General features: G+C 72.0%; 49 protein-coding genes (2 of these 49 cut by a window edge). 38 read left to right on the forward strand and 11 right to left on the reverse strand.

Annotation, left to right across the window (positions count from 1 at the left end; translation table 11 throughout):
* The 16 genes from rsmH to IO36_RS25650 form a co-directional block, all read left to right on the forward strand.
* On the forward strand, positions 1-616 hold the 3' portion of the coding sequence (gene rsmH, locus IO36_RS25575) for a 16S rRNA (cytosine(1402)-N(4))-methyltransferase RsmH (RefSeq protein ID WP_078943435.1). 401 nt of this gene lie to the left of the window's left edge; the window shows 616 of its 1017 coding nt (coding positions 402-1017); its start codon lies off the left edge, out of view; the stop codon is at positions 614-616.
* Positions 617-831: 215 nt separating this feature from the next.
* Positions 832-1326 carry a cell division protein FtsL gene (locus IO36_RS25580; RefSeq protein WP_037623299.1) on the forward strand — a complete coding sequence of 165 codons (495 nt, stop codon included), beginning with the start codon at positions 832-834 and terminating at the stop codon, positions 1324-1326.
* A 5-nt stretch (positions 1327-1331) separates the two neighbouring features.
* Complete coding sequence (locus tag IO36_RS25585; RefSeq protein ID WP_280923756.1) at positions 1332-3284, forward strand: peptidoglycan D,D-transpeptidase FtsI family protein; 1953 nt, start codon at positions 1332-1334, stop codon at positions 3282-3284.
* A gap of 204 nt (positions 3285-3488) precedes the next feature.
* Positions 3489-5009, forward strand: a complete 1521-nt coding sequence (locus IO36_RS25590; protein ID WP_037623301.1) for a UDP-N-acetylmuramoyl-L-alanyl-D-glutamate--2,6-diaminopimelate ligase — start codon at positions 3489-3491, stop codon at positions 5007-5009.
* A gap of 4 nt (positions 5010-5013) precedes the next feature.
* Complete coding sequence (locus IO36_RS25595) at positions 5014-6420, forward strand: UDP-N-acetylmuramoyl-tripeptide--D-alanyl-D-alanine ligase (RefSeq protein WP_037623302.1); 1407 nt, start codon at positions 5014-5016, stop codon at positions 6418-6420.
* The gene (gene mraY / locus IO36_RS25600) at positions 6420-7490 is read left to right on the forward strand and encodes a phospho-N-acetylmuramoyl-pentapeptide-transferase (protein ID WP_037623376.1); all 1071 of its coding nucleotides are present in this window, start codon (positions 6420-6422) and stop codon (positions 7488-7490) included. Before IO36_RS25595 ends, mraY begins: the two co-directional genes overlap by 1 nt.
* Positions 7472-8899 carry a UDP-N-acetylmuramoyl-L-alanine--D-glutamate ligase gene (murD, locus tag IO36_RS25605; protein ID WP_037623303.1) on the forward strand — a complete coding sequence of 476 codons (1428 nt, stop codon included), beginning with the start codon at positions 7472-7474 and terminating at the stop codon, positions 8897-8899. Before mraY ends, murD begins: the two co-directional genes overlap by 19 nt.
* 68 nt (positions 8900-8967) lie before the next feature.
* Complete coding sequence (ftsW, locus tag IO36_RS25610; RefSeq protein ID WP_037623304.1) at positions 8968-10329, forward strand: putative lipid II flippase FtsW; 1362 nt, start codon at positions 8968-8970, stop codon at positions 10327-10329.
* A 6-nt stretch (positions 10330-10335) separates the two neighbouring features.
* A complete protein-coding gene (gene murG, locus IO36_RS25615) occupies positions 10336-11427 on the forward strand; it encodes an undecaprenyldiphospho-muramoylpentapeptide beta-N-acetylglucosaminyltransferase (RefSeq protein WP_037623306.1) in 1092 nt (363 codons plus the stop codon).
* A gap of 25 nt (positions 11428-11452) precedes the next feature.
* The gene (locus IO36_RS25620; protein WP_037623307.1) at positions 11453-12238 is read left to right on the forward strand and encodes a cell division protein FtsQ/DivIB; all 786 of its coding nucleotides are present in this window, start codon (positions 11453-11455) and stop codon (positions 12236-12238) included.
* A gap of 275 nt (positions 12239-12513) precedes the next feature.
* Positions 12514-13707 carry a cell division protein FtsZ gene (ftsZ, locus tag IO36_RS25625; protein WP_037623308.1) on the forward strand — a complete coding sequence of 398 codons (1194 nt, stop codon included), beginning with the start codon at positions 12514-12516 and terminating at the stop codon, positions 13705-13707.
* Entirely contained in the window at positions 13704-14441 is a 738-nt protein-coding gene (gene pgeF / locus IO36_RS25630) for a peptidoglycan editing factor PgeF (RefSeq protein WP_037623309.1), read from the forward strand. The genes ftsZ and pgeF overlap by 4 nt, the downstream gene beginning before the upstream one ends.
* 6 nt (positions 14442-14447) lie before the next feature.
* The gene (locus IO36_RS25635) at positions 14448-15167 is read left to right on the forward strand and encodes a YggS family pyridoxal phosphate-dependent enzyme (protein ID WP_037623310.1); all 720 of its coding nucleotides are present in this window, start codon (positions 14448-14450) and stop codon (positions 15165-15167) included.
* Between the two features lie 129 nt (positions 15168-15296).
* Positions 15297-15938, forward strand: coding sequence for a cell division protein SepF (locus IO36_RS25640; protein ID WP_037623311.1), 642 nt, complete (start codon positions 15297-15299; stop codon positions 15936-15938).
* A 52-nt stretch (positions 15939-15990) separates the two neighbouring features.
* Positions 15991-16278: a YggT family protein gene (locus IO36_RS25645; RefSeq protein ID WP_037623312.1), complete on the forward strand. Its 288-nt coding sequence runs from the start codon at positions 15991-15993 to the stop codon at positions 16276-16278.
* 55 nt (positions 16279-16333) lie between these two features.
* Positions 16334-17608, forward strand: coding sequence for a DivIVA domain-containing protein (locus IO36_RS25650; protein WP_037623313.1), 1275 nt, complete (start codon positions 16334-16336; stop codon positions 17606-17608).
* Positions 17609-18064: 456 nt separating this feature from the next.
* Here the strand turns inward: IO36_RS25650 and ileS are convergent, their stop codons facing one another.
* A complete protein-coding gene (ileS, locus tag IO36_RS25655; RefSeq protein ID WP_037623314.1) occupies positions 18065-21208 on the reverse strand; it encodes an isoleucine--tRNA ligase in 3144 nt (1047 codons plus the stop codon).
* A gap of 584 nt (positions 21209-21792) precedes the next feature.
* Here ileS and IO36_RS25660 point away from each other — a divergent pair.
* The 5 genes from IO36_RS25660 (at position 21793) to IO36_RS25680 (ending at position 26668) form a co-directional block, all read left to right on the forward strand.
* Positions 21793-22686 carry a TraR/DksA C4-type zinc finger protein gene (locus IO36_RS25660; protein ID WP_037623315.1) on the forward strand — a complete coding sequence of 298 codons (894 nt, stop codon included), beginning with the start codon at positions 21793-21795 and terminating at the stop codon, positions 22684-22686.
* A 124-nt stretch (positions 22687-22810) separates the two neighbouring features.
* Entirely contained in the window at positions 22811-23434 is a 624-nt protein-coding gene (lspA, locus tag IO36_RS25665; protein ID WP_037623316.1) for a signal peptidase II, read from the forward strand.
* A 122-nt stretch (positions 23435-23556) separates the two neighbouring features.
* Positions 23557-24501 carry an RluA family pseudouridine synthase gene (locus tag IO36_RS25670; protein ID WP_037623317.1) on the forward strand — a complete coding sequence of 315 codons (945 nt, stop codon included), beginning with the start codon at positions 23557-23559 and terminating at the stop codon, positions 24499-24501.
* Complete coding sequence (locus tag IO36_RS25675) at positions 24498-25001, forward strand: GNAT family N-acetyltransferase (protein ID WP_051900948.1); 504 nt, start codon at positions 24498-24500, stop codon at positions 24999-25001. The genes IO36_RS25670 and IO36_RS25675 overlap by 4 nt, the downstream gene beginning before the upstream one ends.
* A gap of 80 nt (positions 25002-25081) precedes the next feature.
* Complete coding sequence (locus tag IO36_RS25680; protein WP_037623319.1) at positions 25082-26668, forward strand: Na+/H+ antiporter; 1587 nt, start codon at positions 25082-25084, stop codon at positions 26666-26668.
* Between the two features lie 424 nt (positions 26669-27092).
* On the opposite strand, the gene IO36_RS25685 is transcribed toward IO36_RS25680, so the two are convergent.
* Positions 27093-28226, reverse strand: coding sequence for a mechanosensitive ion channel family protein (locus IO36_RS25685; protein WP_037623320.1), 1134 nt, complete (start codon positions 28224-28226; stop codon positions 27093-27095).
* 99 nt (positions 28227-28325) lie between these two features.
* On the opposite strand from IO36_RS25685, the gene IO36_RS25690 reads away from it, so the two are divergent.
* Positions 28326-28895, forward strand: coding sequence for a dienelactone hydrolase family protein (locus IO36_RS25690; protein WP_037623379.1), 570 nt, complete (start codon positions 28326-28328; stop codon positions 28893-28895).
* A gap of 9 nt (positions 28896-28904) precedes the next feature.
* On the opposite strand, the gene IO36_RS25695 is transcribed toward IO36_RS25690, so the two are convergent.
* From IO36_RS25695 to IO36_RS25710, 4 genes are all read right to left on the reverse strand, one after another.
* Entirely contained in the window at positions 28905-30572 is a 1668-nt protein-coding gene (locus tag IO36_RS25695; protein ID WP_037623321.1) for an alkaline phosphatase D family protein, read from the reverse strand.
* Between the two features lie 137 nt (positions 30573-30709).
* On the reverse strand, positions 30710-31555 hold the full coding sequence (locus tag IO36_RS25700; protein WP_037623323.1) for a thioredoxin domain-containing protein: 846 nt from the start codon (positions 31553-31555) through the stop codon (positions 30710-30712).
* A 67-nt stretch (positions 31556-31622) separates the two neighbouring features.
* Complete coding sequence (locus tag IO36_RS25705) at positions 31623-32309, reverse strand: hypothetical protein (protein WP_037623324.1); 687 nt, start codon at positions 32307-32309, stop codon at positions 31623-31625.
* 116 nt (positions 32310-32425) lie between these two features.
* Positions 32426-33751: a DUF2252 domain-containing protein gene (locus tag IO36_RS25710; RefSeq protein ID WP_037623325.1), complete on the reverse strand. Its 1326-nt coding sequence runs from the start codon at positions 33749-33751 to the stop codon at positions 32426-32428.
* 267 nt (positions 33752-34018) lie between these two features.
* Between IO36_RS25710 and dnaE the strand changes: the two genes are divergently transcribed.
* On the forward strand, positions 34019-37558 hold the full coding sequence (gene dnaE / locus IO36_RS25715) for a DNA polymerase III subunit alpha (RefSeq protein ID WP_037623326.1): 3540 nt from the start codon (positions 34019-34021) through the stop codon (positions 37556-37558).
* 114 nt (positions 37559-37672) lie between these two features.
* On the opposite strand, the gene IO36_RS25720 is transcribed toward dnaE, so the two are convergent.
* Entirely contained in the window at positions 37673-37852 is a 180-nt protein-coding gene (locus IO36_RS25720) for a hypothetical protein (RefSeq protein ID WP_037623327.1), read from the reverse strand.
* Positions 37853-38076: 224 nt separating this feature from the next.
* On the opposite strand from IO36_RS25720, the gene IO36_RS25725 reads away from it, so the two are divergent.
* From IO36_RS25725 to IO36_RS25740, 4 genes are all read left to right on the forward strand, one after another.
* Complete coding sequence (locus IO36_RS25725) at positions 38077-39294, forward strand: NYN domain-containing protein (RefSeq protein WP_037623380.1); 1218 nt, start codon at positions 38077-38079, stop codon at positions 39292-39294.
* 149 nt (positions 39295-39443) lie between these two features.
* Entirely contained in the window at positions 39444-40418 is a 975-nt protein-coding gene (locus IO36_RS25730) for an ABC transporter ATP-binding protein (protein WP_037623328.1), read from the forward strand.
* Positions 40419-40504: 86 nt separating this feature from the next.
* Complete coding sequence (locus IO36_RS25735; protein WP_037623381.1) at positions 40505-41326, forward strand: ABC transporter permease; 822 nt, start codon at positions 40505-40507, stop codon at positions 41324-41326.
* Positions 41327-41360: 34 nt separating this feature from the next.
* A complete protein-coding gene (locus IO36_RS25740) occupies positions 41361-42062 on the forward strand; it encodes a DUF2567 domain-containing protein (RefSeq protein ID WP_051900949.1) in 702 nt (233 codons plus the stop codon).
* A gap of 289 nt (positions 42063-42351) precedes the next feature.
* Here the strand turns inward: IO36_RS25740 and ybaK are convergent, their stop codons facing one another.
* From ybaK to IO36_RS25760, 4 genes are all read right to left on the reverse strand, one after another.
* Complete coding sequence (ybaK, locus tag IO36_RS25745) at positions 42352-42849, reverse strand: Cys-tRNA(Pro) deacylase (RefSeq protein ID WP_037623329.1); 498 nt, start codon at positions 42847-42849, stop codon at positions 42352-42354.
* A 17-nt stretch (positions 42850-42866) separates the two neighbouring features.
* Positions 42867-43607 carry an LON peptidase substrate-binding domain-containing protein gene (locus tag IO36_RS25750; RefSeq protein WP_037623330.1) on the reverse strand — a complete coding sequence of 247 codons (741 nt, stop codon included), beginning with the start codon at positions 43605-43607 and terminating at the stop codon, positions 42867-42869.
* Positions 43608-43618: 11 nt separating this feature from the next.
* The gene (locus IO36_RS25755; protein ID WP_037623332.1) at positions 43619-44671 is read right to left on the reverse strand and encodes a hypothetical protein; all 1053 of its coding nucleotides are present in this window, start codon (positions 44669-44671) and stop codon (positions 43619-43621) included.
* 218 nt (positions 44672-44889) lie between these two features.
* Entirely contained in the window at positions 44890-46470 is a 1581-nt protein-coding gene (locus IO36_RS25760) for a hypothetical protein (RefSeq protein ID WP_037623334.1), read from the reverse strand.
* Positions 46471-46645: 175 nt separating this feature from the next.
* Here IO36_RS25760 and hisD point away from each other — a divergent pair, with 175 nt between their 5' ends.
* The 11 genes from hisD to IO36_RS25815 form a co-directional block, all read left to right on the forward strand.
* Entirely contained in the window at positions 46646-47995 is a 1350-nt protein-coding gene (hisD, locus tag IO36_RS25765) for a histidinol dehydrogenase (protein WP_037623335.1), read from the forward strand.
* On the forward strand, positions 47992-49128 hold the full coding sequence (locus IO36_RS25770) for a histidinol-phosphate transaminase (protein WP_037623337.1): 1137 nt from the start codon (positions 47992-47994) through the stop codon (positions 49126-49128). Before hisD ends, IO36_RS25770 begins: the two co-directional genes overlap by 4 nt.
* Positions 49125-49718: an imidazoleglycerol-phosphate dehydratase HisB gene (gene hisB / locus IO36_RS25775; protein WP_037623339.1), complete on the forward strand. Its 594-nt coding sequence runs from the start codon at positions 49125-49127 to the stop codon at positions 49716-49718. The genes IO36_RS25770 and hisB overlap by 4 nt, the downstream gene beginning before the upstream one ends.
* Positions 49715-49879, forward strand: a complete 165-nt coding sequence (locus tag IO36_RS47455; protein ID WP_037623340.1) for a hypothetical protein — start codon at positions 49715-49717, stop codon at positions 49877-49879. Before hisB ends, IO36_RS47455 begins: the two co-directional genes overlap by 4 nt.
* Complete coding sequence (gene hisH / locus IO36_RS25785; protein WP_037623341.1) at positions 49870-50517, forward strand: imidazole glycerol phosphate synthase subunit HisH; 648 nt, start codon at positions 49870-49872, stop codon at positions 50515-50517. The genes IO36_RS47455 and hisH overlap by 10 nt, the downstream gene beginning before the upstream one ends.
* The gene (gene priA / locus IO36_RS25790; RefSeq protein ID WP_037623342.1) at positions 50514-51239 is read left to right on the forward strand and encodes a bifunctional 1-(5-phosphoribosyl)-5-((5-phosphoribosylamino)methylideneamino)imidazole-4-carboxamide isomerase/phosphoribosylanthranilate isomerase PriA; all 726 of its coding nucleotides are present in this window, start codon (positions 50514-50516) and stop codon (positions 51237-51239) included. Before hisH ends, priA begins: the two co-directional genes overlap by 4 nt.
* A complete protein-coding gene (locus IO36_RS25795) occupies positions 51236-51682 on the forward strand; it encodes a RidA family protein (RefSeq protein WP_051900950.1) in 447 nt (148 codons plus the stop codon). Before priA ends, IO36_RS25795 begins: the two co-directional genes overlap by 4 nt.
* Positions 51679-52434, forward strand: coding sequence for an imidazole glycerol phosphate synthase subunit HisF (gene hisF, locus IO36_RS25800; RefSeq protein WP_037623343.1), 756 nt, complete (start codon positions 51679-51681; stop codon positions 52432-52434). Before IO36_RS25795 ends, hisF begins: the two co-directional genes overlap by 4 nt.
* Before the next feature lie 522 nt (positions 52435-52956).
* Positions 52957-53961 carry a bis(hydroxyethyl) terephthalate hydrolase gene (locus tag IO36_RS25805; RefSeq protein ID WP_051900956.1) on the forward strand — a complete coding sequence of 335 codons (1005 nt, stop codon included), beginning with the start codon at positions 52957-52959 and terminating at the stop codon, positions 53959-53961.
* A 335-nt stretch (positions 53962-54296) separates the two neighbouring features.
* Complete coding sequence (locus IO36_RS25810; protein ID WP_051900951.1) at positions 54297-56282, forward strand: helix-turn-helix transcriptional regulator; 1986 nt, start codon at positions 54297-54299, stop codon at positions 56280-56282.
* Between the two features lie 113 nt (positions 56283-56395).
* Positions 56396-57671 carry the 5' portion of a PucR family transcriptional regulator gene (locus tag IO36_RS25815; protein ID WP_037623345.1) on the forward strand. Its footprint extends 155 nt past the window's final position, so 1276 of the gene's 1431 nt are visible here — the first part of the coding sequence; it begins with the start codon at positions 56396-56398; its stop codon lies beyond the right edge, outside the window.

The raw sequence follows: 57671 nt of genomic DNA on the forward strand, positions 1-57671 counted from the left end.
CGACCGGGGATTCGCCTACGCGCAGGACGCCCCGCTCGACATGCGCATGGACCAGACGACCGGCATGAGCGCCGCCGAGGTGCTCAACACCTATCCGCCGGGCGAACTGGTGCGGATCCTGCGGGCGTACGGCGAGGAGAAGCAGGCCAAGCGGATCGTCTCGGCCGTCGTGCGCGAGCGGGACAAGGAGCCCTTCACCAACAGCGCCCGCCTCGTCGAACTGATCCGCGACGCGCTGCCCCAGGCCGCCAAGCGCACCGGCGGCAACCCCGCCAAGCGCACCTTCCAGGCGCTGCGCATCGAGGTCAACGGCGAACTGAGCGTCCTGGAGAGGGCGATCCCCGCGGCCGTGAAGGCGCTCGCCGTCGGCGGACGCATCGCCGTGCTGTCGTACCACTCGCTGGAGGACCGGCTGGTCAAGCAGGTGTTCGCGGCCGGTGCCGCCACCACCGCGCCGCCCGGGCTGCCGGTCGTCCCCGAGCGCTACCAGCCCCGGCTCAAGCTCCTCACCCGCGGTGCCGAACTTCCCACCGAGGAAGAGGTCGCCGAGAACCGCCGGGCGGCTCCCGCCCGGCTGCGGGGGGCGCAGCGCATCCGCGAGGACTCCGCCGAGTGAGGCGCGGGGAGAAGGAGGGGCCGTGAGCTGGGAGGCCGGACGCGCGCGACGCCCCGGACCCGGAGGCCGGACCCGCCGGAGCGCGGTGCACGGGCTTCCGGACCCGTGGCCGCCCCGTGAGTCCGGGAACCGGACCCGCCGCGGTTTCGTGACAAGGGGAACCGAACCCAGGGAGCGGCCGTGAAGCCGGCTCGCCAGAACCACCGGGAGGGCGCGTGAGCGGCAAGCCTGAACTCAGGGGGCGGGCGGCCCGGCTCGCGCGGCTCCTTCCGGCCGGTGCCGGGCAGGCCGCCCGCACCCCGTTCGTGCTCCTCGTCGTCCTGCTCCTCGGCGGCGGCCTCATCGGCCTCCTCGTCCTGAACTCGGCGCTCAGCGAAGGCGCGTTCCGCCTCGACGACCTCCAGAAGGACACCAAGAGCCTCACCGACGAGGAGCAGGCCCTCCAGCGGGACGTGGACGCCTACTCCGCCCCCGACGCCCTCCAGCGCCGCGCCCGTGAACTCGGCATGGTCCCCGGCGGCGACCCCGCCTTCCTCGATCCCGACGGCACGGTCAAGGGCGTCCCCGGGGCCGCCGGCTCCGCCGCCCGCGCGCCGATGGTCCCCCCGCCCGAGGTCCTCGCCCCGGCCCCGCGCACCCAGGGCCCGACGCCGTCCGCGGCCCGGACCCCCGCCCCGTCCGCTCAGCCCTCCACGACCCCCGGCAGGTGACGGAAGTGTCCGACAGGGAACCGCCGCGCCGTCGGGTGCCCGGCCCCGCCAGGCCCGCACGCCCCGCCGGCCGGAGCCGGCCGGGCCCCGGCGGACGCCCCGTGCGCCGCCCGGCCCCCGCCCGCTCCGACGGCCCGCGCGTCATCCGGCTCGGCAGCCCCCGCCCGCGTCTGCGCATGGTCAGCCTCGCGCTGACCCTGGTGATGATCGCGTTCGTCGTACGGCTGCTCCAGGTGCAGGCGGTGGACGCCGGCACCTACGCCGCCAAGGCCGAGCAGAACCGGTACGTGGGGCGCACCCTGGCCGCCGAGCGCGGCGGGATCACCGACCGCGACGGCGTCGAGCTGGCCACGAGCGTGGACGCGTACGACATCACGGCCGACCCGACGATGTTCACCCGCGAGGCCACCAAGGTGGACGACGCCCCCGAACAGGCCGCGGCCCTCCTCGGTCCGATCATCGGCCAGGACGTCGACACCGTCGCCAGGAAGCTGCGGACGAAGAACACCCGCTACACCCTCCTGGCGCACCGTCGCACCCCCCAGGTCTGGCAGCAGATCAAGGACCTCAAGAGCACGCTCGCGGCCAAGGCCGGCACCGGCGGGGGCACCGTCAACGTCCTCGCGGGGGTCCTCGCGGTCCCGGCCAGCAAGCGCGTCTACCCGAACGGCGACCTCGCCGCCGGGATACTGGGCTGGGTCAACGCCGAAGGCAAGGGCGGCGGCGGGATCGAGCAGCAGCTGAACAAGGACCTCACCGGCAAGGACGGCAAGATCCGCTACGCCCAGTCCGGCGGCCGCCAGGTGCCGACCGTGGGTTCCACCGAGACACCGGCCGTGGCCGGTTCCGACGTCGAGCTCACCATCGACCGGGACATCCAGTGGGCCGCGCAGGACGCCATCTCCCAGCAGGTGAAGAAGTCCCGGGCGGACCGCGGCTACGTGATAGTGCAGGACACGCGGACCGGCCAGGTCCTCGCCATGGCCAACGCGCCCGGCTTCGACCCCAACGACCTCACCCAGGCCAACGCGGCGGCCATGGGCAACGCGGCCCTTCAGGACGCCTACGAGCCCGGCTCCACCGCCAAGCTGATGTCGATGGCCGCCGTCCTCCAGGAGAACGTGGCGACCCCCGGGACCCATGTCGTCGTGCCCAACCGGCTGCACCGCGGCGACCGTCTCTTCCAGGACGACGTCGACCACAAGACCTGGAACCTGACGCTCAACGGCGTGCTCGCCATGTCCAGCAACATCGGCACCATCCTGGCGACCGGCCAGCTCGGCAAGACCCAGAAACAGGCCAACCAGGTCCTCTACTCGTATCTGCGCAAGTTCGGCATCGGCAGCCACACCGGGCTCGGCTTCCCCGGCGAGACGGCGGGCATCCTCGCCCCCGCCGACAAGTGGTCGACCTCGCAGCAGTACACGATCCCTTTCGGCCAGGGCATGTCGATCAACGCGATGCAGGCGGCCTCCGTCTACTCCACGATCGCCAACGGCGGCGTCCGCATCGAGCCCACCCTGGTGCGCGGCACGAAGGGGCCCGACGGCCGCTTCGTCCCCGCGCCCGCGCCGAAGAAGAACCGGGTCGTGAGCGAGAAGACGGCGAAGACACTCGCACAGATGCTGGAGTCCGTGGTGGACGACAAGCAGGGCACCGGCATCAAGGCGCGCATCCCCGGGTACCGGGTCGCGGGCAAGACGGGTACGGCCAACCGCGTGGATCCGGCCACCGGCAAGTACCACGGCTACACCTCCTCGTTCGCCGGTTTCGCCCCGGCCGACAAGCCCCGGATCACCGTCTACTGCGCGATCCAGAACGCCACGAAGGGCCTCTACTACGGCGGCCAGATCTGCGGACCCGTGTTCAAGCAGGTGATGGAGTTCGCCCTCAAGACCCTTCAGGTCCCGCCCACCGGAGCCAAGGCGGCCCGGCTGCCCGTCGACTTCACGCCGTGACCGCCCCCGACCGCACGCCCTGATCAGCACCCACGCACAACGGACCAGGAACCACTCGTGACATCGATCACCCCGGACCCCGGGAACCAGCCCGCCCCGCGGACCCCGTCCGCGCCCTCGCTTCGCCCCGGCGGGGGTGAGCCCGGTACGCTCACCGCCGTGCCACAAGCTGATCAGTCCCAAACCACCCAGAAGGGCGTTCCCGTGACCATTCCGGGGCCGCCGCGTCCGGTTCACGTCTCCGCCATCCCCGTCGCGGAGCTGGCCGATCAGCTGGGTGCCGAGAACCCGGGGAGCGACGCCGGGGTCACGGGCATCACCCATGACTCCCGGGCCGTGCGCCCCGGCGACGTGTACGCCGCGCTGCCCGGCGCCCGCCTGCACGGCGCCGACTTCGTGACCCAGGCGGCCGGCCTCGGCGCCGTCGCCGTGCTCACCGACCCGACCGGCGCCGAGCGCGCCGCGGCCACCGGTCTGCCCGTCCTCGTCGTGGAGGACCCGCGCGGCTCCATGGGCGAGCTCGCGGCGACCATCTACGGCCACCCGGGGCGCGATCTCCTCCAGATCGGCATCACCGGCACCTCCGGCAAGACCACGACGGCCTACCTCGTCGAGGGCGGTCTGCGGACGGTCCGCTCCACCGGCCTGATCGGCACGGTGGAGATGCGCATCGGCGACGAGCGCATCAAGTCGGAGCGCACCACGCCCGAGGCCACCGACCTCCAGGCCCTGTTCGCCGTCATGCGCGAGCGCGGGGTCGACTCGGTCGCGATGGAGGTCTCCAGCCACGCGCTGGTCCTCGGCCGCGTCGACGGCTGCGTCTTCGACGTCGCCGTCTTCAACAACCTCAGCCCGGAACACATGGAGTTCCACACGGGCATGGAGGACTACTTCCAGGCCAAGGCGCAGCTGTTCACCGCCCGGCGCAGCCGGCTGGGCGTCGTGAACTTCGACGACGAGTACGGCCGCAGGCTCGCCGGCGAGGCCACCGTCCCGGTCGTCACCTTCTCCGCCGAGGGCCACCCAGACGCCGACTGGCGCGCCGAGGAGGTCGAAGTCGGCCCGATGGACTCCACGTTCACCGCGGTCGGCCCCAAGGGCGAGCGGATCACCGCCCGCTCGCCGCTCGCCGGCCCCTTCAACGTGGCGAACACCCTCGCCGCGATCGTCGCCCTCGCGGCCGCCGGGATCGACGCGCAGACCGCGGCCGACGGCATCGCCGCCGTCCCCGGGGTCCCGGGCCGGCTGGAGCGCGTGGACGAGGGCCAGCCCTACCTCGCCGTAGTCGACTACGCCCACAAGACGGACGCCGTCGAATCCGTCCTGCGCGCCCTGCGCAAGGTGACCGAGGGCCGGCTGCACGTGGTCCTCGGCTGCGGCGGCGACCGCGACCGGACCAAGCGCAAGCCGATGGGCGCGGCCGTGGCCCGGCTCGCCGACACCGCCGTCCTCACCTCCGACAACCCCCGCTCCGAGGACCCGCTCGCCATCCTCGCCACGATGCTGGCGGGAGCCGCCGAGGTACCGGCCCACGAGCGGGGCGAGGTCCAGGTCTTCGAGGACCGGGCCGCCGCGATCGCCGCGGCCGTCGCGCGCGCAAAGCCGGGCGACACCGTCCTGATCGCGGGCAAGGGCCACGAGCAGGGCCAGGACATCGCCGGGGTGGTGCGTCCCTTCGACGACCGCCAGGTGCTCCGCGAAGCTATCCAGCAGACCCAGGGATGAACTTGTGATCGCCCTCTCTCTCGCCGAGATCGCAGCAGTCGTCGGCGGGCAGACGTACGACATACCGGATCCGGAGCTCCAGGTCACCGGACCGGTCGTCAGGGACTCCCGTGAAGTGGAGTCCGGCAGCCTCTTCGTCGCCTTCGTCGGCGAACGCGTGGACGGCCACGACTACGCCGAGGCGGTGATCGAGGCAGGCGCGGCCGCCGTCCTGGCGTCCCGCCCCGTCGGCGTGCCCGCCGTCGTCGTCGACGACGTGCAGACGGCCCTCGGCGCCCTCGCCCGCCACGTCGTCGAACGGCTCGGCGCGACCCTCGTGGCCCTCACCGGCTCCGCGGGCAAGACCAGCACCAAGGACCTGATCGCCCAGGTCCTCGGGAGCAAGGCGCCGACCGTCTTCACACCCGGTTCCCTCAACAACGAGATCGGACTGCCGCTCACCGCGCTCAGCGCCACCGAGGAGACGAAGTTCCTCGTGCTGGAGATGGGCGCCCGCGGCATCGGCCACATCCGCTATCTGACGGAGCTCACCCCTCCGCGGATCGGGCTCGTGCTGAACGTGGGCACCGCGCACATCGGCGAGTTCGGCGGCCGGGAGCAGATCGCGCAAGCAAAGGGCGAGCTCGTCGAGAGCCTTCCCGAGGACGGCGCCGCGATCCTCAACGCGGACGATCCCCTCGTACGCGCCATGGCGTCGCGCACGAAGGCGCGCGTGATCCTCTTCGGAGAGTCCGGCGAAGCGGACGTACGGGCCGAGAACGTCCGGCTCACGGAGAGCGGACAGCCTTCCTTCAGTCTTCGCACACCCTCCGGGTGCAGTGATGTGACCATGCGCCTGTACGGTGAGCACCACGTGTCGAACGCGCTCGCCGCGGCCGCCGTCGCCCATGAGCTGGGCATGTCCGCAGACGAGATCGCCCGCGCGCTCTCCGAGGCGGGCTCCCTCTCCCGCTGGCGGATGGAGGTCACCGAGCGTCCGGACGGCGTGACGGTCGTCAACGACGCCTACAACGCGAACCCCGAGTCGATGCGGGCCGCCCTGCGCGCGCTCGCGGCCATGGGCAAGGGGCGTCGCACGTGGGCGGTGCTCGGTCAGATGGCCGAGCTCGGGGACGAGGCGCTCGCCGAGCACGACGCGGTCGGACGGCTTGCCGTCCGGCTCAATGTCGGCAAGCTCGTCGCGGTCGGGGGCAGGGAAGCGTCCTGGCTGCAACTGGGCGCATATAACGAGGGTTCGTGGGGTGAGGAGTCGGTGCACGTGTCCGACGCACAGGCGGCTGTCGACCTGTTGCGCAGCGAGCTGCGCCCAGGGGACGTCGTGCTCGTGAAGGCGTCCAGGTCCGTCGGGCTGGAACGGGTGGCGCTCGCGCTGCTCGCCGACGGTACCGAGGGTGAGGTTTCCGCCCGATGATGAAGCAGATCCTGTTCGCGGGAGTCCTCGGTCTGTTCCTGACCCTGGCCGGCACTCCGCTGCTGATCAAGCTGCTGGCCCGCAAGGGCTACGGCCAGTACATCCGCGACGACGGCCCGCGCGAGCACGCCAGCAAGCGCGGTACGCCGACCATGGGTGGTATCGCCTTCATCCTGGCGACGATCGCCGCGTACTTCCTGAGCAAGATCATCACCGGTTACGCGCCGACCTACTCGGGTCTGCTGGTGCTGGGCCTGATGTTCGGCATGGGCATGGTCGGCTTCCTGGACGACTACATCAAGATCGTCAAGCGGCGTTCGCTCGGTCTGCGGGCCAAGGCGAAGATGGCCGGGCAGCTGATCGTGGGCATCTCCTTCGCGGTGCTCGCGCTGATGTTCCCGGACAACCGAGGCAACACCCCGGCCTCCACCAAGCTGTCGTTCATCACCGACTTCGGCTGGACCATCGGCCCGGTGCTGTTCGTGCTCTGGGCGCTGTTCATGATCCTCGCGATGTCGAACGGCGTGAACCTCACCGACGGTCTCGACGGTCTCGCCACCGGCGCCTCCGTACTCGTCTTCGGCGCCTACACGTTCATCGGCGTCTGGCAGTTCCAGGAGTCCTGCGCCAACGCGACGACCCTGACCAACCCCGGCGCCTGCTACGAGGTGCGCGACCCACTGGACCTGGCCGTCGTGGCCTCCGCGCTGATGGGCGCCTGCCTGGGCTTCCTGTGGTGGAACACGTCGCCCGCCAAGATCTTCATGGGCGACACCGGCTCGCTCGCCCTCGGCGGTGTCCTCACCGGCCTGGCCATCCTCTCCCGCACCGAGCTGCTGGTGGCCATCATGGGCGGCCTGTTCGTCCTCATCACCATGTCGGTCGTCATCCAGGTCGGCTCGTTCCGGCTCACCGGGAAGCGCGTCTTCCGCATGGCACCGCTGCAGCACCACTTCGAACTCAAGGGCTGGTCCGAGGTCCTCGTGGTGGTCCGCTTCTGGATCATCCAGGGAATCTGCGTGATTGTCGGACTCGGCCTCTTCTACGCAGGATGGGCAGCCAAGAAGTGACCGACTGGCAGGGAAAGCACGTCACCGTCGCCGGCCTCGGCGTCTCGGGAATCCCGGCGGCCAAGGTCCTGCGCGGCCTCGGCGCGATCGTCACCGTCGTCAACGACGGCGACGACGAACGGGCCCGTGCGCAGGCCGCCGAGCTGGAGGCGCTCGGCGTCACCGTGCGCCTCGGTGACGGCGCGACCCTGCCCGAGGGCACCGAGCTCATCGTCACCGCGCCCGGCTGGCAGCCGGACAAGCCGCTGTTCACCGCGGCCGCCGCGGCGGGCGTCCCGGTCTGGGGCGACGTCGAACTCGCCTGGCGGCTGCGGGAACTGGACGGCAGGAAGCCGGCCCCCTGGCTCGCGGTCACCGGCACCAACGGCAAGACCACGACCGTCCAGATGCTCGCCTCCATCCTGAAGGCGGCGGGACTGCGCACGGCCGCCGTCGGCAACATCGGCGTCTCCCTCCTCGACGCGGTCCTCGGCGAGGAGGAGTACGACGTCCTCGCCGTCGAACTCTCCAGCTACCAGCTCCACTGGGCGCCCTCGCTGCGCGCCCACTCCGGGGCCGTGCTGAACCTCGCGCCCGACCACCTGGACTGGCACGGCTCCATGGAGGCGTACGCCGCCGACAAGGGCCGTATCTACGAGGGCAATCGGATCGCCTGCGTCTACAACGTGGCCGACAAGGCCACCGAGGACCTGGTGCGCGCCGCGGACGTCGAGGAGGGCTGCCGCGCCGTCGGCTTCACCCTCGGTGCCCCCGGACCCTCCCAACTCGGCGTCGTGGACGGCATCCTGGTCGACCGCGCCTTCGTCGAGAACCGGCAGAAGAACGCCCAGGAGCTGGCGGAGGTCTCCGACGTCACTCCGCCCGCCCCGCACAACATCGCCAACGCCCTTGCCGCGGCGGCCCTCGCGCGTGCCTTCGGGGTGCCTCCCCGGGCCGTACGGGACGGACTGCGGGACTTCACCCCCGACGCGCACCGCATCGCGCACGTGGCCGACGTGGACGAGGTCGCCTACGTCGACGACTCCAAGGCCACCAACACGCATGCCGCGGAAGCCTCCTTGGCGGCCTACGAGTCGATCGTGTGGATCGCCGGCGGCCTCGCCAAGGGAGCGACCTTCGACGAGCTGGTCGCCCGGTCGGCGAAGCGGCTGCGGGGCGTCGTCCTGATCGGCGCGGACCGCGCGCTGATCCACGAAGCCCTCACACGACACGCCCCCGAGGTACCGGTCGTCGACCTCGGTCGGACCGACACTGGGGCGATGCTCGCGGCGGTCCAGGAGGCCAGGGGGCTCGCCGAGCCCGGGGACACGGTGCTGCTGGCCCCGGCCTGCGCGTCCATGGACATGTTCGCCAACTACAACAAGCGCGGTGACGCGTTCGCGGAGGCGGTCCGCGAACTCGGCGCCTGACCCGGTTGCCTGGCCGGGCGGACCTGGGAGGGACGGACGCGTGACATCGCTGTGGCCCGGAGACCCCGATGCCGACTAGCCGGACCGGCCGCCCTCCCGTACCGCGGGCCGGCCGGCCCGCCGCCGCCGGGGCGCTCCGCGACAATCCCGTACGCCGTCTGTACCTGCGTGCCCGAAAGGCCTGGGACCGGCCGCTGACCGCCTACTACCTGATCCTCGGCGGCAGCCTGCTGATCACCGTGCTGGGGCTCGTGATGGTCTACTCGGCCTCGCAGATCACGGCCCTCCAGCTCTCGCTGCCCGGATCGTTCTTCTTCCGCAAGCAGTTCCTGGCCGCCCTGATCGGCGGTGTGCTGCTGTTCGCCGCCTCCCGGATGCCGGTGAAGCTGCACCGGGCGCTGGCCTACCCGATCCTGGCGGGCGCCGTCTTCATGATGGTCCTCGTGCAAGTGCCCGGGATAGGGCTCTCGGTCAACGGCAACCAGAACTGGATCTCGCTGGGCGGCTCGTTCCAGATCCAGCCCAGCGAGTTCGGCAAGCTCGCGCTCGTGCTCTGGGGCGCCGACCTGCTCGCCCGCAAACAGGACAAGCGGCTGCTGACCCAGTGGAAGCACATGCTGGTCCCGCTCGTGCCCGCCGCCTTCATGCTGCTCGGCCTGATCATGCTCGGCGGCGACATGGGCACCGCGATCATCCTCACGGCCATCCTGTTCGGGCTGCTGTGGCTGGCCGGGGCGCCCACCCGGCTGTTCGTGGGCGTGCTGTCCGTCGCCGTGGCGATCGGCTTCGTCCTCATCAAGACGAGCCCCAACCGCATGTCCCGGCTGGCCTGCATCGGGGCCACCGAACCGGGACCGCACGACACCTGCTGGCAGGCCGTGCACGGCATCTACGCCCTCGCCTCCGGCGGCCTCTTCGGCTCCGGCCTCGGCGCCAGCGTGGAGAAATGGGGCCAACTGCCCGAAGCGCACACCGACTTCATCTTCGCCATCACTGGGGAGGAACTGGGCCTCGCGGGGACGCTGTCGGTGCTCGCCCTGTTCGCCGCTCTAGGCTATGCGGGTATCCGCGTGGCCGGACGCACGGAGGACCCCTTCGTCAGGTATGCCGCGGGAGGCGTGACCACCTGGATCACGGCCCAGGCCGTGATCAACATCGGTGCGGTGCTCGGTCTGCTGCCGATCGCCGGAGTCCCGCTCCCGCTGTTCTCCTACGGAGGTTCCGCCCTGCTGCCGACCATGTTCGCCATCGGGCTCCTGATCGCCTTCGCGCGTGACGATCCCGCTGCGCGGGCGGCTCTCGCGATGCGGCAACCCCGCTTTGGCAGAAAGCGGGGTGCGGTGAGAGAGTCCGCAAGGGCCGCGGGGCCCCGGAGATGGAACACGATGCGACGGAGTGCCTCTGCGGCGCGTTCGTCCGGAGAGCGGTGAATTTCGGTGCATGTCGTACTCGCCGGCGGGGGGACCGCCGGCCACATCGAGCCCGCGCTCGCCCTCGCGGATGCCCTGCGCAGGCAGGACCCGACCGTGGGGATCACGGCCCTGGGCACGGAACGGGGTCTGGAGACCCGCCTCGTGCCCGAGCGCGGCTACGAACTCGCGCTGATCCCGGCCGTACCGCTGCCGCGCAAGCCCACCCCGGAACTGATCACCGTCCCCGGGCGGCTGCGCGGCACGATCAAGGCCGTCGAGCAGATCCTGGAGCGGACCAAGGCGGACGCGGTCGTCGGCTTCGGCGGCTACGTGGCCCTGCCCGGCTATCTGGCGGCCAAGCGCCTTGGTGTGCCGATCATCATCCACGAGGCCAACGCCCGGCCCGGACTGGCCAACAAGATCGGATCGCGGTACGCGGCCCAGGTCGCCGTGTCCACGCCCGACAGCAAGCTCCGCGGGGCGCGGTACATCGGCATCCCGCTGCGCCGCTCCATCGCCACCCTGGACCGGGCCGCCGTACGGCCCGAGGCGCGCGCCGCGTTCGGGCTCGACCCGAACCTGCCCACGCTCCTGGTGTCCGGCGGCTCGCAGGGCGCCCGCCGCCTCAACGAGGTGGTCCAGCAGGCGGCTCCGTACCTCCAGCAGGCCGGGATCCAGATCCTGCACGCGGTGGGCCCGAAGAACGAACTGCCGCAGGTGCACCAGATGCCGGGGATGCCCCCGTACATCCCGGTACCGTACGTGGACCGGATGGATCTCGCGTACGCCGCGGCCGACATGATGCTCTGCCGCGCGGGCGCGATGACCGTCGCCGAGCTCTCCGCCGTCGGACTGCCCGCCGCCTACGTCCCGCTGCCCATCGGCAACGGCGAACAGCGGCTGAACGCCCAGCCGGTGGTCAAGGCCGGCGGCGGACTGCTGGTCGACGACGCGGAGCTGACCCCGCAGTGGGTCCAGCAGAACGTGCTGCCCGTGCTCGCCGACCCGCACCGGCTGTACGAGATGTCGCGCGCCGCCGGTGAGTTCGGCCGCCGCGACGCCGACGACCTGCTCGTCGGCATGGTGTACGAGGCCATCGCCTCGCGTCATCGCTAGGACCGCATGAGGGAAGGCAGGGAGCGTGGCCGGACCGAGGACCGCCGAGCGCGGTGAACGGCAGAAGCTGGAGTCCGGCCCGCCCCGGCCGCCCCTCGTCGGGCGGCTCCGACGCCTTCGTAGGCTCATCGTCCTTTTGCTCGCTCTGGTGTTGGCCGGGGCCGCCACGGTGTGGATCCTCTACGGTTCTCCCTGGCTGCGCACGGAGCGCGTCACGGTCTCCGGGGTGCGCGTGCTGACCGAGGCGCAGGTGCGGCGGGCGGCCGGAGTGCCGGTCGGATCCCCGCTCGTCTCCGTCGACACGGACGCGATCGAGGCGCGGCTGCTCAGGGAGTTGCCCCGCATCGACTCGGTCGAGGTCGACCGTTCCTGGCCCCACGGAATCGGTCTGAAAGTGACCGAACGGACACCCGTCCTCGTCATCGCGAACGGGGCGAAATTCGTCGAAGTGGACGCCGAGGGCGTGCGGTTCGCCACCGTGTCCGCCGCCCCGAAGGGCGTGCCCGCACTGGAACTCGCGGTCTCGAAGCGCTCCGCGCCGAGCCGCTTCCCCGCCGCCCGGCTGGTGCGCGAGGCGGTGCGGATCGCCGGGGACGTTCCGGACCGGGTCGCCCGTGACACCCGTACCGTCAAGGTCCGTTCCTACGACGCCGTCTCACTGGAGTTGAGCGGCGGCCGGACCGTGGAGTGGGGCAGCGCGGAGCGGGGCCGGGCGAAGGCCAGGACCCTCCTTGCTCTCATGAAAGCCGATCCCGGGGCCCGTCACTTCGACGTCAGCGCCCCCACAGCCCCCGCCTCGTCCGGCAGTTGACCCGCATCAGTGCAGGCCAGCACCCTGGTTGGGCAGTGCTGCGCCTGATCACATAGGGTGAAAAGAAAAACGGGAGGTTCGGCGTGTTCGTTGAACGCGCGCCACTTGTCGACTTAGTGTCCTGTTCGGAAGAGTCCAAGGAACAGACACACTGGTAACCCTAAACTTCAGCGTTAGGGTTCGGGTCGGCGTTCGGACCGTCCCACTCGGCATCAGTCGTCGGATCGCGAGCGTGCGAGGCGGCGACACGTAACTCGAGGCGAGAGGCCTTCGACGTGGCAGCACCGCAGAACTACCTCGCAGTCATCAAAGTCATCGGTGTCGGCGGCGGTGGTGTCAATGCCATCAACCGGATGATCGAGGTCGGTCTCAAGGGCGTCGAGTTCATCGCCATCAACACCGACGCACAGGCGCTGTTGATGAGCGACGCCGACGTCAAGCTCGACGTCGGCCGGGAACTCACCCGCGGACTCGGCGCCGGCGCCAACCCGGCCGTCGGCCGCAAGGCCGCCGAGGACCACCGCGAGGAGATCGAGGAGGTCCTCAAGGGGGCCGACATGGTCTTCGTGACCGCCGGAGAGGGCGGCGGCACCGGTACCGGCGGCGCGCCCGTCGTGGCCAACATCGCCCGCTCGCTGGGCGCGCTCACCATCGGCGTGGTCACCCGCCCCTTCACCTTCGAGGGCCGGCGCCGCGCCAACCAGGCCGAGGACGGCATCGCGGAGCTCCGCGAAGAGGTCGACACCCTCATCGTCATCCCGAACGACCGGCTGCTGTCGATCTCGGACCGCCAGGTCTCCGTCCTCGACGCCTTCAAGTCGGCGGACCAGGTCCTGCTCTCCGGTGTCCAGGGCATCACCGACCTGATCACCACGCCCGGTCTGATCAACCTCGACTTCGCCGACGTCAAGTCCGTCATGTCCGAGGCCGGTTCGGCGCTCATGGGCATCGGCTCCGCCCGCGGCGACGACCGCGCGGTGGCGGCGGCCGAGATGGCCATCTCCTCGCCGCTGCTGGAAGCCTCCATCGACGGCGCCCGCGGCGTCCTGCTGTCCATCTCCGGCGGCTCCGACCTCGGTCTGTTCGAGATCAACGAGGCGGCCCAGCTGGTCAGCGAGGCGGCGCACCCCGAGGCCAACATCATCTTCGGCGCGGTCATCGACGACGCTCTCGGCGACGAGGTGCGGGTCACCGTCATCGCCGCCGGCTTCGACGGCGGGCAGCCGCCGGCCAAGCGGGAGAACGTCCTCGGCTCGGCCACGGCCCGGCGCGAGGAGCCGGCCGCCCAGCGTCCCGCGGAGAGCCGGCCGTCCTTCGGGAGCCTCGGCAGCGTCACCCCCAAGGAGCCGGCGCCCGAGCCCGCCCCGGAGCCGGTCAGCGAGCTGCCGGTGTCCCCGCCGGTCCCGCCGTCCCGCTCCTACTCGGACAGCACGGCCGAGGAACTGGACGTGCCGGACTTCCTGAAGTGATAGGACAGCGCTCCGCAGCGAGCAACGCGAGCGGCGCCCACTTCGCCTTCACCGACCGGTGGGGCGGGGTGAGCGCCGTTCCGTACGAGGAGCTCAACCTCGGCGGGGCGGTCGGCGACGACCCCGCCGCCGTGCGCGCCAACCGGGACCTCGCGGCGAAGTCGCTCGGGCTCGACCCGGCCCGGGTCGTGTGGATGAACCAGGTGCACGGGCCGGAGGTGGCGGTCGTCGAGGAGCCCTGGGGCGCCTCGGAGGTCCCCGCCGTCGACGCGGTCGTCACGACGCGCCGCGGGCTCGCGCTCGCCGTCCTCACCGCGGACTGCACGCCCGTCCTGCTGGCCGACCCCGTCGCGGGTGTGGCCGCCGCCGCGCACGCGGGACGGCCCGGAATGATCGCCGGCGTGGTTCCCGCGGCCGTGCGGGCCATGGTGGAGCTCGGCGCCGATCCGGCCAGGATCGTCGCCCGCACCGGACCCGCCGTCTGCGGACGGTGCTACGAGGTGCCGGACGCGATGCGCGCCGAGGTCGCCGCCGTCGAGCCCGCCGCGTACGCCGAGACCTCCTGGGGGACGCCCGCGGTCGACGTGACGGCAGGGGTGCACGCGCAACTGGAACGGCTCGGCGTGCGGGACCTGGAACGGTCACCGGTGTGCACGCGCGAGTCGGGAGACCACTTCTCGTACCGACGGGACCGCACCACCGGGCGGCTCGCGGGATATGTCTGGCTGGACTGATGGGGCATGACGGACCGTAAGGCTCAACTCGCCGCGAACCTGGCGAATGTGGAAGAGCGCATCACGGCGGCGTGCACGGCCGCCGGTCGCAAGCGCGAAGAGGTGACCCTGATCGTGGTCACCAAGACCTACCCCGCCAGTGATGTGCGGATCCTGTCGGAACTCGGTGTACGGCACGTGGCCGAGAACCGGGACCAGGACGCCGCGCCGAAAAGCGCGGAGTGCTCGGATCTGCCCCTCTTGTGGCATTTCGTCGGCCAACTGCAGACCAACAAGGTGCGTTCTGTGGTCGGTTACGCGGATTTCGTGCAGTCCGTCGACCGTGCCCGTCTTGTCACCGCCCTCTCCAAGGAGGCGGTGCGGGTGGAGCGCGAGGTGGGATGCCTGATCCAGGTCGCGCTGGACGCCCAGGAGAGCGGCCGCGGCGAACGGGGCGGCGTGGGGCCGGGCGGGGTCGAGGAGTTGGCCGAGCTCGTCGCCCGCTCCCCGGGACTGCGGCTCGACGGGCTGATGACCGTCGCGCCGCTCACCGGCGAATACGCCGGGCGTCAACGACAGGCGTTCGAGCGGCTGATGGATTTGTCGACTGTCGTGCGCCGCGCCCATCCGGCTGCGAACATGGTCTCGGCAGGGATGAGCTCGGATCTCGAACAGGCCGTGGCGGCCGGAGCGACACATGTACGCGTCGGTACTGCGGTACTCGGACTCCGACCCGGCCTCCGGTAACGTCGCCAAGAAGTCGGACCACAGCAGAAAATATGGTCATTACCGCCAAATGCGGGCATAACGACCTCGTGGATCGCGGGCACTTGGCAATTCGTCAGCCGATCCACCACAGAGCGGAGGACTCAGAGAATGGCCGGCGCGATGCGCAAGATGGCGGTCTACCTCGGCCTCGTGGAGGACGATGGGTACGACGGCAGGGGATTCGACCCCGACGACGACTTCGAGCCCGAGCTCGACCCGGAGCCCGAGCGTGACCGGCGACGGCACGAGGCGCCGCACCAGTCGCACCAGGTGCACGCGCCGCAAAGGGACGAACCGGTACGAGTGGTGCAGCCCCCGGCGCCTCGTGACCCGGTGCCGCATTCGGCCTCGCTCGCGGCGGAGTCCGGGCGTCCGGCACGCATCGCCCCCGTGGCGTCCATCACACAAGAACGTCAGAGCCTGGAGAAGAACGCCCCGGTGATCATGCCCAAGGTCGTGTCGGAACGAGAGCCGTACCGGATCACCACGCTGCACCCCCGGACGTACAACGAGGCCCGTACCATCGGGGAACACTTCCGTGAGGGCACCCCGGTGATCATGAACCTGACGGAGATGGACGACACCGACGCGAAGCGACTTGTCGACTTCGCCGCCGGTTTGGTCTTCGGTCTGCACGGAAGCATCGAGCGGGTGACGCAGAAGGTGTTCCTGTTGTCGCCTGCTAACGTCGATGTCACGGCGGAGGACAAGGCCCGCATCGCAGAGGGCGGGTTCTTCAACCAGAGCTGAGACGCAGTACCGGGAACACCGCAGGGAAACAGGGGAGAGGGAAGCACGGATCATGAGCGTGGTCGGGCAGGTCTTCTACATCGCGCTGATGTGCTTCCTCATCGTGCTGATTTTCCGGTTGGTCATGGACTACGTCTTCCAGTTCGCCCGCTCATGGCAACCTGGCAAGCCGATGGTGGTCGTTCTGGAGGCCACCTACACTGTCACCGATCCACCGCTCAAGCTTCTGCGGCGGTTCATTCCGCCGCTGCGTCTCGGGGGCGTGGCGCTTGACCTGTCCTTCTTCGTACTGATGATCATCGTCTTCATCTTGATCAGACTTACGCAGAGCCTGATGTGAGCGATGTGAACGATACGGTCTTGCCGAATGCCGACGACTACGTTGAGGTGAAGAGATGCCGTTGACCCCCGAGGACGTGCGGAACAAACAGTTCACGACCGTCCGCCTCCGAGAAGGCTATGACGAGGACGAGGTCGATGCCTTCCTCGACGAGGTCGAAGCCGAACTGACCCGCCTGCTCCGCGAGAACGAGGATCTGCGCGCCAAGCTGGCCGCGGCCACGCGCGCGGCCGCGCAGAACCAGCAGCAGCAGGGTATGCGCAAGCCGCCGGAGGGGCCGGACCAGCAGGGCCCGCCGCAGGGTATGCGAGGGCCCGGCGCTCCTGTGCCCGCCGGGATATCAGGCCCGCCGCAGGGCATGGGCGGCCCCATGGGCGGCCCGCCTCAGCTGCCGAGTGGTGCCCCCGCGCTGCCCGCCGGCCCCAGTGGCCAGGGCGGCCCGCAGGGTCAGGGCCCGATGGGTCAGGGTCCGATGGGCCAGGGCCCCATGGGTCAGGGTCCGATGGGTCAGGGTCCGATGGGCCAGGGCCCCATGGGTCAGGGTCCGATGGGCCAGGGCCCCATGGGTCAGGGTCCGATGGGCCAGGGTGGTCCCGGCCAGATGCAGCCGATGGGTGGCCCGATGGGCGGTCCCATGGGCGGTCCGATGGGTGGCCCCATGGGTGGTCCGATGGGCGGTCCCATGGGTGGTCCGATGGGCGGCCCCGGTCAGCAGATGCAGCAGCAGGGTCCCGGTGGCGACAGCGCCGCGCGTGTCCTCTCGCTCGCCCAGCAGACCGCCGACCAGGCGATCGCCGAGGCGCGCTCCGAGGCCAACAAGATCGTCGGTGAGGCCCGCAGCCGCGCCGAGGGTCTGGAGCGCGACGCCCGTGCCAAGGCCGACGCCCTGGAGCGGGACGCGCAGGAGAAGCACCGCGTCGCGATGGGCTCGCTCGAGTCCGCCCGCGCCACGCTGGAGCGCAAGGTCGAGGACCTGCGCGGCTTCGAGCGCGAGTACCGCACGCGTCTGAAGTCCTACCTGGAGTCGCAGCTGCGCCAGCTGGAGACGCAGGCGGACGACTCGCTCGCCCCGCCGCGCACTCCGGCCGCCGCGTCGCTGCCGGCGTCCTCCGCGCCCTCGATGGCTCCCGCGGGAGCCGGTGCGCCGTCCTACGGCGGCAACCCGGGCATGGGCGCGCCGTCGCAGGGCGGACCGTCCTACGGCGGGCAGCAGCAGATGTCGCCCGCGATGACCCAGCCGATGGCTCCGGTGCGGCCCCAGGGCCCGTCGCCGATGCAGCAGGCGCCCTCGCCGATGCGCGGGTTCCTCATCGACGAGGACGACAACTGACGGCGGCCGACACGCCATAGGCGTCGGCAGCATTCAGGGCGGGGCCCCCGGATTCCGGGGGCCCCGCCCTTTTGCCTACCCGGAAACGCCTTGAAAGGCCCCAGGAAGCGCCATCACGGCCACGCGGGCCAATCTCTCCCCTCGCGCCCCGACAGGCCCTGTACCGCTCTCCTGTCCTCTCGGTCACGCAGGACTCCAGCCCCTCCGGCGTCTGAGGAGCGGGGCCCGGGGCGGAGCCCCGGGGACGGGAAGGGTAGGGGCGGAGGGGGTGAGAACCAGCGGCCGGGACCGACACGCGGCCCGGGCGGCTCCGCCGAGCAGCGGCAGGCCCGCACGGCCGGCGTGGCGCTCGGCGCGGGACGCGGGGCCCGGGGCGGAGCCCCGGGAAGGCCGAAGGCCCGGGGCCGCCAGGAGAACCTGGTGACCCCGGGCCTTCGTGCTCGGGTGCGAGTTCCGTCACGCCTTGCGGAGGCGGAACACCAGCGAAAGACCCTCGTCGGTGAACGGCTCCCCGAACGCCCCGTCGGCCTCGCCCTGAGCGAAGTCCGTCGCGAGGACCTCGTCGGCGATGAGCCCCGCGTGCTCGCCGAGCGCCGCGATGACCGCCGGGTCCGTGGACGTCCAGCGCAGCGCGATGCGGTCGGCGACGTCGAGGCCGCTGTTCTTGCGGGCCTCCTGGATCAGCCGGATCGCGTCACGGGCGAGCCCCGCCTGCCGCAGCTCCTCGGTGATCTCCAGGTCGAGGGCGACGGTCGCGCCGGAGTCGGACGCCACCGACCAGCCCTCGCGGGGGGTCTCCGTGATGATGACCTCGTCCGGGGCCAGGGACACGCTCTCGCCGCCGACCTCCACCGACGCGGTGCCCTCGCGCAGCGCCAGGGACAGGGCCGCGGCATCGGCCTGGGCGATGGCCTTCGCCACATCCTGGACGCCCTTGCCGAAGCGCTTGCCCAGCGCGCGGAAGTTCGCCTTCGCGGTGGTGTCCACGAGTGAACCGCCGACCTCGGAGAGCGACGCGAGGGAACTCACGTTCAGCTCCTCGGTGATCTGCGCGTGCAGCTCGGGGTCGAGCGTCGCGAAGCCGTTCGCCGCGATCAGCGCGCGCGACAGCGGCTGACGGGTCTTGACGCCGGACTCCGCGCGCGTGGCCCGGCCGAGCTCGACGAGCCGGCGCACCAGCACCATCTGGCGCGAGAGCTCCGGGTCGATCACGGACAGGTCCGCCTCGGGCCAGGTCGACAGGTGCACGGACTCCGGGGCGTCCGGGGAGACCGGGACGATCAGGTCCTGCCAGACCCGCTCGGTGATGAACGGGGTCAGCGGGGCCATCAGCCGCGTGACCGTCTCCACGACCTCGTGCAGCGTGCGCAGCGCGGCCTTGTCGCCCTGCCAGAAGCGGCGGCGGGAACGGCGCACGTACCAGTTCGAGAGGTCGTCGACGAACGCCGACAGGAGCTTTCCGGCGCGCTGGGTGTCGTACGCCTCCAGAGCCTGCGTCACCTGGTCGGTGAGCGCGTGGAGTTCGGACAGCAGCCAACGGTCCAGGACCGGACGGTCCGCGGGGGCCGGGTCGGCCGCGCTGGGCGCCCAGTCGCTGGTGCGGGCGTACAGGGCCTGGAAGGCGACGGTGTTCCAGTACGTCAGGAGGGTCTTGCGGACGACCTCCTGGATGGTGCCGTGGCCCACGCGCCGGGCCGCCCACGGGGAGCCGCCGGCCGCCATGAACCAGCGCACCGCGTCGGCGCCGTGCTGGTCCATCAGCGGGATCGGCTGCAGGATGTTGCCCAGGTGCTTGGACATCTTGCGGCCGTCCTCGGCGAGGATGTGGCCGAGGCACACGACGTTCTCGTACGAGGACTTGTCGAAGACCAGGGTGCCGACGGCCATCAGCGTGTAGAACCAGCCGCGCGTCTGGTCGATGGCCTCGGAGATGAACTGGGCCGGGTAGCGGCTCTCGAAGATCTCCTTGTTCTTGTACGGGTAGCCCCACTGCGCGAACGGCATCGAACCCGAGTCGTACCAGGCGTCGATGACCTCGGGCACGCGGGTCGCCGTCAGGCCGCAGCCGCCCTCGGGGCAGGGGAAGGTCACCGCGTCGATGTACGGGCGGTGCGGGTCCAGCTCCGACTGGTCGGTGCCGGTCAGCTCGGACAGCTCCGCGCGCGAGCCGACACAGGTGAGGTGGCCCTCCTCGCAGGTCCACAGCGGCAGCGGGGTGCCCCAGTAACGGCTGCGCGAGAGCGCCCAGTCGATGTTGTTGTTCAGCCAGTCGCCGAAGCGGCCGTGCTTGACCGACTCCGGGAACCAGTTGGTGCCCTCGTTCTCCTCCAGGAGACGGTCCTTGACGGCCGTCGTGCGGATGTACCAGGAGGGCTGCGCGTAGTACAGCAGCGCGGTGTGGCAGCGCCAGCAGTGCGGGTAACTGTGCTCGTACGGAACGTGCTTGAAGAGCAGGCCGCGTTCCTGGAGGTCCTCGGTGAGCTTTTCGTCCGCCTTCTTGAAGAAGACACCGCCCACCAGCGGCACGCTCTCCTCGAAGGTGCCGTTCGGGCGGATCGGGTTGACCACCGGGAGGCCGTACGAGCGGCAGACCTTGAGGTCGTCCTCACCGAAGGCGGGGGACTGGTGGACCAGACCCGTACCGTCTTCGGTCGTCACGTACTCGGCGTTGACCACGAAGTGGGCGGGCTCGGGGAACTCGACGAGCTCGAACGGACGTTGATACGTCCAGCGCTCCATCTCGGCACCCGTGAAGGACTCGCCCGTGGTCTCCCAGCCCTCGCCGAGCGCCTTCTCGATGAGCGGCTGCGCGACGACGAGCCGCTCCTCGCCGTTCGTCACGACGACATAGGTGACACCCGGGTGGGCGGCGACCGCCGTGTTGGACACCAGGGTCCACGGGGTGGTCGTCCACACCAGGAGCGAGGCGCGGCCGGCCAGCGGACCGGAGGTGAGCGGGAAACGGACGTACACGGAGGGGTCGACGATCGTCTCGTAGCCCTGGGCGAGCTCGTGGTCCGACAGACCCGTCTCGTCACGCGGGCACCAGGGCGCCACGCGGTAGTCCTGGACCAGCAGGCCCTTGTTGAAGATCTCCTTGAGCGACCACCACACGGACTCGATGTACTCGGGGTCCATGGTCCGGTAGGCGTCCTCGAGGTCGACCCAGTAGCCCATGCGGTTGGTCAGCTCGGTGAACGCGTCGGTGTGGCGGGTCACGGACTCGCGGCACCGGTCGTTGAACTCGGCGATGCCGAACGCCTCGATGTCCTGCTTGCCGGTGAAGCCGAGCTCCTTCTCGACCGCCAGCTCCACCGGGAGGCCGTGGCAGTCCCAGCCGGCCTTGCGGGCCACGTGGTAGCCGCGCATCGTGCGGAAGCGCGGGAAGACGTCCTTGAAGACGCGCGCCTCGATGTGGTGGGCGCCCGGCATGCCGTTGGCGGTGGGCGGGCCTTCGTAGAATACCCACTCCGGCCGGCCCTCGGACTGCTCGAGGCTCTTGGCGAAGATCTTCTGCTCACGCCAGAAGTCGAGCACGGCGTGCTCGAGTGCGGGCAGGTCGACCTGGGCGGGCACCTGGCGGTACGTCGGCGCTGTCATCGGCGAGCTTCCTCCAACGGACTTTCTGCCTTCCGTCGGAGGGACGAGAGCCGTCTTGCTACGGACGCCGTGTGCGGCGCGCTCCCGCGGTACCACCCTCCTTGGCCCTCCGGTACGCCGTTCGTGCCGGTGAGCCCCCTCATTGGGGTCGCGATGCCGGGTCTACTGGCCCCCACGGGGGTGTTCTGCCGGCGGCTCCGGGGTGATCTTCACGTCGCGCTCGCCCCCGGGCTCCCACCGTCCCCGGGTCGCTCCTGGCCGCGTACGCCGCTACTCGTCCCCATCCACGCTTCTCGCTGCGCCCAGTGTACGGCGCCCCGGGGACGGCGGCCGACCGGATTTCCCGGGCGCCGCCGTGGCCTGCGCGATGACCCGAACGGCCTCGGGCGCGCGTCCGGATCACGGGACGTCGGTCCCGGCGGATTACCCGGCGGGGAGCTGGGCACAACGGAGGCAGACTCCCCGCGCGGGGCTCGCGCGGAGGGCGGATCGTGGGCGGGCCCCCGTTGCCGCGGGCCGGAAGTCGATTTATCGTCCCAGCACGATTCGCGAGCAAGATCACAATATGTGAAGGGGCCGCGGCCATGGTGGCGAAGAAGACCGCCGTACAGCAGTCGGCGTCGGGCAGATCCACGGATGCGGCGGCCAGGGACGCGGGTGGGAGGAAGGGAGCGCGGGCGGCCTCGGAGACCGCCGGGGCGAAGCCGGTGAAGCGGGCCTCCCGCAAGGCGGCACCGTCCGCGCGGACCGCGTCCGCGAAGCCGGGCGGGACGGCGGCCTCCTCCGGGGAGGCGCCCACGAAGGCCACGGACGGGAAGGCCGGCACCGGGAAGGCGGCGGGGAAGCCGGGGTCCGCGAAATCGGCGTCCTCCGCGTCCGCGGCGAAGAGGAACAGCGGCGGCTCGGCGAGGAAGAGCACCGGTACGGCCAGGAGGACGGCCGCTCCGGCGGCCCAGGGCGCGGCCGAGGCCGCGAAGACGACGGGAGCCACGACAGTGGTTGCGAAGAAGACCCGGGGCGCGGCCGCGGCCGCCAAGAAGACCACCGCGGTACCGAAGGCGAGGATCGCCGCCCTGGAGCCCGGCGAGCTCGCGGTGCGGCCCGGGGAGGACCCCTGGACGCCGGACGAGGTCGGGGCCGCCCGCGCGGAGCTCCAGTCGGAGGTGCTGCGCCTGGGCGCCGAGATCTCCTCGTCCGAGGAGGGGCTGGCGGGCCTGATGCGCGACTCGGGCGACGGCGCCGGCGACGACGAGGCCGACACCGGTACGAAAAACATCACACGCGAGCACGAGATGGCGCTCAACGCCAACGCGCGCGAGATGCTGGAGCAGACCGAGCGCGCCCTGGACCGTCTCGACGCGGGCACCTACGGGCTCTGCGAGAACTGCGGCAACGCCATCGGGAAGGCCCGTATGCAGGCCTTCCCGCGCGCCACCCTGTGCGTGGAGTGCAAGCAGAAGCAGGAACGCAGGCACTGAGTTCAGGGCGCCGCGGGGGAGCGCCGGCGCCCCGCCGCGGTGATCGCTCCTGAGCATGGGTGCCCGCGCGCGTGTGCCGTACCCTCGTCCTCAGTCAGGAACCTAGGTCGAGGGACTCACTCACGTGGCAGAGGCGGAGCGCATCATCGGTACGCCGGACATTCCAGGGGCGGCGGGGGCCGAACCGGAGCAGTCCGGCGGGAACGCGGTGTCCGGCGACCGGTCCGGCGCCGCCGCGCCGGCCCCGGCCGAGCGGCCCAGGGGCAAGCGCAGGATCGCCGTGCTGTTCACGGTGGCCGTCCTCGCGTACGCCCTCGATCTCGTCAGCAAGATGATCGTGGTGGCGAAGCTGGAGCACCACGACGCCATCGACATCGCCGGGGACTGGCTGAAGCTCGAGGCGATCCGCAACGCGGGCGCCGCCTTCGGCTTCGGCCAGGCGTTCACTGTCATCTTCACGGTGATCGCCGCGGCCGTGATCGTCGTGATCGCCCGGCTCGCCCGCAAGCTCTACAGCGTGCCGTGGGCCATCGCCCTCGGCCTGCTGCTCGGCGGCGCGCTCGGCAACCTGACCGACCGCATCTTCCGCTCGCCCGGCATCTTCGAGGGCGCGGTCGTGGACTTCATCGCGCCCAAGCACTTCGCCGTCTTCAACCTCGCCGACTCGGCGATCGTCTGCGGCGGCATCCTCATCGTGCTGCTGTCCTTCCGGGGCCTGGACCCGGACGGAACGGTCCACAAGGACTGACCCGCACCCGCCCCCCGGGGCGCGTCGCCGGGCCCTCGGACAGGGTTCCGGGCGCCCCGGCCGGGCACGGGCCTCCCGGGCCGTGGTCCGGGGGTGCCGGAGCCGTCCGGCATACTCGACGGGTGAGTACGATTCCCGAGATCCGCACCCTGCCCGTGCCCGACGGCCTGGAGGGCGAGCGTGTCGACGCCGCCATCTCCCGCATGCTGGGCTTCTCCCGTACCAAGGCCGCGGAGCTCGCCGCGGCGGGCAAGGTGACGATCGACGGATCGGTCGTCGGCAAGTCCGAGCGCGTGCACGGCGGCGCCTGGCTCGAGGTCGAGATGCCCGGGGCCCCGGCGCCCGTGCAGATCGTCGCCGAGCCCGTCGAGGGCATGGAGATCGTCTACGACGACGACGACGTCCTCGTGATCGTCAAGCCCGTCGGCGTGGCCGCGCACCCCAGCCCCGGCTGGTCCGGCCCGACCGTCATCGGCGGCCTCGCCGCCGCCGGCTACCGCATCTCGACCTCCGGTGCCGCGGAGCGCCAGGGCATCGTCCACCGCCTCGACGTGGGCACCTCGGGCCTGATGACGGTCGCCAAGTCGGAGCACGCGTACACCTCGCTCAAGCGCCAGTTCAAGGAGCGCACGGTCGACAAGCGCTACCACGCGCTCGTCCAGGGCCACCCCGACCCGACCAGCGGCACCATCGACGCCCCCATCGGACGCCACCCGAACCACGACTACAAGTGGGCGGTCACGGCCGAGGGCAAGCCCTCCGTCACGCACTACGACCTGGTCGAGGCGTTCCGCGCCGCCTCCCTGCTCGACATCAAGCTGGAGACCGGGCGCACCCACCAGATCCGCGTCCACATGTCCGCCCACCGCCACCCCTGCGTCGGCGACCTGACCTACGGCGCGGACCCCACGCTCGCCAAGCGCCTCGGCATCACCCGCCAGTGGCTGCACGCGGTGCGGCTCGGGTTCGAGCACCCCGCGGACGGCCGGTGGGTGGAGTTCGAGAGCGACTACCCCGACGACCTCCAGCGGGCGCTCGACAAGGTCCGTGAGGAGAGCTGGGCGTGAGCGGCGCTCCGGACGGCCCGGCGGGCGTCCTCCCGGCGAGCGCGTACGAGGTGCGCGTCGCCGAGCACCCCGGGGACCGTGAGGCCTGCTTCGCGGTGCGCAAGGACGTCTTCGTCGGCGAACAGGGCGTGCCCGAGGACATCGAGTACGACGCCTACGACCCCGGCGCCCTGCACGTGCTGGCCGTCCGCGAGGACGGCGTCCCCCTCGGCACCGGCCGGCTCCTGGAGGGCGAGGCGGCCGCGGCGAAGGTCGGCGGGGATCCGGCCGTCGGCTCGCTCGGGCGGCTCGCCGTGACCCGCGCGGCACGCGGGCTCGGCGTCGGCGCCGCGCTCGTGCGGGCCATCGAGGCCGCCGCCCGCGCGCGGGGACTGGCCGCCGTGGACCTGCACGCCCAGACCCACGCGCTGGGCTTCTACGAACGGCTCGGATACGTGGCCTACGGTCCGGAGTTCGCGGACGCGGGAATGCCGCACCGCGCGATGCGCAAGGCGCTGTGAGCCCGGGATCGCCGTGACCGCGTGGCAGGCTTGGGGTCTGGTTCGCCTTTGATCGTCTAGACCCCGCCGGAGCGCTGACCGTGGATCAGTTGGCCCTGCTGTTCGTGCTGCTGCTCGGGGCCGTGGTCAGCGTCCCGGTCGGCGAACGGTGGGGGCTCCCCTCACCGGTCCTCATGACCCTGCTCGGCATGGTGCTGGCCGTGCTGGACTTCGTCCCGAACGTGGACATCCCGCCCGAGCTGATCCTGCCCGCGCTGCTGCCGCCGCTGCTGTACGCCGCGGTGCGCCGCACCTCGTGGAGACAGTTCGCCGCGAACCGGCGCCCGATCTTCCTGCTCGCGGTGGCCCTGGTGTTCGTCACCACCCTGGCCGTCGCGGGCGTCGCGAGCTCGATCGTGCCGGGCCTGCCGCTGGCCGCCGCCTTCGCGCTGGGTGCTCTCGTCGCGCCCCCCGATCCGGTCGCGGCGACCGCCGTCGCCGGACAGCTCGGACTGCCGCGACGCCTGGTGTCGATCCTGGAGGGGGAGGGTCTCTTCAACGACGTCACCGCGATCGTGCTCTACCACGTCGCGATCGCCGCCGCGGTCAGCGGGACCTTCTCGCCCTGGCGGGCCGGACTCGACTTCGTGCTCTCCGCCGTCGTCGCGCTCGCCGTCGGCCTCGCCCTCGGATGGGCCGCGAACCGGCTGATGACCCTGGTCGGGGACGCCTCCCTCCAGGTCGGGCTGACCCTCCTCGTCCCGTACGTGTCGTACGTGCTGGCCGAGGAACTGCACGGATCGGGCGTGCTCGCCGTCCTCGTCACCGCCCTCTTCCTCGCCGAGTACGCCACCGACGCCGACGACGTCATGACCCGGCTCGCCGGGGCCACCGTCTGGGAGGTGGTGGACACGCTCGTCACCGGCGTCGCCTTCGGGCTCATCGGCCTCGAACTGCACAACGCCATCCGCACGGCGTCGGGGCGGTGGGGCGAGATGCTCGGCTGGGCCGCCACGATCGTGGTCGTCGTCGTCCTCGTCCGCCTGGCCTGGCTGCTGCCCGCGACCTGGCTGACCAAGCGGCTGCACGCCAAACGCGACTACGACGAGGAGATCCCGACCTCGTGGCGGGAGACCGTGGTCATGTGGTGGGCCGGGATGCGCGGGGTGGCCTCCGTGGCCCTGGCGCTCGCCATCCCGCTGGAGATGGACGACGGCTCTCCCTTCCCCGACCGGGACGAGATCGTGTTCATCGCCTTCGGCGTGATCATGGCGACGCTCGTGCTCCAGGGGCTGACCCTGCCCTGGCTGGTCAAGAAGCTCGGGGTGCGGGCCGACGAGGACGTCGAGAAGGCCTTCGAGAAGGAGCTCGCGGTACGGGCCGCCAAGGCCGCCCGGCGCAGGCTCCGGGAGATCGAGGAGGTGGAGGAGCTGCCGGAGGAGCTCTCCGAGCAGCTCCTGCGCCGGGCCTTCGAGATCGGTGTGCGGATCAGCCCCGACATGGGGGACGAGGAGCGGCGCGAGGCGCATGTGCAGCGGGTCCGGCGCATGAAGCGGATGCGGCGGATCCAGGGGGAGATGCTGAGCGCGGCCCGGCACGAGGTGCTCTCCGCGCGCAGCGAGCCCGGGGCCGACCCCGAGATCGTGGACCGCGTCCTGCGACACCTGGACGTCCGCAGCCTGCGCTGACGCCCGCCGACGGCTCACCGGTCTCTTCGCCCGCCCATCCTGAACCGCCGCCCCGCCGCCCCGCCGGCCGGGCCCGGCCCCTGCGTGGTGGGCGCCGGCACCTGCCCCGCACCCGGGCCCTGTCTGGCGGGCGCTGGCACCGGCCCCGCCCTGGGGACCCTGCGCGGCGAGCGCCGGCACCTGCCCGGCCCCCGGACCTTGTGTGGCCAGTGCCGGTGCCTGCCCCGGATCCGCGCCCTGTGCGGCAGATGCCGGCACCGGCCCGGCTCTCGGCTCCTGCGTGGCGGGCGTCGGCACCTTGCCCGGCCCCCGGTACCTGCCCCGGCCCCTTGCCCTGTGTGGCGAGCGCCGGTACCCGCCCCGCGGTCGGGCTCTGTTCGGCAGGCGCCTGCCTCGGCCCGGCCCTCGGGGTTCGCCCGGGGTGTCAGCCGCGGCCCGTCCGTGGGGTGTCGTGGAGCCGGCGGCCCTGGGCGCGGCCCTTCGCCGCGTCCGGCTCCGCGCGGCCCGGAAGCGCCGCCGGACCCGGCAGCCGCACGGCCTCCGCGGTGTTCACCCGGGGGAGCGCGTACGGGTGCTGCTCGGTCAGCCAGCGGATCAGCTGCTCGCGGACCGTGACCCGTACCGTCCAGATGTCGTCCGCGTCCTTCGCGGTGACCAGGGCGCGCACCTGCAGCGTGTTGGGCGTCGAGTCGGTGACGGCGAGACCGTAGTCGCGGCCGTCCCAGGCCGGGCAGTCGCGCAGGATGTCGCGCAGCTTCCCGCGCATCGCCTCCACCGGGGCGGAGTGGTCGAGGTGCAGGAAGACGATGCCGGTCATCTGCGGGGTGCCGCGCGACCAGTTCTCGAACGGCTTGGACGTGAAGTACGAGACGGGCATGGTGATCCGGCGCTCGTCCCAGGTCCGGACCGTCAGGAACGTGAGGGTGATCTCCTCGACCGTGCCCCACTCGCCGTCGACCACCACGGTGTCACCGAGCCGCACCATGTCGCCGAAGGCGATCTGCAGCCCCGCGAAGAGGTTCGACAGCGTGGACTGGGCGGCGACACCGGCGACGATGCCGAGGATCCCGGCCGAGGCCAGCAGGGAGGCGCCGGCCGCCCGCATCGCGGGGAAGGTGAGCAGCATCGCGGCGGCCGCGACGACGCCGACGACCGCGGTGACCACCCGCTGGATCAGCGTGACCTGGGTGCGGACCCGGCGGATCCGGGCCGGATCGCGGTGCGCGTGCGCGTAGCGGTTGTACGAGGTCTCGACGACCGCCGTGGCGATGCCCACCACCAGCCAGGCGGCCGCGCCGATGAGGATCAGGGTCAGTGTCCGGCCGATGCCGATCCGATGCTCGACCAGCAGCTTCGCCTGGTCGTAGGAGCCTCTGAGCAGGGCCGCGAACAGGACCAGCTGGAAGGGGACACGGCCGCGGCGGAGCAGACCCCACAGGGAGGTCTCGCTGTGCCGGTCGGCAGCCCGGCGCAACAGAAGGTCCACGGACCATCCGATGAGCAGGGTGAGCACGACCGAGCCGCCGACGACGATCACCGGGCGCAGTACGTTCTCCATGCCTTGGAACGTAACCGGCCGTCCGCGGCATGAACATGTGTTCTCGGGACGGTTCGGGGTATCCCAGGGAGCCGCTCCCGGGCTGGCACCATGGAGTCCATGAACATCATGCTCTTTCACTCGACCTACGGCCTGCGGCCGGCCGTGCGCGCGGCGGCGGACCGGCTGCGGGCCGCGGGCCACGAGGTGTGGACCCCCGATCTCTTCGAGGGACACACCTTCGAGACCGTCGAGGAGGGCATGGCCTTCAGCGACGGGATCGGCAAGGTCGAGCTGCTCAAGCGGGCGGTCCTGGCCGCCGCGCCCTACTCCGAGCGCGGCCTGGTCTACGCGGGCTTCTCCCTCGGCGCCTCGGTGGGCCAGACCCTGGCCCTCGGCGACGAGAAGGCCCGGGGGCTGCTCCTGCTGCACGGCACGTCGGACATCGCCGAGTCCGCCTCCGTGGACGAGCTGCCGGTCCAGCTGCACGTCGCCGAGCCCGACCCGTTCGAGACGGACGACTGGCTGAGCGCCTGGTACCTGCAGATGCAGCGGACCGGGGCCGACGTCGAGATCTACCGCTACGCGGGCGCCGGGCACATCTACACCGATCCGGACCTGCCCGACTACGACGCCGAGGCGGCCGAGGCCACCTGGAAGGTGGCACTCGGCTTCCTCGACACGCTGTAGCCCCGGGAGCTACACGGGGTCGTAGGTCCGCTCCACCGTCTGCGTGCCGCTGCGGGTGCGGTACGAACGGGCCCAGGACGAGGTCGCGCCGGGGTCCTTGCGGTCGGAGATCACGTAGTAGTCCATCTGGGCGCGGTCGGCGGTGATGTCCAGGACGCCGTAGCCGTGGCGGTCGGTGTCGACCCAGTGGACATGGCGGTTGGCCGCGCGGATGACCGGGGAGGCGACCGCCGAGACGACGCCCTCGGGCACCTTGACGATGTCGTCGAGGTTGTCCGAGGTCATCGACGTGACCACGAACTCCGTGGCGGCGGAGGCCGACAGCGGGTACGTGCCGGCGTCCACCGGCACGTCGTTGGCCCACGCCATGTGGATGTCACCGGTCAGGAAGACCGTGTTGCGGATCGCGTTGGACCGCAGGTGCGCGAGCAGTTCGCGGCGGTCGTCGGTGTAGCCGTCCCACTGGTCGGTGTTGACGGCGATGCCCTCCTGCGGGAGCCCGAGCAGCTTGGCGAGCGGCTTGAGCAGGTCGGCGGAGAGGGAGCCCACCGCGAACGGCGAGATCATCACCGAGTTGCCGACCAGACGCCAGGTGGTGTCCGAGGACTTGAGCCCGGACTTCAGCCAGTCGAGCTGGGCGCGGCCGGTGATCGTGCGGTCCGGGTCGTCGACGGAGCCGCTGGCGGTGGACGCCTGCTGCGAGCGGAAGGAGCGCAGGTCGAGCAGCGCGAGGTCGGCGAGCTTGCCGAAGCGCAGCCTGCGGTAGGTGGTGCCGGCGATGGCCGGACGGACCGGCATCCACTCGAAGTAGGCCTGCTTCGCGGCCGCCTGACGGTCCGACCAGGCGCCCTCGGCGCCCTCGGTGTGGTTGACCGCGCCGCCGGACCAGGAGTTGTCGGCGAACTCGTGGTCGTCCCAGATCGCGACGACGGGCGCCTTGTGGTGCAGGGCCTGGAGGTCCGGGTCGGTCTTGTAACGGCCGTGCCGGGTGCGGTAGTCGGCGAGGGTGAGGATCTCGTTCGCGGGGGAGTGCGGCCGGACCACGGTGCCGCGGGTCCCGTACTCGCCGGACTTGTACTCGTAGATGTAGTCGCCGAGATGCAGCCAGGCGTCCAGGTCGCCTCGCGCCGCGAGGTGGCGGTACGCGGAGAAGTAGCCGGCCTCCCAGTTGGCGCAGGAGACCACGCCGAAGCGCAGACCGGCGACGGAGGCGTCGGCGGCCGGGGCGGTGCGGGTGCGGGCGACGGGTGAGTCGGTGCCGCCGGCCGAGAAGCGGAACCAGTAGTCGGTGGCCGGCTGCAGTCCGCGGATGTCCGCCTTGACCGTGTGGTCGGAGGCGGCGGTCGCGACGGTGGAGCCCTTCGCGACGACGGAGGTGAACGCCTTGTCCAGGGCGACGGTCCAGCTCACCTCGGTGTCCGGGCCTGTCCCGGAGCCCGGTATCGCCGCGGCGCCGGGGGTCACCCGGGTCCACAGCAGGATGCCGTCGGGCAGCGGGTCGCCGGAGGCGACCCCGTGCAGGAACGCGGGCGCCTCGGCGGCGCGCGCGGGCAGGGCGGCCGCGAGCGGGCCGGCCAGGACGGCGGTGGCCGCCGCGGCCTTGACGACCGAACGGCGGCGCGGGGCGCGGGAGTCGGGGACGCTCGCGGGGTCGGATGATCTGAATCGACTGGTCACGGGCGATGAGGTTACCGAGCGGTACACGCCAAGAGCGGGCGAACCGGAAAAGTTCGCCCGCTCTTCGGCTTCTGGCTGCTCAGGCCACACGGGTCACACAGGTCACGCGCGTGGTCCCGCCCGGTCGGGGGGTGAGATCAGGCCTTGAGAGCCGCGTCGATCGCGGTGGTGAAGTCGGCGGCCGTCATCGGCGCGTTGCCGTCCGAGGTCGTGATCTTCTTGCCGTCCATCACCAGGCTCGGCGTGCCGGTGACGCCGTCCTTGTTGGTGTTCCAGGTCTCGGACATGGCCAGCGCCCAGGCGTCGTACGTGCCCTTCTTGACCGCGTCCTGGAACTTGGCGTTGTTCTTCAGTGCCGGGACGGTGTTCGCGACCTTGATGAGGTAGGCGTCGTCCTTGAACTTGTCGGTCGTCTCCTCGGGGTGGTACTTCGCCGAGTAGAGCGCGCTCTTGTACTCCAGGAAGGCGTCCTGGCTCACGTTCAGCGCGGCGCCCATGGCGCTCATCGCGTTCTTCGATCCCTCGCCGCGGGAGCCGATCTGGATCTTCCCGTTCTTGTCGGAGTCGCCGTCGAGGAACGTGCCGCCGATGTACTGGATCTTGAACTTGCCGGCGTCGAGGTCCTTCGTGACGGTCGGGCCGACGGTCTGCTCGAAGGAGGCGCAGATCGGGCAGCGCGGGTCCTCGTACAGCTTCAGGGTCTTCTTCGCGGTGCTCTTGCCGACGACGACGGTCGTGCCGTTCTCGCCCGTGGTGTTCGCCGGGGCGACCACCTTGTCGCTCGCGACGGCCTCCCACTGGGAGGGCTTGTTGTTCTGCACGACGGCGTAGCCGATGCCGCCCGCTATCGCGAGGACCGCGACCAGGGAACCGGCCACGATTCCCTGGCGCTTGATCTTGTCGCGCTTGGCCTGGCGCTCGCGCTCCAGGCGCAGCTTCTCGCGTGCCGCCGTCTTCGACGCCTGGCTGTTCCGCTTGCTCATGGTGGTGTTCTCCATCGGGGACGCGCACAACGTGGTACGCGGAATACGTAAGGGGGACTGCTGGTGCTCAGGCGGGAACGGCCCGGCGGGGCGGTCCGCGGCGTCCCAGGGAGTGCACGAAGAGGCGGCTGCGGGCGGCGGCAGGCCGGGCCGCGGTGCGCGGCAGCGGCCGGGCCGGGGCGGCCGGGCCGGTCACCGCGGCGACCGCGAGCAGCAGCGGCCGGAAGGTCGAGGCGGCCACCGCGCGCAGCAGCTGGTCCAGGGCGCGCTCGCCCCGGCGCAGCCACGCGGCGGCGAGCAGGCCGACCGCGAGGTGCGCGCCGAGCAGCAGCCAGGAGGCGGCCGGGTCGGCGTGCGCGAGCAGGTCGGCGGCCCGGTCGGGGGCGGCGCCGGTCACCCGGGACAGCGGGGTGCCCACGCTGCCGCCGCCGCACAGCACGTCGAGGCCGACCGAGCGCAGCGGGCCCGCGACCGGGCCGCCCGCACTGCCGTAACAGACGTGCTGGCCGGTCGTGAACACGGTGTCGGCGGCCAGCTCCAGGGGGATCAGCAGGGCGGCGATGCGGCCGAAGCCGCGCTCACGGCCAGCGAGCGCGAAGGACAGCGCGAAGACGGCGCAGGTGATCGCGGCCACGGTGGTCAGCGGCAGCGGCATCCGGGACAGCAGCACGTGCGACGCGGCGGAGAGCGTCACGACGACAGCCGTGAACACCGCCGCGCGCGCGGCTCTGAGCTGGGTCCCGGATATGTCCATAGCGGAGGTGAGTCTCCCACGTGCTCCCGTAAGCGCCCCCTAAAGGGTTCCTGTGCGTTACGGGAGCGTTGTGAGGCGGCCGGCCGCGGGGCGCGCTCCGTGACCGGCCGTGCGCTCTACAGTCCCGGGATCCGTCCGTTGCGGAACAGGTCCACGAAGATCTGGTGGTCACGGCGCGCCCGCGAGCCGTAGCTGTGCGCGAAGTCCACCAGCAGACCGGCGAAGCCGTCCTCGTCGGCCGCGATGGCCGCGTCGATCGCCCGCTCCGTGGAGAACGGCACCAGGGACTCGCCGGACTGGTCGTCCGCCGCCGCGTGCATCGTGGCCGTCGAGCGGCCGAGGTCGGCGACCACCGAGGCGATCTCCTCGGGGTCGTCGATGTCGCCCCAGTCCAGGTCCACCGCGTACGGGGAGACCTCGGCGACCAGCTGGCCCGCGCCGTCCAGCTCGGTCCAGCCCAGCCACGGGTCGGCGTGCGCCTGCAGGGCACGCTGCGAGATCACCGTGCGGTGGCCCTCGTGCTGGAAGTACCCGCGGATGGCGGAGTCGGTGACGTGCCGGGAGACGGCAGGGGTCTGGGCCTGCTTGATGTAGATCACCACATCGTTCTCCAGGGCGTCGCTGTTGCCCTCGAGGAGGATGTTGTACGACGGCAGGCCGGCCGAGCCGATGCCGATGCCGCGGCGGCCCACGACGTCCTTCACGCGGTACGAGTCGGGGCGCGCCAGCGAGGACTCCGGGAGCGTCTCCAGATAGCCGTCGAAGGCCGCGAGGACCTTGTACCGGGTGGCGGCGTCCAGCTCGATGGACCCGCCGCCCGGCGCGAAGCGGCGCTCGAAGTCGCGGATCTCGGTCATCGACTCCAGGAGCCCGAAGCGGGTCAGCGCGCGGGCGTCGCGCAGCGCGTCCAGGAGCGGGCCCTCGGCGGTGTCCAGCGTGAAGGGCGGCACCTCGTCGCTCTTGGCGCCGGTGGCCAGGGCGTGGATGCGCTCGCGGTAGGCGGCCGCGTAGACGCGCACCAGGTCGGTGATCTGTTCGTCGCTGAGCGCCTTCGCGTAGCCGATGAGGGCCACGGAGGCGGCGAAGCGCTTGAGGTCCCAGGTGAAGGGGCCCACATAGGCCTCGTCGAAGTCGTTCACGTTGAAGATCAGACGGCCCTGGGCGTCCATGTACGTGCCGAAGTTCTCGGCGTGCAGGTCGCCGTGGATCCACACACGCGAGGTGCGCTCGTCCAGGTACGGGCCGCCCCGCCGGTCCTCGTCCAGGTCGTGGTAGAACAGCGCCGCCGTGCCGCGGTAGAACGCGAAGGCGGAGGCCGCCATCTTGCGGAACTTCACCCGGAACGCGGCCGGGTCGGCGGCCAGGAGCTCGCCGAAGGCGGTGTCGAAGACGGCGAGGATCTGCTCGCCGCGTTGCTCGGCGCTGAGCTGCGGGACCGACATCGCTGGGTGCCTCCTGGTGCAGGTGGTGCGTGACATGACGGGGCGGGCGAGCCGCCCCCGGGACAAGGGGTCCGTCCACTTCCAACGGACGAACATACGCGGGAGTGCCCGGGTTCCGGCGGCGAACGCACACCCCCGGGCCCGGGGACCCGTACGACGGTACGGATGATGCGCCGCCGGGTGTCAGTGCCGCGGCATAGACTTCGACGCTGACCCCCCAGACTGTCCGCAGCCTGTAACCGATGGTTCTTCCTGGAGGCCGAAACCGTGTCGAAGCCGCCGTTCACGCACCTGCACGTCCACACCCAGTACTCGCTGCTGGACGGTGCCGCGCGGCTCAAGGACATGTTCGACGCGTGCAACGAGATGGGCATGACCCACATCGCGATGAGCGACCACGGCAACCTCCACGGGGCGTACGACTTCTTCCACACGGCGAAGAAGGCAGGGGTCACCCCGATCATCGGCATCGAGGCGTACGTCGCCCCGGAGTCCCGGCGCAACAAGCGCAAGATCCAGTGGGGCCAGCCGCACCAGAAGCGCGACGACGTGTCCGGTTCGGGCGGTTACACCCACAAGACCATCTGGGCGGCGAACGCCACCGGTCTGCACAACCTCTTCAAGCTCTCCTCCGACGCCTACGCCGAGGGCTGGCTCCAGAAGTGGCCCCGGATGGACAAGGAGACGATCTCCCAGTGGTCGGAGGGGCTCATCGCCTCCACCGGCTGCCCCTCCGGCGAGCTCCAGACCAGGCTGCGCCTCGGCCAGTTCGACGAGGCCCTGAAGTCGGCCGCCGAGTACCAGGACATCTTCGGCAAGGACCGCTACTTCCTGGAACTGATGGACCACGGCATCGAGATCGAGCACCGGGTCCGCGACGGCCTCCTGGAGATCGGCAAGAAGCTCGGCATCCCGCCCCTGGTGACGAACGACTCGCACTACACGTACGCGCACGAGGCGACCGCCCACGACGCCCTGCTGTGCATCCAGACCGGCAAGAACCTCTCCGACCCGGACCGCTTCCGCTTCGACGGCACCGGCTACTACCTGAAGACGACGGACGAGATGTATGCCGTCGACTCCTCGGACGCCTGGCAGGAGGGCTGCGCCAACACCCTCCTGGTGGCCGAGCAGATCGACACCAGCGGCATGTTCGAGGCGAAGAACCTCATGCCGAAGTTCGACATCCCGGACGGCTACACCGAGGTCACCTGGTTCCAGGCCGAGACCATGCGCGGCATGGAGCGCCGCTTCCCCGGCGGCATCCCGGACGACCGCATGAAGCAGGTCGAGTACGAGATGGACACCATCATCTCGATGGGGTTCCCGGGCTACTTCCTCGTGGTCGCCGACTTCATCATGTGGGCCAAGAAGCAGGGCATCGCGGTCGGCCCCGGCCGAGGCTCCGCGGCCGGCTCGATCGTCGCCTACGCCATGGGCATCACCGACCTCGACCCGATCCCGCACGGTCTGATCTTCGAGCGCTTCCTCAACCCCGAGCGCATCTCCATGCCCGACGTCGACATCGACTTCGACGAGCGTCGGCGCGTCGAGGTGATCAGGTACGTGACGGAGAAGTACGGCTCCGACAAGGTCGCCATGATCGGCACCTACGGCAAGATCAAGGCCAAGAACGCGATCAAGGACTCCGCGCGCGTCCTCGGCTACCCGTACGCCATGGGTGACCGTCTCACCAAGGCGATGCCCGCCGACGTCCTCGGCAAGGGCATCGACCTGAACGGCATCACCGACCCCTCGCACCCCCGCTACAGCGAGGCGGGCGAGATCCGCGGGATGTACGAGAACGAACCGGACGTGAAGAAGGTCATCGACACCGCCAAGGGCGTCGAGGGCCTGGTCCGGCAGATGGGCGTGCACGCGGCCGGCGTGATCATGTCCAGCGAGCCCATCGTCGACCACGCCCCGATCTGGGTGCGGCACACCGACGGCGTGACCATCACCCAGTGGGACTACCCGCAGTGCGAGTCGCTCGGCCTGCTGAAGATGGACTTCCTGGGCCTGCGCAACCTGACGATCATGGACGACGCCGTCAAGATGGTGAAGTCCAACAAGGGCATCGACCTCGACCTGCTGGCGCTGCCGCTGGACGACCCGAAGACCTTCGAACTGCTCCAGCGCGGCGACACGCTCGGCGTCTTCCAGTTCGACGGCGGCCCCATGCGCTCGCTGCTGCGGCTGATGAAGCCCGACAACTTCGAGGACATCTCCGCCGTCTCCGCGCTCTACCGTCCCGGCCCGATGGGCATGGACTCGCACACGAACTACGCGCTGCGCAAGAACAAGCTCCAGGAGATCACCCCGATCCACAAGGAGCTCGAGGCGCCCTTGGAAGAGGTCCTGGCCGTCACCTACGGCCTGATCGTCTACCAGGAGCAGGTGCAGAAGGCCGCCCAGATCATCGCCGGCTACTCCCTCGGCGAGGCCGACATCCTCCGCCGCGTGATGGGCAAGAAGAAGCCCGACGAGCTGGCGAAGAACTTCACCATCTTCCAGGCCGGCGCCCAGAAGAACGGCTACAGCGACGAGGCCATCCAGGCCCTGTGGGACGTGCTGGTCCCGTTCGCCGGCTACGCCTTCAACAAGGCGCACTCGGCCGCGTACGGCCTCGTCTCGTACTGGACCGCATACCTGAAGGCGAACCACCCCGCCGAGTACATGGCCGGGCTGCTGACCTCGGTCAAGGACGACAAGGACAAGTCGGCCGTCTACCTGAACGAGTGCCGGCGCATGGGCATCAAGGTGCTCCCGCCGAACGTCAACGAGTCGGTGCACAACTTCGCCGCGCAGGGCGACGACGTGATCCTCTTCGGCCTGGAGGCCGTGCGCAACGTCGGCACCAACGTCGTGGAGTCGATCATCAGGAGCCGCAAGGCCAAGGGCAAGTACGGCTCGTTCCCGGACTACCTCGACAAGGTCGAGGCCATCGCCTGCAACAAGCGCACCACGGAGTCGCTGATCAAGGCGGGCGCCTTCGACACCCTGGGGCACACCCGCAAGGGCCTCACCGCGCACTTCGAGCCGATGATCGACAACGTGGTCGCGGTCAAGCGCAAGGAGGCCGAGGGCCAGTTCGACCTCTTCGGCGGCATGGGCGAGGAGGAGAGCAGCGAACCCGGCTTCGGACTCGACGTGCAGTTCACCGACGACGAGTGGGACAAGACGTACCTGCTCGCCCAGGAACGGGAGATGCTCGGCCTGTACGTCTCCGACCACCCGCTGTTCGGGCTGGAGCACGTGCTGTCCGACAAGGCCGACGCCGGCATCGCCCAGCTCACCGGCGGCGAGCACGCGGACGGCGCGATCGTCACCATCGGCGGCATCATCTCGGGCCTCCAGCGCAAGATGACCAAGCAGGGCAACGCCTGGGCGATCGCCACCGTCGAGGACCTCGCCGGCTCCATCGAGTGCATGTTCTTCCCGGCCACGTACCAGCTCATCTCGACCCAGCTCGTCGAGGACGCCGTGGTGTTCGTCAAGGGCCGGCTCGACAAGCGGGAGGACGTGCCCCGGCTCGTCGCGATGGAACTGATGATCCCGGACCTGTCCAACGCGGGCACCAACGCGCCCGTGGTGCTCACCATCCCGGCCACCCGCGTCACCCCGCCCATGGTCAGCCGCCTCGGCGAGATCCTCAGCCACCACAAGGGTGACAGCGAGGTCCGCATCAGGCTCCAGGGCCCGACGAAGACCACGGTGCTGCGGCTCGACCGGCACCGGGTGAAGCCCGACCCCGCGCTGTTCGGCGACCTCAAGGTGCTGCTCGGCCCGTCCTGCCTGGCCGGCTGACGACCGCGCCGCCGGCCGCCGGCGGCGGCCGGGCACCGACGCACCGAGGGGCGCATCCATGGACGGATGCGCCCCTCGGTGCGTACCTGGGCCTCACCGGCCCGCGCCGCGGCCTCAGTTGTGGCCGAAACGCCTCTGATGCTTACGGGCAACATCAGCGGGGCTGCCCTGCGCCTGCGACATCGGCGACTGCTGTGCCTGCGCCGAAGACCGCTGCGCATGCTCCTGCGCACGCTCAGCCTGCGAGGAGCGGTCCTGCTGGCCGCCCTGCTTGCGATTCTTGTTCTTGGCCATGGTGATCTGCCTCCTGTGGGGGATCTAGGGGCCAGGGCCGCGACCAGATTCACATAGGCTGACAAGCAGCGCATTTCGTAGAATTACCGTGCGTAATAAGAGCTGTCGGCCGGTGTTCCTCCGATCCGCCACGCCGAAGATCGAGTTCCGGCCGTTAACCTCCGCACGGTCGGGCAGACTCCAAGGAAGCCCGAAGCAAACCTCCCGGAAAGAGGGTGGATCGCGTGGACCGCTGCATCGTCCTGGTGGACGCCGGGTATCTGCTCGGGGCCGCCGCCAGCCTCCTCGCCGGGGAGCCGTCGCGATCCCGGATCACCGTCGACCACACCGCCCTCATCCAGGGTCTGCGCGAGCGCGCCGAGTCCGACACCGAACGGCCCCTGCTGCGCATCTACTGGTTCGACGGCGCGCCCGACCGCGTCCCGCAGCCCGAGCACCGCAGGCTGCGCGTGATGCCGCGGGTGACGGTGCGCCTGGGCGCGCTGACCCGCAGCGACGGGCGGTGGGCCCAGAAGGGCGTGGACGCCGCCATGCACGCCGAGCTGACCGAGCTGGCGCGCAATCGTGCCTGCTCCGACATCGTGCTCGTCACCGGCGACGGCGACCTGCTGCCGGGCATGATGGCCGCCAAGGAGCACGGCGTGGCCGTCCACCTGTGGGCCGTGCAGGCCGCGGACGGCGACTACAACCAGTCCGAGGACCTGGTGGCCGAGGCCGACGAGCGGCGGGTGCTCGACCGGGCCTGGATCACCAAGGCGGTCCGGGCCAAGGAGACCGGCGGGATCTGCGCCCCGCCCCCGATTCCCCGCCCCGAGATCGCCGCGATCCTCTCGGCGCCGCTGCCCGAGTCGGCGCTCACCGCCGCGGCCGACCGCTCCGCCCCCGAGCCCGAGCACCACCAGGCGGCCGAGGCCCAGAACGGCACCCAGGAGCGGGTGCCCTCGCCCAAAGGCGTCCCCACCCCCAAGGACCTGGCCGCGCTGCGCGGACCGGGCACCCAGCCGGCCCAGCACCCCGCGAACGCGACCCTGCGCTGGTCCTCGGACAAGGGCTGGGTCGACCGGCCCGGCGGCACCGCGGAGTCCGCGGAGGCCGCCGCGCTGCCCACGCTCGCCCAGCTCACCTCCGCGGAGCAGCGCTGGGCCGACCGCGAGGAGGACATCACCACCGTCGGCGGCGACCCCTACGAGGTCGGACAGGTCTTCGCCCGCCGCTGGATGGAGCGCCTCACCGACCCGAGCCATCTGCAGAAGCTGTCGGCGATGTACCCGCGGGTCCCCCATCGGGTGGACGGCGAACTCCTGCGCTACGCGGCCCGCTTCGGCCTCCTCGCGCACAAGGACGACCAGATCGACGAGCACGACCGGTACGCGATCCGGGCCGGGTTCTGGCGGGAGATCGACGTCCGCACGGCCACCGAGCACGCTCCGGTCGGGGACTGATCCACGGCCCCGGGACGGGGGTCGCGAAGGTCCCGGCAGGGTGTCCGCCACGGCCCCGAGCACATCCCGGGGCTCCGGACCACGTACTCTCGTCCTTCGTGAGTACGCGCACGGCACAGGCAGCACCGACGGGACACCGGGGCGATGTCGTGTGCGCCGTGCGAGGTCTCACCAAGACCTATCCGGCCGTCCGCGGCCGCCGCGGCACCCCGGCGACGCCCGAGGTCAGGGCCACCGACGCGGTCCGGCTGGACATCCGCCGGGGCGAGATCTTCGGGCTGCTCGGGCCGAACGGGGCCGGCAAGTCCACCCTCGTGCGCCAGCTCACCGGGCTGATGCGCCCCGACAGCGGCAGCGTCGAGATCCTCGGGCACGACATCGTGCGTCACCCCGACCGGGCGGCCCGCATCCTCGCCTACCTCGGCCAGGAGTCCACCGCCCTGGACGAGCTCACCGTGTCCCTCGCCGCCGAGACCACGGGACGGCTGCGCGGGCTCGACCTCGCGGCCGCGCGGGCCGAACGGGACGCCGTCCTGGACGAACTGGGCCTCGCCCCGCTCGCCTCCCGCCCCCTGAAGAAGCTCTCCGGCGGACAGCGCCGGCTCGCCTGCTTCGCCGCAGCGCTCGTCGGCCGCCGCCCGCTGCTGGTCCTGGACGAGCCGACCACCGGCATGGACCCCGTCGCCCGGCGCGCCGTGTGGGCCGCCGTCGACCGCCGCCGCGCGGAACAGGGCGCCACGGTCCTGCTCGTCACCCACAACGTCATCGAGGCCGAGACGGTCCTCGACCGGGTCGCCGTCCTCGACCGCGGACGGGTCATCGCCTGCGACACCCCGGCCGGGCTCAAGGAACAGGTGGCCGGCGAGGTCAGGGTCGAGCTCGTCTGGCGCGAGAACGCCCCGCTGCACGTCCCCGAGGTCGCGGCCCTGCGGGCCCGGGCCGTCGAGTCGGGCCGCCGCTGGACGCTGCGGCTCGCGCCCGAGGAGGCCCGCGCGGCCGTGGCCACCGTCACCGGCGGAGCCGCTTTCGCCGCACTGGACGACTTCACGCTCGCCACGCCGAGCCTGGAGGACGTGTATCTGGCCCTCGGCGGCCACGCGACGCAGGGACTGGTGAAGGCGTGAGTGTCCAGGGCGTGGAATCCGTACGGGAGAGGGGCGTCGGCCGTGCACGGAACGGGGCGACTCCCGGCGAAGGGGAGCAGGTCGACGTGAGTGCCGTACCCGCTGGAGTGCTGCCGGGCGGCGCGCTGCCCCTGGCCGGGGACGCCGGAGCGGCCGCGGAGCTGGGGCCGCGGGCACGGTTCGCGCCCTCGCTGGCCGCCGTGTACCGCGCGCAGCTCTCCCGCGCCCGCGTCGCGCGGATCCCGCTGCTGTTCGTGGCCACCTTCCAGTCGCTCGGCATCATGGTCATGATGCGCGGCGTGGTGGACGGCGGCACCGAGGCGCGGGCCGTGGTCGCCGGCTCCACGGTCCTGGTCGTCGCCTTCGTCGCGCTCAACCTGCTCGCTCAGTACTTCGGGCAGCTGCGGGCGAGCGGCGGGCTCGACCACTACGCGACGCTGCCGGTGCCGCCGGCGGCCGTGGTGCTCGGGGCCGCGGCCGCGTACGCCTCCTTCACCGTGCCCGGCACCGTCGTCACCGCCGTCTTCGGCTGTCTGCTGTTCGGGCTGCCGCTGGCCCACCTGTGGGTGCTGGCCGCGGTCGTCCCGCTCGCGGGTGCCGCGCTCGCCGGGCTCGGGGCCGCGTTCGGGCTGCTCGCGCCGCGTCCCGAGCTCGCCACCCTGCTCGGCCAGCTGGGCATGTCCGCGGCCCTGCTGCTGGGCGTCCTGCCGGCCGACCGGATGCCGGCCCCGGTGCAGTACCTGCGCGACCTGCTGCCCTCGACCTACGGGGTCGAGGCCTTCGCCCGCACCTTCGGGGCCCGTCCCGACTGGGCCGCCGTCCTCGGCGATCTGGCCGTGTGCGCCGGAGTCGGGGCGGTCTCGCTGGCGCTGGCGGCCTGGGCCTACCGCCGGGCCGCCGTCCGGTGACGCGGCCGTCGGCGGGGCCTGGCACGATGGCAGGGTGACCGCTCCGCTGACTCCACCTCCGCCGCCGCACGAACAGTCCTCCGGGGACCGGCGGCAACCGCACCCCGACTGGCAGGCCCAGCCCGCTCCCGGCCCCGCGGGTCATCCCGTGTACCCGGGCGCGTACGAGGTCTCCTACGGACAGGACGGACCCGGGATGAAGACCGAACTGCGGGAGGCCGCCGTGATCACGGTCGCGGTCGCTCTCGCGGGAGCGCTCCTCGGGGTCCTGTGGGCGTGGCTGACGCCGCACGTGCCGCTGGTCGCGGACGCCACCGCGGTGTACCTCAAGGACACCGAGGGCGAGCAGGCGATCGGCGTCGACGGGACCTTCACCCTGCTCGCGCTGGGCTTCGGCGCGGTCAGCGCCCTGGTCGTCTTCCTCCTGCGGAGGCGTGGCGGGGTGCCCCTGGTGATCGCGCTGGCCCTCGGCGGCCTGCTCGGATCGCTGCTCGCCTGGCGGATCGGGATCTGGCTCGGTCCCACCCAGAACGTGGTCGCGCACGCCAAGGCCGTGGGCAAGGGCGTCACGTTCTCCGCGCCGCTGAAGCTCGGGGCCAAGGGCGCGCTGCTGGCGTGGTCCCTGAGCGCCCTGGTGGTCCACCTCGGCCTGATGGCCCTGTTCGGCCCCCGCGACCCCGACCCGTACGAGCAGCACCCCCACCAGCCCACGCAGCCGGGACCTCCGGCCGCCTAGGTTCTCCCGGCACCGGCTCAGGGGAGTCAGGGCCGGCCGGACCGCCGTGGGAGCGGCGTCCGGCCGGCCCTTCGGTGTTCGGGGCGGGTGGTCAGGCGGGACGGCGGCCGTGGTTGGAACGGCCCTTCTTGATGCGCCACTTACGCTTCCGCGTTCTCTTCGACATGCCCTTCGTGCTTAACCGAAGCCGGGGCATCCGTCGAGGGGCCGCGCGAGCCGGCCGGCTGCATCCGGCCGAAGGCGGCGCGGGGCCGGGCGGGTCCGTCCCGCCGAGAGCCGCGCGGGCCGGTCAGGTCCGGCCGACGGGTGCGGACACCGCGTCCGTGAGCTGCGCGAGGTCGGCGGGGGCGAGTTCGACCTCCAGGCCGCGGCGGCCCGCCGAGACGCAGATCGTGGCGTGCCCGGAGGCCGAGGAGTCCAGCACCGTACGGAGCCTCTTGCGCTGGCCGAGCGGCGAGATGCCACCGCGCACGTACCCGGTGGTGCGCTCGGCCGCCGCGGGGTCGGCCATCGCCGCCCGCTTGCCGCCCACCGCCGTGGCGAGGGCCTTGAGATCGAGGGAGCCGGCCACCGGGACGACCGCGACCACGAGGGCGCCGTCCACGTCGGCCACCAGGGTCTTGAAGACCCGCTCCGGCGACACGCCCATCGCCTCGGCGGCCTCCCCGCCGTAGGACGGGTGCGCGGGATCGTGCTCGTAGGCGTGGACGGTGAACGGGACGCCCGCCTCCGTCAGCGCCACCGTGGCGGGCGTGCCGCCGGACTGCTTCTTCGCCTTCTTGGCCATCGGTCGTCTCGCAAGCGTCAGTTCAGGCTCGTCGGGCCGCGCGTCAGGTCCGACGCGGGCAACGACGGCAGATTACGGATGATGGCCGTCTCGGCGCGCAGCACCTTCAGCTCCTCGCGCAGCCGTGAGGCCGTGTCGGGGGCCTGGAGCAGCCGCTGTCTGGCCGGGACGTCCAGCATCACGGCGGCTGCGACGAGATAGGAGACGACCGCCGGTTCGTCCGGCAGGTCCGCGCCGGTCGACAGCGAGCGCTCCCGCGCTCCGGCCAGCCGCTTCTGGTACTGGCGGAACGCGCGCAGGACCCCTTCGGCGAGCGTCCCGGCCCCGTCCCCCGGGTTCTCCGGGAGTTCCTCCAGCTCGGCCGTCAGGAACGCCCCCGAGGCGTCCACCGACAGCAGCCGGACCCGGGTCGTGCCGGTGGCCAGCACCTCGAAGCTGCCGTCGGCGCGTTCCCGGATGGTGGCCGCGTCCGCGACGCAGCCCACCTCGTGGAAGGCCTTGAGCGGATCGTCGCCGAATCCGGCGGCGGGCCCGCGGTCGGTCACGGCCGTCCCGTCGGGCATGCCGGGCGCGCTGGGCGAGACCTCGTGGCCGTCGCGGATGGCGACGACCGCGAAGCGGCGGGATTCGTCCTCGGGTGTCTTCAGCAGATCGCGCATCATGGCGCGATAGCGCTCCTCGAACACGTTCAGCGGAAGAACGAGCCCGGGGAAGAGCACCGAGTTCAGGGGGAAGAGCGGGAGCCGGACGGTGGTCACGACGGGAAAGCCTAATGGTCGGCGGGGCGGACGAGTCCGCCGTGCCCGTTCCACCGCACCCGGCGGGGCGCCTGCTCGCGCAGCGGAAGCTCCGAGGCGACCTCCAGACGGACCCCGTCGCGCAGCTCCAGGTACTGCCCGAGCGGGTCGTCGGAGACCCTGGCCCAGGGGAACGAGGTCACGTACGGGCCGATGAGCCGCAGCTGCTCCAGTGCGTCCTGCCAGCGTTCCAGCCGGACCAGGACGTACGTCAGCAGGTTGCGCACCTCGGCGGGCCACGGGTCGGCGGCGGCGTAGGAGGCCGAGACCGAGATGGCGAGGTCGGCCGCGGCGTCCAGGCGCTCGCGCGGAACGCCGGGGCCGCCGCCCTCGGTCAGATAGGCGAAGGCCGCGCGTACGGGCAGGGCCTGGACCAGGGAGCCGGGCAGCGCGTCCTGGGCGGCGGGCTCGGCGAAGTCGAAGCACTCGGTGTGCGAGCCGTACCAGGCGGCGGAGAGGTACTGGAGCGCGGCCACGTGACAGCCGTAGTGGTGCGGGGAGCGCCGGACGGCCTGGGCCCACAGCCGCTCGAACGCGGTGTGCCCGGCGTTGGTGCCTCGGGCGTGGTCGAGCGCGATCCGCCACGGCACCGGGTCGTTCGGATCGGCCTCGGCGGCGGACATGATCAGCGGACCGATCTCGCGCAGCAGTTCCACCCGTGCGGGGGACTCCCATCCGCGGCGCAGGGCCAGTTCGGCCTTCACGAGGAGGACGTCGGGGTCGTGCGGGTCGTCGGCCTGCCACCGGCACAGCCACTCGTCGCGCGAGCGCGCGAAGGCGGCGAGGCGCATCGCGTACCGGTCGCGGTTCTCCCACTCGGCGGACTTGCGCGTGGTGGCCAGCAGGTCGGCCGCCGGGGCGAACTCGCCGGTGGCCGCCGCGACGAGTACGGGGCCGAGCCGGTGGTCGGGGGCGTCGAGCAGCACCTCCTCGTCGGCCGGCAGTCCGGCGGCGAGGCGTGAGGTGTTCCGTGCCATGCGGGCGGTACGGAGGAGCGCGCTCAGTAGTGCCATGGTGACGACCATTGAAAACCGCAGGTCGGGGCTGTGCCAGAGGTCCTCGGTGACGCTTTCGTAAATGCCGTTTGGTTGTGCGCCGTAAGGTCAAGGACGAGTAAAGGCGTGGTACGGATCCGATGTGAGCCGGCTGTGAAGGGGGGCTTGAACCGGTGCACCGGAGGGGCGCGCGAGGTTCGGGGCAGGGCGCCGGGGCGTGCGTGTCGTGACGTGCGCCGGGGCCCGGGTCAGCCGCGGCGCAACAGCCGGGTCGCTCCGGCGGCCACCGTCGTCGCCAGGATCCAGCCGAGGAGGACCACCACCGCGGCCATCCACTGCCAGCCCCCGCGCAGCTGCCAGTTGCCGGCCTGCCCGAGGTCGATGACCGGCAGCAGCAGGTCCAGGGCGTAGAGCGAGGCGTTCCACGCGGGGTGCCCGTCGCCGTTGACCGACTGATGGCCGGCGTGCGCGAAGGCCACCGAGGTCATCGCCCACAGGACCGCCATCCACAGGGCGGCGCGCCCGGGCCGGTACCCGTAGGCGACCGTCCAGTCCTGGGCGTAGCCCCAGAGCTTGGCGGCCAGCGGCAGGGTCTCGCGCCGTCGGCGCTGCTTGGCCAGCAGCACCTCACGGGCGTCCTCGTCCTCCCCGGAGTCGCGCAGCACGGCGGCCAGCCGCTCGTAGGGCTCCGGCGCGTACTCGGCGGTGGCCGCCGCCACCCACTCCAGGCGCCGGGTCAGCGGGAAGGCCCCCTGCGGGACCAGGTTCTCGTACGTGAAACCGCCCATGTGCAGGCTGCCGGGGCCCGGCCAGCTGGACGCCCGGTCGACCAGGTTGACGACCCGCGCGCCCGACAGCACGACCTTGCCGCGCTCGGGCCGCTCCCCGAGGAAGCGCAGCTCCGGCGTCTGGACCCGCAGCAGCGACAGCTCCTGGTCGTCGTCGAAGGTGAAGCGGGCCCGGTCGAAGTCGACCGCGTCACCGAAGCGCCCGTCGTCCAGCCGGATCCCGCCCTGGCACTCGAACCGCTGCACCAGGGTGCCGCGCGCCGGTGTGGTGCCGCTGGTCATCAGCGGATTGCCGAGTCCCGCCGGGGTCATGTAGAGCGTCCGGTTGACGGTCAGCTGGGGGGCGTTGAGGGCGAGCCGGGTGTACGGGTTGCTCAGCCGGCTGCCGCGCAGGCTCAGCGACACGCCGACCGTCGCGCTGCGCAGACTGAGTTCTCCGTGCGACTCCAGCATCTCGGCCTGGAGGTCCTGCCCGACGGTCATGCCGTCACCGGTGATCGAGCGCCCCCGCCGGTCCCGGTAGACCACGGCCTGGTTGAGCAGCAGATCCGTGCCGATGTGCGCGTCGGTCAGCCGTACCCCGTTGTGGAAACGGCAGCGCGGCAGATGCAGGTCGCCCTCGGTGTGCAGCCGGGCCGCCTCCAGCCGGGGCACCGCGCAGTCCTCCAGGCGCAGCGTGGTGAACCGGGACTCCGGCAGCACCACCTCCTTCTCGAACCGGCAGCCCTTCAGCTCCACGTACGGCACCACCGTGCCGCCCGCGAGGTCCAGCACGCCGGTTATCCGCACGCCGGTCATCTTCAGCGACGCCACCCGGCCCTGGAGGGCCGGCGGCCCGTCGAGCAGCAGCCACGCCACTATCCGGGCCCGGACACTGCGCTCGGGCCCCCAGGGGTGGCCGCCGTGCGGATCGTCCACGGCGCCGTCCCCGCTGCGCAGGTCGTACACGCTGCCGTTGCGGAACGCCTGCCACATCCCGGCCTCGGCGGCGGTCAGCTCGTCCGGCAGGTCCCCGGTGCGCAGGCCCGCACCCTCGGTCACGGCACGTCACTCCCTTCCCGGCCCACCCGTGGGTTCATACGTCCGTGCAATGCCCGCTCAGTGACCGCGCGAACGCTCCTGGTGAAGGGGATCATCCGCGGGAACCGGGGGTGGCTTGTATCAGCCACTGATACGGGCGTCCGGCGCCCCGTCGCCGTCTGAGAGAATTGAGTCCGTGATCTCCCGAATCGATCTGCGCGGCGACGCCCTCCCCGAGGGTCCCGCCCTGCGCGACCTGCTGCCCCGAGCCGACTTCGACGTCTCGGCCGCCCTGGAGAAGGTGCGACCGATCTGCGAGGCCGTGCATCATCGGGGGGACGCGGCGCTGATCGACTACGCGGAGAAGTTCGACGGAGTACGGCTGGAGTCCGTGCGTGTCCCGGCCGAGGCCCTCGCCGACGCCCTGGAAGGGCTCGACCCCGCCGTGCGCGCGGCCCTGGAGGAGTCCATCCGCCGCACCCGTCTCGTCCACCGCGCCCAGCGCCGCACCACGCACACCACGCAGGTCGTGCCGGGCGGCTCGGTCACCGAGAAGTGGGTGCCCGTCGGCCGGGTCGGGCTGTACGCGCCCGGCGGCCGCTCGGTGTACCCCTCGTCCGTGATCATGAACGCCGTCCCGGCGCAGGAGGCGGGCGTCCCCTCCATGGCGCTGGCCTCCCCGGCGCAGAAGGAGTTCGGCGGCCTCCCGCACCCCACGATCCTCGCGGCCTGCGCGCTGCTGGGCATCGACGAGGTGTACGCGGCCGGCGGCGCCACCGCCGTCGCGATGTTCGCGCACGGCACCGAGTCCTGCCCCGCCGCCGACATGGTCACCGGACCGGGCAACATCTGGGTCGCCGCGGCCAAGCGCTACTTCACCGGCAGGATCGGCATCGACGCCGAGGCCGGCCCGACCGAGATCGCGGTCCTCGCCGACGACACCGCCGACCCGGCGCACATCGCCGCCGACCTGATCAGCCAGGCCGAGCACGACCCGCTCGCCGCCGCCGTCCTGGTCACCGACTCGCCCGCCCTTGCCGACGCGGTCGACAAGGAGCTGGAGCCGCAGATCGCGGCCACCAAGCACATCGACGACCGGATCGTCCCGGCCCTGTCCGGACGGCAGTCCGCGATCGTCCTCGTCGACGACATCGAGGCCGGCCTCAAGGTCGTCGACGCCTACGGCGCCGAGCACCTGGAGATCCAGACCGCCGACGCCGCGGCGGTCGCCGACCGGGTCAGGAACGCCGGAGCGATCTTCGTCGGCCCCTGGGCCCCGGTCTCCCTCGGCGACTACGCGGCGGGCTCCAACCACGTCCTGCCGACCGGCGGCTGCGCCTGCCACTCCTCGGGCCTGTCCGTGCAGTCCTTCCTGCGCGGCATCCACATCGTGGACTACACGAAGGACGCGCTCGCCGACGTCGCCCACCACGTGGTGACCCTGGCGGAGGCGGAGGACCTGCCCGCGCACGGCGCGGCGGTGAAGGCAAGGTTCGTCGGAGACGAACAAATGGCGCGCGGCTGGAAGGTACCCGAGGGCAAGTGACTGGCATCGACGATCTCCCCGTACGGGACGAGCTGCGCGGCAAGACCCCCTACGGCGCACCCCAGCTCGACGTCCCCGTACGCCTGAACACCAACGAGAACCCGTACCCGCTGCCCGAACCGCTCGTCGAGCGGATCGCCGAACGGGTCCGGGAGGCCGCCCGCGGCCTCAACCGCTACCCCGACCGGGACGCGGTGGAGCTGCGCACCGAGCTGGCCGCCTATCTGACGAAGACCGGCGGACACTCCGTGGCCACCGAGAACGTCTGGGCCGCCAACGGCTCCAACGAGGTCATCCAGCAGCTGCTCCAGACCTTCGGCGGCCCCGGCCGCAGCGCGATCGGCTTCGAGCCCTCGTACTCGATGCACGGACTCATCGCGCGCGGCACCGGCACGCACTGGATCTCGGGCCCGCGCAACGAGGACTTCACGATCGACCTCGCCGCCGCCGAGCAGGCCATCGCCGAGAGCCGGCCCGACGTCGTCTTCATCACCAGCCCCAACAACCCCACGGGCAACGCGGTCCCGCCCGAGACGGTCCTCGCGCTCTACGAGGCCGCCCAGGCGGCGAAGCCGTCCATGGTCGTGGTCGACGAGGCCTACATCGAGTTCAGCCACGGGCGGTCGCTGCTGCCCCTGCTCGAAGGACGGCCGAATCTCGTCGTCTCCCGGACGATGTCGAAGGCCTTCGGCGCCGCCGGGCTCCGTCTCGGCTACCTCGCCGCCGACCCCGCGGTCGTCGACGCCGTCCAGCTCGTCCGGCTGCCCTACCACCTGTCGGCCGTGACCCAGGCGACCGCGCTGGCCGCCCTGGAGCACACCGACACCCTGCTCGGATACGTGGAGCAGCTGAAGACCGAACGGGACCGGCTGGTCACCGAACTGCGCGCGCTGGGCTGCGAGGTGACGGAGTCGGACGCGAACTTCGTCCAGTTCGGCCGGTTCGCCGACTCCCACGAGGCCTGGCGGAAGATCCTCGACCGGGGCGTCCTCGTCCGGGACAACGGAGTGCCGGGGTGGCTGCGGGTCTCCGCCGGAACCCCGAAGGAAAACGACGCGTTCCTCGACGCGGTACGTGAACTACTGGGCTCTGCGGGGGACGACCCCGCATCCCCGAAGGAGCAGAACGCATGAACCGCGTTGGACGCGTGGAGCGGGTGACGAAGGAGACGTCGGTCCTCGTCGAGATCGACCTCGACGGTTCCGGCAAGGTCGACGTGGCCACCGGCGTCGGTTTCTACGACCACATGCTCGACCAGCTCGGCCGGCACGGTCTGTTCGACCTGACCGTCAAGACCGAGGGCGACCTGCACATCGACTCGCACCACACCATCGAGGACACCGCCCTCGCGCTCGGCGCGGCGTTCAAGCAGGCCCTCGGCGACAAGGTCGGCATCTACCGCTTCGGCAACTGCACCGTCCCGCTGGACGAGTCCCTCGCCCAGGTGACCGTCGACCTGTCGGGCCGCCCCTACCTCGTGCACACCGAGCCCGAGAACATGGCGCCGATGATCGGCGAGTACGACACGACGATGACCCGGCACATCCTGGAGTCCTTCGTCGCCCAGGCCCAGATCGCCCTGCACGTGCACGTCCCCTACGGACGCAACGCGCACCACATCGTGGAGTGCCAGTTCAAGGCGCTGGCCCGGGCCCTGCGTTACGCCTCCGAGCGCGACCCGCGCGCCGCCGGCATCCTCCCCTCCACTAAGGGCGCACTGTGACAGGCCTCTCCAGCATCCTCATCGTCGTCGGTCTCTTCCTCGCCGGAGGGATCTACTCCTTCGTCAAGCAGGACATGCCGAAGAGCCTCGTCGTGCTGCTCTCGATAGGTGCCGCGATGTGCCTCGTCGCCGGCGTCATGCGGCTGGAGGTGTGGAGTTGAGCGGCTCCAAGAAGGTCGTCGTCTTCGACTACGGCTTCGGCAACGTCCGTTCCGCCGAGCGCGCCCTCGCCCGCGCGGGCGCCGAGGTCGAGATCACCCGTGACTTCGACACCGCCATGAACGCGGACGGACTGCTGGTGCCGGGCGTCGGCGCCTTCGCCGCCTGCATGCAGGGCCTCAAGGACGCGCGCGGCGACTGGATCATCGGCCGCCGGCTGTCCGGCGGACGCCCCGTCATGGGCATCTGCGTCGGCATGCAGATCCTGTTCACCCGTGGCATCGAGCACGGTGTGGAGACCGAGGGCCTCGACGAGTGGCCGGGCACGGTCGGACCCCTGGAGGCCGACGTCGTGCCCCACATGGGCTGGAACACCGTCGACACCCCCGAGGGCTCGCAGGCCTTCGCCGGCCTCGACGCCGACGCCCGGTTCTACTTCGTCCACTCGTACGCCGTCCAGGACTGGTCGCTGGAAGTCGGCAACCCGCTGCTGCGCGCCCCCCTGGTGAGCTGGTCCACGCACGGCAAGCCCTTCGTGGCGGCCGTCGAGAACGGCGCCCTGTGGGCCACCCAGTTCCACCCCGAGAAGTCCGGCGACGCCGGAGCCCAGCTCCTCACCAACTGGATCGGAACACTGTGAGCAAGCTCGAACTCCTCCCCGCCGTCGACGTCCGCGACGCCCAGGCCGTCCGTCTCGTGCACGGCGAGTCCGGGACCGAGACCTCCTACGGCTCCCCGCTGGAGGCGGCCCTCGCCTGGCAGAGCTCCGGGGCCGAGTGGCTGCACCTGGTCGACCTGGACGCCGCGTTCGGCACCGGCGACAACCGCGCGCTGATCGCCGAGGTCACCAAGGCGATGGACATCAAGGTCGAGCTGTCCGGCGGCATCCGCGACGACGACACCCTCGCCGCCGCCCTCGCCACCGGCTGCACCCGCGTCAACCTCGGCACCGCCGCCCTGGAGACCCCCGACTGGGTCGCCAAGGTCATCGCCGAGCACGGCGACAAGATCGCGGTCGGCCTCGACGTCCGCGGTACGACCCTGCGCGGCCGCGGCTGGACCCGCGACGGCGGCGACCTCTACGAGACGCTGGCGCGCCTGGACTCCGAGGGCTGCGCCCGCTACGTGGTCACCGACATCGCCAAGGACGGCACGCTCCAGGGCCCGAACCTGGAACTGCTGCGCAACGTGTGCGCGGCGACCGACCGCCCGGTGGTCGCCTCCGGCGGGGTCTCCTCGCTGGACGACCTGCGCGCCATCGCCGAGCTCGTGCCGCTGGGCGTCGAGGGCTCGATCGTCGGCAAGGCCCTGTACGCCAAGGCCTTCACCCTCGAAGAGGCGCTGGCGGCGGTAGCCCGGTGAGCGCCGTACGCCGCGTTTCGACCGGCTCGCCGGCGGAGGAGGCCTTCGGGTACTCCCGCGCGGTGGAGCTGCCGAACGGACTGGTGCTGGTGTCCGGCTGCAGCTCGATCGTCGACGGCGACGTCGTCGAGGACGGCCCCTACGAGCAGACGGTCAACGCCTTCGGCGTCGCGTTCTCGGCCCTGGAGCAGCTCGGCCTGGGCCGCGAGGACGTCGTCCGCACCCACGTGCACATCACCCACGCCCGGGACGTCGAGGAGGTCGGCCGCGCCCACAAGGCGCTGTTCGACGACGTCCGCCCCGCCGCATCCATGATCATCGTCGAGGGTCTGGTGGACCCGCGGCTGGTGGTCGAGGTCGAGGTGGAGGCGTACCGCCAGGGCGGCGACCGTACGGAACGGTCCGGCGAGGACCGCACGGAGCGGGGAGAGGCAACGTCATGACCCTGGCGGTCCGAGTGATTCCCTGCCTGGACGTGGACAACGGCCGGGTCGTCAAGGGCGTCAACTTCCAGAACCTGCGCGACGCGGGCGACCCCGTCGAGATGGCCAAGGTGTACGACGCCGAGGGCGCCGACGAGCTCACCTTCCTGGACATCACGGCCTCCTCGGGCAACCGGGAGACCACCTACGACGTGGTGCGCCGCACGGCCGAGCAGGTCTTCATCCCGCTCACCGTCGGCGGCGGCGTCCGCACCGCCGAGGACGTCGACAAGCTGCTGCGCGCCGGCGCGGACAAGGTCGGCGTCAACACGGCCGCGATCGCCCGGCCCGACCTCATCCGCGAGATCGCGGAGCGGTTCGGTCGGCAGGTGCTCGTGCTGTCGGTGGACGCGCGCCGGACCGAGGGCGGTTCCTTCGAGGTGACCACCCACGGCGGCCGCCAGGGCACCGGCATCGACGCCGTCGAGTGGGCCCACCGGGCCGCCGAACTGGGCGCGGGGGAGATCCTGCTCAACTCGATGGACGCCGACGGCACGAAGGACGGCTACGACATCGAGATGATCGAGGCCGTACGCAAGCACGTCACCGTCCCGCTGATCGCCAGCGGCGGCGCCGGCCGGCTCGACCACTTCCCGCCGGCCATCGGGGCGGGCGCCGACGCGGTGCTCGCCGCGTCCGTCTTCCACTTCGGCGACCTGCGGATCGGCGAGGTCAAGGAGACGCTGCGGGGGGCGGGCCACCCCGTCCGCTGAAGTTCCTGGCCGGGGGCCTTCAGCAGAGCCGCCGGGCGAGCCCGCCCGTCGGCGGCCGCCACGGGCGGACACGCCTCACGTCACGGCCCGCACCCGAGCAGCCATCGCTGCGGGGTGCGGGCCTTGACCGTCTCCGGGGCCGGGGCCGGGGGGCCGGGGGTGCGGGACGGGACCGGGGGCGTGGGCCGGGACCGTGTCGGGTCGGTGGGGCGCGGGTGGTGACCGTGCCGCGGTCGGTTGGTGTCGGCCGTGGCGGGGCTGCCGTCGGCGAGATGCCATCCCTGACCGTGTCGCGGTCGGTGGGGTCCGGGGCGAGACCGTTTCCGGGGCCGGGGCCGGGGCCGGGGCCGGTTGGTGTCGGCCGTGACCGTGTCGCGGGTGGTTGTGCGTGGCCGGTGATTTAGCCGATGTACGGGGGCGGGAGCCGGGCGGACAGTTGCCACCGCAACCATCCAGACGGACTCCCGCCGTTCCGTGGCGCGCGCCCTCCGGTACCCCGTGCCGGGCGGTGCCCCGGCCGGCATGGGTCCGTCGCCCTCACCGAGAGGACGCATCCCCGTGCAGCAGCCGAACCGCGCACTTCCCGCCGGACCCGAACCGTCCCCGCGCCGACCGCACCGGCTGACCGGCCGTCTGGTGCGGGCCGGCCTCGCGGTGCTCCTGGCCGCGGGCGGCCTCGTCGCCGCGCAGGCCACCGGGGCGGGGGCCGTCACGACCCGGACCGTCTCGGCGCAGGCCGCCGCGAACCCGTACGAGCGCGGCCCCGCCCCCACCGTCGCGAGCATCGAGGCGACCACCGGCCCCTACGCCGTCTCCACCAGCAGCGTCTCCGCGCTGTCCGTGAGCGGCTTCGGCGGCGGGACGATCTACTACCCGACCTCGACCGCCGACGGCACCTTCGGGGCGGTCGCCGTCTCGCCCGGGTACACCGCCTACCAGTCGTCCATCGCCTGGCTCGGGCCCCGGCTCGCCTCCCAGGGCTTCGTGGTGTTCACCATCGACACCCTCACCACCCTGGACCAGCCCGACAGTCGCGGCCGGCAACTGCTGGCCGCTCTCGACTACCTGACCCAGACCAGTTCCGTGCGCTCCAGGATCGACAGCAGCCGGCTCGGCGTGATGGGCCACTCGATGGGCGGCGGCGGCACGCTGGAGGCCGCGAAGAGCCGTCCCTCGCTCCAGGCGGCGATCCCGCTGACCGCCTGGAACCTGGACACCACCTGGCCGGAGATCAAGACCCCGACCCTGATCGTGGGCGCCGACGGCGACACCATCGCACCGGTGGCCACGCACTCCGAGCCTTTCTACGCGAGTCTGCCGAGCACGCTCGACAAGGCGTACCTGGAACTGAGGGGTGCCACCCACTTCACGCCCAACAGCTCCAACACGACGATCGCGAAGTACAGCATTTCGTGGCTGAAGCGCTTCATCGACAACGACACCCGCTACGAGCAGTTCCTGTGCCCGCTGCCGCAGGCATCCCTGACGATCGCCGAGTACCGGGGCAACTGCCCGCACACCTCCTGATCCGTCCGCGCAGCTTCCGATCCGCCCCGTGCGGGTGACGGCCGCCGTCACCCGCACGGGTGTCCCACGTCCGCGCACCGGTCGTTGTGCCGGCGCACAAGCCTTGCCCACCGGCCCTGGGAGCCTGCCCAGCGCACTCCCTCGCGCGAGTCCTGTCCATGCAGGTCAGAGGCGGTTTTCGGGGCAGCAGGCGCAAGCGAACGCCGGGCTTCCGCCTTCGTTTACGCGGAAGTAACGTGACGGTCGTGACGGGAAACGCGAGTACGCGAAGTCTTCCCCCGACGGCGGCCCGAAGCTCGTTACCGTCGCTCCTCCCGGCCGCCCCGAACGAGCCGGTGGACCTGCTGCTGCTCGTCGCCGCCGAGCGGGAGCGGGACGCGAGGAGCGCCGGGGTGGACGCCGCGGTCGTCCTCGCGGCGGCCGCGGCCGGCGGACTCGACACGGGCGCCCTGGACGCCGCCGAGGCCGCGGGACTGCTCCGCCTCGACGGAGGCCGTATCCACCCAGGCCCTTGCCCCGCCACGGCTCCGCACACCGCCACCCCGCCCGCCCGCCGGCGCGCGGCGCACCGACTGCTGGCCGACGCCCACGCCGCGGGCCCGCGGGCGCTGCCGGTCCTCTTCCACCGCGCCTCGGCGGCCGCCGCCCCCGCCACCGCCCTCGGTGACGCGCTCGCCGAGGCGGCGGCGCGGCCCGGCGGGGGAGCGGGACCCGCGGAGCGCTCGGCGGCCTGGGCGCGGTCGGCCGAACTCGCCGCCGACGCGGGGCAGCGAGCCGTCCGACTGGTGGAGGCTGCCGACCAGGCCCGGCTGGCAGGACTGCCGCACCGCGCGCGGGAGTTGCTCGCCCGGGCCGGCCGCGAGGGACCCGACGGCGCCGTGCGCGGCGCGGCCCAGCTGGTGAGCGGGCGGCTCGCGCTCCAGGACGGCCCGGTCGCCGACGCCCGCGAAACCCTGCTGCTGGCAGCCGAGTTGCTGGACACCGCCGACCCGCGCCGCGCCCTGGACGCCCGGCTCGCCGCCGTCGAGGCGTCCTGGGCGGCGGGCGACGCGGCGGCCTGCGTGGAAGCCCTGGACCTGGGGTCGCTGCGCCCCGGCCCCGACCGGCTGCTCACGGCGTACCGGACGGGGATGTCCGCGGTGATGCGGGGGCGCCCCGGCACCGGACGCCCGCCGCTGCGGGAGGTGATGGCCGCGGCGGGGGCGGCCGGTGTCCCCGACGGCCCGGAGACCCTGCTGCGGGCCGGGAGCGCCGCCCTGGTCGTCGGCGACCTCACCGCCGCCGCCCGCGCCAACTCCCGCGCCCTGGCCGTCGCCAGGGCCCGGGGCCCGTACAGCCTCGTCGCCCAGGCACTGGAACGGCTGGCCTACGGAGAGCTGCGCGCCGGACGCCACGCCCGGGCCCGCGCCCACGCCGAGGACGGCCTGCGCACGGCTCTCGGCGCCGGCCAGGACAACCTCGCCGCGCACCACCACGCGATCCTCGCGCTGGTGGCGTCCGTCGAGGGTTCTCCCGAGGCCGTCGCGGAGCACGCCGATGCCGCCGAACGCGTCGCCGCGGCCCACGGTCTCGCCCAGGCGGCCACGCTGGCCCAGTGGGCACGGGCCCGCGCCGACCTGGCCCGCGGCCGGCTCCCCGAGGCCGCGGCACGGCTGGGCCCGCTGGTCGGTTCCGGCCCGCGCCGCGGCCACTTCGCCGTACGGATGCTCGCCGTCCCCTGCTTCGTCGAGGCGGCGGCCCGCACGGGACAGACGGAGGCCGCCCGGTCGGCGGTGGCCGCGTTCGCCCGCTGGTCGGCGCAGGGCACCGATCCCCAGTCCGGTGCCCAACTGGCGCGCTGCCGTGCCCTGCTGAGCGGCCCCGAGGAGCGCGAGGCGCTGTTCGCCGACGCCCTGGCCCGGCACGACGAGGCGGCGGGGGACTTCGAACGCGGCCGCACCCAGCTCCTCTACGGCGCCTGGCTGCGACGGCGCCGTCGGCCGGGCGAGGCCCGCGGCAGGCTGCGGGACGCGCTGGTCTCCTTCGAGCGGGGCGGGGCCCTGGGCTGGGCCGCGCAGGCACGGGCCGAACTCCGGGCCACCGGGGACGCCGGGCCCGGTGAGCCGGCCGGACCGCTCACGCTCCTGACGCCCCAGCAGCTGCGGATCGCCCGCTGTGTGGCCGAGGGGGCCACCAATCGGGAGGTGGCGCTGCGCCTGTCGGTGAGCACCCGCACCGTGGACCACCACCTGCGCAATGTCTTCGCCGCCCTGGGGATCCGCTCCCGTCTCGAGCTGTCCCGTCTGGTGGACCGGGCCGAGAAGACCACCGCAGACCCCTAGGTACCGACTGGGCGGTATGTCATCCTGCGGGATCAGGAGGTCCCGAGCACCCGTGTGCCGCGCGTCGGCCGACCGGGCGGCCCGGACCGAGCCGACTCCGGTGGAGGACAGCGATGCAGCACCTCGTACCCGCCCACGTCCGGTACCGGCCGGGCGGACGGTCCCCGGTACCACCGGCCCGACCGCCCGCCCGTCCGGCCGTCGACGCCGAGGTGCTCGCGGTGCTGCACCGCGCCGCCCGCGCCCTGCTGGCGGTGCTGCCCGAACTCGGCGACCGCCTCGTGGACCTCCTGGTCGAACGCGAACCCGCGTACCGCGCGGCCGTGGAGACGGACGCGGAGGGCGTCCGCGACGAGGTGCGGCGCTCGCTGCGGCTCAACGTCGGGTCCCTGATCCAGCCCGGCGAACTGCGCGAGGACGCGCGCCGGTGCTCCTGGGCCATCGGCAGGGCCCGCGCCGAACACGGCCTCCCGCTGGACGCGCTGCTGCGCGCCTTCCGGCTGGGCGGCGGCATGATCTGGCAGGAGCTAGTCGACGAGACGACCCGGCGCCATCCCGCCGACGCGCGCCTGCTCGTGCATGTGGCCGCCGACGTCTGGAACTTCGTCGACGACCACTGCGCCGTCGCCGCCGACGCCTACCGCCAGACCGAGCGCGAACTGATGTGGCGCAAGGAGAACCGGCTGCGGCTGATGACGGCCGCGCTCCTCGACGGCACCGCGCGGATCGCCGACCTGCCGGCCACCGCCGCCGCCCTGGGGATCCCCGAGCAGGGCAGATACGCGGTGGTGCTGGTCCGGCTGCCCGTCGGCCGGGCCTTCGCGGACGTACGCGGCCAGGTGCGCCTCCCCGGCCTGGGCGTCCTGTGGCACCGCGACCGCGACGGCGAGGGCGGTTACGGCATCGTCCTGCTCGGCGACCGCGCCCAGGACGGCGACCGGCCCGGCCGCGGCCACGACGACGGCCCCCTCGAAGCGGACGCGGACCCGGGGCCGGTGCCCGCGACGGCGGACGGCCGGGGTTCGGGCGGCGCGGGCGTCCGTGGCGGGGAGCATCCCGGGGCGCACGGGCCGGACGTGGACGCGGGGGAGATCGCCCGCCGGCTGACCGCCCCGCCGCCGGCCCGGGTCGGGGTGAGCCCGGTCGTGGAGGGGCTCGCGTCGATCGGCGACGCCCGCCGGCTGGCCGACACGGCCCTGCGGGCCTGTCCGCGCTCCGGCGGAACCGTCGTGCTGGAGGAGCATCTGCCCGCCGCACTCGTCGTGTCCGCGCCGGTCCTCGGCGCGGCCCTGTCCGAACGGGTCCTCGGGCCGCTGCTGCGGCTCGACCTCTCCGACCGGGACGTCCTGCTGGAGACGCTGACCGTCTGGCTCGCCTCCGACGGCTCCG

It is taken from the genome of Streptomyces aureus (genome assembly GCF_000725495.1).
In the GTDB taxonomy this organism is placed as follows: Bacteria; Actinomycetota; Actinomycetes; order Streptomycetales; family Streptomycetaceae; genus Streptomyces; species Streptomyces aureus_B.

Bases quoted from the DNA above. Each gene is read 5' to 3' on its own strand.
- mraY (WP_037623376.1), top strand. From the start codon at position 6,420: ATGAAGCAGATCCTGTTCGCGGGAGTCCTCGGTCTGTTCCTGACCCTG.
- murD (WP_037623303.1), top strand. From the start codon at position 7,472: ATGGGCAGCCAAGAAGTGACCGACTGGCAGGGAAAGCACGTCACCGTC.
- ftsW (WP_037623304.1), top strand. From the start codon at position 8,968: ATGCCGACTAGCCGGACCGGCCGCCCTCCCGTACCGCGGGCCGGCCGG.
- IO36_RS25635 (WP_037623310.1), top strand. From the start codon at position 14,448: ATGACGGACCGTAAGGCTCAACTCGCCGCGAACCTGGCGAATGTGGAA.
- IO36_RS25640 (WP_037623311.1), top strand. From the start codon at position 15,297: ATGGCCGGCGCGATGCGCAAGATGGCGGTCTACCTCGGCCTCGTGGAG.
- IO36_RS25645 (WP_037623312.1), top strand. From the start codon at position 15,991: ATGAGCGTGGTCGGGCAGGTCTTCTACATCGCGCTGATGTGCTTCCTC.
- IO36_RS25650 (WP_037623313.1), top strand. From the start codon at position 16,334: ATGCCGTTGACCCCCGAGGACGTGCGGAACAAACAGTTCACGACCGTC.
- ileS (WP_037623314.1), bottom strand. From the start codon at position 21,208: ATGACAGCGCCGACGTACCGCCAGGTGCCCGCCCAGGTCGACCTGCCC.
- IO36_RS25660 (WP_037623315.1), top strand. From the start codon at position 21,793: ATGGTGGCGAAGAAGACCGCCGTACAGCAGTCGGCGTCGGGCAGATCC.
- IO36_RS25685 (WP_037623320.1), bottom strand. From the start codon at position 28,226: ATGGAGAACGTACTGCGCCCGGTGATCGTCGTCGGCGGCTCGGTCGTG.
- IO36_RS25690 (WP_037623379.1), top strand. From the start codon at position 28,326: ATGAACATCATGCTCTTTCACTCGACCTACGGCCTGCGGCCGGCCGTG.
- IO36_RS25700 (WP_037623323.1), bottom strand. From the start codon at position 31,555: ATGAGCAAGCGGAACAGCCAGGCGTCGAAGACGGCGGCACGCGAGAAG.
- IO36_RS25705 (WP_037623324.1), bottom strand. From the start codon at position 32,309: ATGGACATATCCGGGACCCAGCTCAGAGCCGCGCGCGCGGCGGTGTTC.
- IO36_RS25710 (WP_037623325.1), bottom strand. From the start codon at position 33,751: ATGTCGGTCCCGCAGCTCAGCGCCGAGCAACGCGGCGAGCAGATCCTC.
- IO36_RS25720 (WP_037623327.1), bottom strand. From the start codon at position 37,852: ATGGCCAAGAACAAGAATCGCAAGCAGGGCGGCCAGCAGGACCGCTCC.
- ybaK (WP_037623329.1), bottom strand. From the start codon at position 42,849: ATGGCCAAGAAGGCGAAGAAGCAGTCCGGCGGCACGCCCGCCACGGTG.
- IO36_RS25755 (WP_037623332.1), bottom strand. From the start codon at position 44,671: ATGGTCGTCACCATGGCACTACTGAGCGCGCTCCTCCGTACCGCCCGC.
- hisB (WP_037623339.1), top strand. From the start codon at position 49,125: ATGAACCGCGTTGGACGCGTGGAGCGGGTGACGAAGGAGACGTCGGTC.
- hisF (WP_037623343.1), top strand. From the start codon at position 51,679: ATGACCCTGGCGGTCCGAGTGATTCCCTGCCTGGACGTGGACAACGGC.
- IO36_RS25805 (WP_051900956.1), top strand. From the start codon at position 52,957: ATGGGTCCGTCGCCCTCACCGAGAGGACGCATCCCCGTGCAGCAGCCG.